Raw genomic sequence first — 57,671 nt, forward strand, 5'->3', positions numbered from 1 at the left:
GATCGGCTTGTTGGGGTATTTCCTGAATGACGTTTTAGGCATCAACTATGACATGACTCAACAGCCAATCTCGGCCTGGATTACAGTCATCGTCATGGATGTCTGGCACTGGACGTCTCTGGTTGTGCTCCTGTGTTATGCAGGTCTGGTTTCGATCCCCGACGCCTACTATCAGGCGGCCAAGATCGACGGTGCCAGCCCGTGGTCGGTATTCCGCTACATCCAGCTGCCAAAGATGAAAACCGTCCTGACCATCGCAATTCTGCTGCGCTTCATGGACAGCTTCAACATCTATACCGAGCCCTTCGTCTTGACAGGAGGCGGTCCCGGAAACTCAACCACCCTGTTGTCGATCGACCTTGTGAAGATCGCGTTGGGACAGTTCGATCTTGGTCCTGCGGCTGCGATGAGCCTAATTTATTTCGCCATCACGCTGCTGGTCTCTTGGGTCTTCTACACTCTGATGACAAAGGATGACGCGCAATGAAGAAGCGTTCCCTTATCCCGATCCTCTATATCGCCTTCCTGATGCTGCCGATCTATTGGCTGGTCGCGATGTCCTTCAAGACCACGAATGAGATCCTTTCAGGCTTTTCCTTGTTCCCTCAGACCTTTACGCTGGAAAACTACATCACGATCCTCACAGATCCCACTTGGTATTGGGGTTACATCAACTCGATCATCTACGTGACGATGAATACGGTGCTTTCCGTGTGCGTCGCCCTGCCCGCGGCGTATGCTTTCTCGCGCTATCGGTTCCTGGGCGACAAGCAACTGTTCTTCTGGCTGCTGACCAACCGGATGGCCCCTGCCGCGGTCTTCGCATTGCCGTTCTTCCAACTGTATTCCTCCATTGGACTGTTCGATACACATCTGGCTGTGGCGCTGGCACATACGCTGTTCAACGTGCCACTGGCAGTGTGGATTCTGGAAGGTTTCATGCGCGGCATACCGAAGGAACTGGACGAAACCGCCTATGTCGACGGCTACTCCTTTCCACGGTTCTTCGTGACGATTTTCTTGCCGAACATCAAAGCTGGTGTTGGCGTCGCAGCTTTCTTCTGTTTCATGTTCTCGTGGGTTGAGATGCTGCTGGCCAAAACCCTGACCGCGGTCGAGGCCAAACCCATCGCCGCCGTAATGACCCGCACCGCCTCCAGCGCCGGGTATGAGCTGGGCCTGTTGGCCGCTGCCGGGACGCTGACCATCATCCCCGGCGCCATCGTCATCTGGTTTGTCCGTAACTACATCGCGCGCGGTTTCGCGATGGGACGCGTGTGAGGTTCGAAATGCGCAAACTACTTCTCACCCTCCCTTTCCTGCCCTCGTCAGCCTTTGCCCAGGCGCAAGCCGGGTGGGGTAATGTCGGCCAGCAAGAGGAAAAAGGCTTCTCCTGGACTGACCCTCTGTGGCCCGATTTCTGGATGGCCTGGACCCCGGCAACGCTGGCTGTGTTCGTAGGCATCTTTTCGGCTATTGCCCTGATCGGTGTGCTCGAAGGGTTCAAGTATCGTGACGGGATCGAACGGCGTGGTGTTCTGGGCCTGACGACCACGCTGGGGGACCGGCTGTTCATCACCCTCTTGGGCTCGGCCTACATCTTCCTTGCCTGGCTGGGATTGGTGGGCCAACCGGTCTGGACACCGCTTTTCCTGTCCATCGGCTGGGGCATCTTCGTCTTCTGGAAAGTTTAAGCTTTGCGAAACAGCGAAAGGATGCTTGTCTGTCAGGCGTACTAAAAAAATGCGACACGAAAGACCGATGCGAAAGAAAAAGACAACAAACCTGCTGACCGAAGTGGAACTTGAGTTCATGAACGAGCTCTGGGCGCTGGGTCAGGGCTCGGTCCGTGATGTCCTAGCTCGCCTGCCATCTGATCGCAATCTGGCCTACACATCCGGCGCGACCATTCTGCGTATCCTTGATGACAAAGGGTTCGTCGAAAGCGAAAAGAACGGCAAGTCGCTGATCTACAGACCCCTGCTGGAAAAGGACAGGTACCAGTCGCGGTCGTTGCAGAATCTTTCCCGGACCCTGTTTGACGACACACCCGCAACGCTGGTTGCAAGGTTGGTCGACGATGAGGGACTGACAGAAGATGATTTGGAGGAAATTCGAGCACTGGTAGAGAGGAGACTGCAAAATGACAGCGGTTAAACCGGTTCTCGATGCGTTTCTTGAATTTAACGTTGTGCTTGGATTGTCAGCGCTGGTCTGGCTGGCAATGCGCGGGGCCGTGGCGCTTACGCCCATGAGGTACGGCTTTGTTGCTCAGCTTCGCTCGCTCAAGATACTCTGCATCTGCGTGATGCTCAGCCCGGTTCTGGCGATGGGTGTTTCAGGTTTTGTCAGTCAGGTGTGGCCAGGACGCGTTGTAGCGCTGGGCGATATCGCCGTAGCAGCCTATCTGCGCGGCGATATCGCCATGCCGGCTGCGCAATTCGAAACCCTTCTTAATACGCGTGAACGGTGGGTCGATCATGTCCTGTCAGGTGACTCTGTCTTCGTGACTTGCGCGTTGATTGCACTGGCTCTTCTGTCGGCTGTTCTGGCACTTCGGGTTGCCCACAACGCACTTGCAATTCGCAAGGCTGTACGGTCCAGTTTTCTTTGGCGACAGTCTGCCAAGGTAGACATTCATCTTTCGGACCGCGTAACCGTGCCATTTGCAGTGCGCGGCCTTCGGCGCCGTCACGTCGTTTTGCCCAGCCATTTGCTGAACTCGCCACGCGATTTGCGCTTTGCTCTGGCACATGAATTCCAGCACATCCGCGCGCTGGACGTGGAATGGGAACTGGGCTTCGAGCTTCTGCGCCCGCTGCTGTTCTGGAACCCCGCCTATCTGGCCATGAAGCATCAGTTTGACCGGCTTCGCGAATTGGCCTGTGATCAGTCTGTCGTCTCGCGCAAAGGGATTGATGCAACCGACTATACTGCCTGTTTGCTGGACTACTGCACACGATCGGTTAAGCTGAAAGGCCCTCGCATTCTTCATGTGGCTCTGGTTAACGAGCCGAAAGCAAAGCACGTTCTGCGTCAGCGTGTGATTGCCTTGACAGATGCACCTGTGACGACAGCCCAATTGTCATCTATTTTCCTTGGGTTAACACTTTCCTTGGTTGTTGTGCTTGCCATCGGCTCGGCCTCATTGCGTCAAACTCAAGATTGGAGCCATGATCGTCTTATGCTTTCGACAGTTGTAAATCTGGAACGACTGGAAGCTCGGAATCAAGGGAATTGATAGGCTGTAAGTTACGACCCGGGCGCGTTGGAGACTTGGAACCGCTGTTACTGCTGGCAAGTTCGTCACGGATTCGGCGCTGCTGGCTGTTGCTGATTTTCAATGAGCTTTGGTTCAAAGCATCGCTGTTCGTGGCTTTCATGCAGGTGTCCGCTTTGGTCGACTTCGATTGAGCGAGAAGGATTCGATCGCAGCCAATGGTCATTCCATCCCGCTGCAATGCAGTATAGCCACCTGTTGATGAAGTCCGCTTTGGGACCCACGCGGCCTTGCGGCAACGCAGCGCCAAATTTTTTAGCTGCTGGGCAAATTTCCCAACATTCTGTTCTCTACGGGTGACGGCGGGCAACCCAAAGCAGACATCGCCAGCCCACACGTCGGGCGGAAAGTGTAATTTGCTGCGCTTCGCACGAACGTCCGTTCCACAACATTCAGCGATGGGTGCGAATGGCTTTGTTCAGAACTTATTGCAAATACGCAAGGCATCGAGAATTGCGGCGTGCATATTGCGGCTTGCGACTGCGTCGCCGATGCGGGCGAGGTGGAATTGAGCGCTCTGCTGGGCATCGATGAATGGAAACGTCCCGTTGATCATCGCCTTGTGGTCGAGCTGTCCAAGGTTTTTCGAACCTGGTTTGAGGTCGTGATAAAGATCGTCCATCGGGATCAAGCCATGCTCGACGACCACGTGGTCGACAAGACGTTCAGCGGTGTCACCCGTCAATACATGGCGCAGGCAGGCGCTAACCTTGTTTCCCTCGCGTATCAGAGTGTGGAGTTCCTGAAGGCCAGTGAAGGTGACCCCTTTTGCGGCCAGATCGCGCAAGGCGACGGCGGATGTTGTTGGACCAAGATCGTGCAGAAGCGCCCGGTCGGGGGTCACAAGTTCGACGCTGTGACTAGCGCCCGCCAGCATGTCGACCGTGACCGCAGCGGGGTGGTCTCCGACCTCGTCGAACACCAACACGTCGCCCGAGACACGCGCCTCCCCGGACAATACCTCCCAACTGCAGATCGCCAGATCACCGCCGGGAATGGCCAAGGGCTCGGGCCAGCCGCCGGTGGCAATGATGACCAGATCCGGGGCTTCAGACCGCACGTCATCGGCTTCTGCATAGGCGTTGAGGCGGATGTCGACCCCAAGAGCGGTCACTTCGGAAATCAACCAGTCAGCAACGCCCCAGACCTGACGTCGCGTCATACCCTTGGCGGCCAGAACAAGCTGTCCCCCCAACCGATCTGACGCCTCAAACAGAACAACATCGTGACCGCGCAGGGCGCTGACCCGCGCGGCCTCAAGCCCGCCGGGTCCGCCACCGACAACAACAACCTTCTTGCGGGTGTCGCTGGGTGCGATGGCATGTGGCACGGTCTGTTCCCGCCCGGTGGCGGCGTTATGACCGCAGACGGCGGGCTTGCCCTGATTGACCCGGTCCACGCAATATCCCAAGCCGACACAAGGGCGGATACGCTTCTCTTCCCCGCGCGCAAGTTTGGTCACCAGATATGGATCGGCCATCTGGGCGCGGGTCATGCCCACCAGATCGACATGACCACCGGTAACCGCGTGGCGGGCCGTTGCAATGTCGGCGATGCCACCTGCATGCAGGATCGGCAGGTTGACGGCCTCACGAATGCGCCCGGCCACGATGATATGAGGGGCGGCGGGCAGACCCATCGGGCGCACCCATTCGGCAAGACCAAGATCATCGTAGGGCGCCCCGGCCAGAATGTTGAGCAGGTCGAACTGGCCGCTGTTTTCCAGCATCCGGGCGGCGGCAACGCAGTCCTCGGTGCTCAGCCCGCCTTCGGTCAACTCGTCGCCGGAGATGCGCATGGACAGGATGAACTCGGGGCCGACCTCGGCGCGCACAGCGTCCAGCACTTGCAGGGTCAGACGCATGCGGTTCTCCAACGTCCTACCATAATCATCGTCGCGCTGGTTGGTCAGCGGCGACAGGAACTGGCCCAGCAGGTGCGAGTGGGACAAAAGCTCGATCCCATCGAACCCGCCCTGCAGACAGCGCCGCGCGGCGGCGGCAAAATCACCGATTACCCGGTCGATGTCTTCCAGCTCCATCACCTTGGGGAAGGCCCTGTGAGCACGTTCACGCACGCCGGATGGTGCCAGAACCGGCAGCCAATGCCCATCGTCCCAAGCCGTGCGCCGCCCCATATGGGTGATCTGGCACATGACCGCGGCGCCATGGGCATGCACGCCATCGGTGAGTTTCCGAAACCACGGAATGATGCTGTCATCGCCCGCATAAAGCTGGCCGAACACCGAGGGGCTGTCGGGGGCGATATTGGTCGACCCGCCGATCATAGTCAGGGCAACACCCCCCTTGGCCTTCTCTTCATGATACAGCCTGTAACGGTCTCGTGGGTGGCCGTCTTCGACATAGTTAGGTGCGTGAGAGGTGCTGATGACGATACGGTTGCGCAACGTCAGGTGCTTGAGTTGAAGCGGATCAAGTAATTTTGCCACGATCAATTCCCTTCGGTCACGATATCTGTTTGAAAGCCGTCCTGGGTCGGGTCCGTTGGTCAGCTTCAATGCCTGATGAAGTTCATACTGAAGTAAGCTATCGAGGAAGCATGGGTGAGAGTTCACTGCTTCCGACACGGATACACAAAATGACGACCTGACCAAGAGCCTTGCATGCAGAAATTCGGTTAGGAAGTGACGGCTCCTGACACGCGCTGCACGATCCACCAAGGTCAGCTCAGGGCCGATCCCGAAACTTTGCAAATTCTGATTTCTGCGCATTGCTGTCGTAGACGCAGTATGCAGCAAGAGTGGCAGCGCATGTAGCACTGTGAATGTCTTCTTCTATCTGCCAGAGCATGTGGCTATGCAAGTGCAGCGAACTAAAAACTTTATGCCCGAGGTACTGGAACGTCATGTCCGCTTCGGGCTGCCTCCAGTCACTAATGTGAAAGGCCGCGAAAGACGCCTCCGAGCTCACTTTGATAGATGCTGCGCGATGAGCCAATGTCAGCGATGCGCAAAAAGCAGACTTTGCAAAATCTCACAATATCTAGTCTCCAATCACTGAGCCACATATGAAATTCATCGGGCTAAAAGCAAAGCCACAAGCACAACTACACCCGATGTAGTTGCGCTTGGCAGGTTGCATGGATAGTCATAGCGCATGGATGTCGAACGGATCGGAGAAACCCTTGATCATTGTTCTACCAAATGTCTCCAACACATTTGCCCCTTCCAACAGATCGAAGGTTTCTTGATCAATCAATATACGGCTTCCGGTTTTCTGCGTTTCTGCCTCGAGCCGAGCAGCAAGGTTTACGGTCGATCCTATGCAAGTATACGTCGCTCGATTGTCCGTACCGGCATAGCCGGCGACGACTTCGCCAGTCGCTATTCCGATGCCGATTTTTAGGTCACTTTTCCCTTCTGAGCGCCTTTCGAGATTTAATATCTCAATCATGTTGTGCATTTCATGCCCTGCCGCCACTGCACTTTGCGCGGAGTTAGGCAGCGGCTGCGGAACTCCGAACAGAGCCATCAAACCGTCTCCCAGCATCAGGCTGACAATTCCGCCATTGCTGGTAACAGCCTCGAACATCAGCGTGTAGAAGGTGTTGAGCAGATCGATTGTTTCCTCGGGAGCGAGATTCTCCGATAAGGTCGTGAAGCCGCGAATATCACAAAAGAGGACCGAAGCGTTGGCACGCTTGCCACCAATGGCAAAGCCAGACTCTTGCAGGTCTTGAGCAACCTCCGTTGTCGCAAAGCGCTCCAGCAGACGCTTCTGCTCGTCCCTGAGCTTTTTCTTTTCAAGACCGCTGGAGACGCGCGCACTAAGTAGTGTCTTATTGACTGGTTTTGGCAGGTAGTCTTCAGCGCCCAATTCAATGCAGCGCACGACATTGTCCAGACCCTCAACGGATGACGTCACGATCACTGGCAGATCGCGCAGGTCGGTGTCGGATTTGACGGCCTCCAGAACCTGAAAGCCGTCCATTTCCGGCATTTCGATATCCAGTAAGAGCAAGTCAAACGGCTGATTAGACAACATCTCCATCGCAACGCGGCCGTTTTCCGCGACCGATGCTTGGTGACCCAAGAGCTCTACGCTGCGCGACAAAAGCAATCGGTTCACCTTGTTGTCGTCGACGATGAGCAAATGGCCGGGGGCGTCAGACATCAATCAGGCTCCGCAACGCGACGGCGGCAGTATTGAGGGCTGTTTCCAGCGCTGTCGCATCTGTTAGGTCTCCGGCCTCGGGCAATTCTCCCAGCTCAACTTTCCTGGCCAGTTTGGCAAGAGCCGTCGCACCAAATGTGTTGGCATTCGACTTGATAGAATGTGCAGCACGGCGGTATCGGTCGGCATCGGCCTCGCCTGCGGCCGCTTTCAATTCGTCAATCATACTGGGCGCTTCGTCGAGAAAGGTGTTTACGAGCTCAGCTGCAAAGTCTTCGCCTGTGGCGTCTTTTAGTTCCATGAAGATTTCATGATCAATTGGGCTGTCTGTCATGGATCACCTTCTTATTCTTGGGGAATTTAACAGGGCTTCGATTAGGACAGGTACGCGGATCGGTTTGGTGATATAGTCATCCATCCCTGCATCCAGGCACATCTCACGGTCCCCCTGCATTGCGTTCGCGGTCATCGCGATTATGCGAGGACGAGTTCTATCCGGATGCGCTTTGTTGATAATGCGAGATGCTTCAAGCCCATCCATCTCGGGCATTTGCACATCCATAAAAACGACATCGTATGTTTGCCGGTTTACGCTTTCGACCGCCTCAGCACCATTGCTGGCCAAATCCGCGCGATAACCCATCTGCTCAAGCAGTCGGAGTGCAAGTTTTTGGTTCACCACATTATCCTCAGCCAACAAAACTCGCAGTGGATGTCGCGATGCCATATCCGGATCTGTTTGGGGTTTGTCCTCTGGTTTGGACGGCTTTACTCGCACCTTTTCAGTCGCGAACAATGTAACCAAGGTATCGAACAGGTGGGATTGGCGCAAAGGTTTGGCAAGGTTGGCAGCAAAGAGCGCTTGCTCCGGATCTACTTCACGCGGGCCAAGTGAACTGAAAAGGATTAGTGGCAAACCCGGCTTCTTGGCGCGAACCTTTTTGGCGAGCTCTGCTCCATCCATTTCGGGCATATGCATGTCGAGAATGGCCAAATCGAACTCCACGCCTTGTTCAAGTATGCTCAGCGCCTCTGACGGAAATTCACGCGTCGTGGTCTGCGTGCCCCATTTCTCAGTTTGAAGAGCAAGGATTTTACGATTGGTGGCATTGTCGTCCACCATCAAAATTCGCTTGCCTTCGAGTTCAGGCTGAACGCCGACAAGATTACGGGAAGAAGACTTAACTGGCTTTGCAGGTCTTGCCTGGATTTTGAAAACAAAGGTGGAACCGCTCCCCTCGCCATCGCTTTCAGCCCACATGGTCCCACCCATAAGTTCGGCGAGGCGTTTCGAGATCGCAAGACCCAGACCAGTGCCGCCATATTTTCTGGTCGTGGAACTATCTGCCTGACTGAAAGATTGAAATAATCGGCTCATGCCCTTTTGGGACAGGCCGATTCCAGTATCTCGGACTTTGAACGTCAGTTCGAGCGATCCCTGCACCTCGGCGGATTGTTCAACAGACAGGACCACTTCGCCGCTTTCGGTAAACTTCACTGCGTTAGAAAGGAGATTCAGCAGAATTTGCCGCAATCTGGTCAGATCTGCGCTAATCGCCAGGGGCAGTGTGTCATCGAACTCATAAGCCAAATCGAGCTGTTTCTCGGCAGCTTTACCGCTGACTAAATCGAGCGCGCTTTCTATGCATTCGCGCAGGTCGAACGGGTGGTTTTCGATATCCATCTGCCCGGCTTCAATTTTCGAGAAGTCGAGGATCTCGTTGATGATGCCCAACAGCGCATCGCCGCTATCACGGATGGTATTGGCATAGTCACTTTGTTCTGCGTCCAACTCTGTGTCCATCAACAGCCCGCTCATTCCGATTACGGCGTTCATTGGCGTTCGAATTTCGTGGGACATCGTCGCCAGGAAGGCGCTTTTTGCTTCGTTTGCTTCTTCAGCAACCTTTCGCGCCTCTTCGGCCTCACGGAACAGACGCACGTTTTCGATGGCAATCACCGCCTGATCTGCAAATGAGTAGGCGAGGTCTATCTCATCTTTGGTGAAAGCGCCGGCTGTTTTCCGAGCGAACACCAACACACCCAGACACGCCTTGCCTTTCATAAGTGGCAGCAACAGAGCTGCGCGCACACCATGCCGGTCATACGTAATCTGTTCGAACGGTGAGAGTTCGAGTGTATCCCAATCCGGTAGATGGAGCATCTTCTTCTCATGCAGAACCTGCGCGGGAAAGCTGGACATCGGATCCGGGTCGATAGGAAAACTTTGGTTGCCTTCAAGGGTAGCAACACCTTCTGCACTAACCCGCGCAAGCACCTCGAACGTGTTATCTTGCGCGGTCATAGCTGCAACCATATCAGAGGAGACCAACCGCACACCTGCTTCTGCGATTGCCTCAAAGACTGGCTTGATGTCGTCAGGAGATTGGCTGATCACCCGTAGAATGTCCGCACTCGCAGTCTGACGTGCCAGGGAAGCCTGAGTTTCATTAAACAGGCGAACATTTTCCAGCGCGATGATGGCCTGATCGGCGAAAGACTCGGCAATGGCGACTTCATCTTCGCTGAAAACTTTGGCCGTTTTTCGGATGAATACCAAGGCACCGAAACATTCCGTCCCGCGCATCAGAGGCACTGTCAGAGAAGACTTGAACCCTTTCCTGCGGATGATCTCTTGATCGCGCGGAGGTAGCTCATCGTATCGCCATTCAGGCAAATGCAAGGTCTTGCCGTTCTTGATTGCCTTGGACGGTAAATTGTCTTCGGGATCAATCGGCAGGCGCTCGGTCCATGTGATTTCTTCGACGCCATCGGGTGTCGCGGCGGCGATTTGCCAAAGTTCAGTCTTGTTCGCCTGAATAGCAATCGACAGGTCGCAATCTATGAGGGTCGTCGCCAGCGCGACAATCTTCTCGAAAACCGGTTTGGTATCGGTTGGAGATTCAGAGATTACTCTTAACACATCCGCGCTTGCGGTTTGGCGCGCGAGGGCGGTCTGCGTTTCGTTGAAGAGTTGCGAGTTCTGAATTGCGATTATCGCCTGGGACGCGAAGGTCTCCATTTGCTTGATTTGTTTTTCGTCAAAAGCGGCCGCCGTTCGGCTCCCCATGCTGATAACACCAATTGTGTCACCGTCACGGATTAGTGGCACGGAAAGAACGGATCGGTAGCCTTCGAGATTGGACTTGAGCAGCGGATCATAGTTGGTGTCAGCTTGAGTGTCCTCAACGTAGTCGGCCCTTCCATGCAGAAGCGCACGCGCTGTGGCCGATGTTTCTCCGGGTTCAAAAGGATGCGCCTTTAAAAAATCCGCGAATTTGGCCGACACATTGTGTCCGGCAAAATAATGGTACTTTCCATCTTCGGGTGTCTTAAGCGCCACAAAGGCATCCTGTAGGCGACAAATGCGGGACGAAACGGCCAGCAATGCTTCCAATACAGGCTCCAACGCATCAGGAGATCGGGAAATAACTTCGAGTACTTCGCTTGTGGCTTTTTGGTACTCTAACGATTCCTCAATTTCCGCGGTTCTCGCTGTCACCTCGTCGAAAAGGTGCGCATTTCCAAGTGCAATTACCGCTTGCGAGGCAAACGTTTCGACCAAGGCTATCTGCTTGTTTGAGAACGCCCCAACTTTTGAATGAGCAAGTGAAATCACGCCGAGCGTGACCCCATCCTTTACGAGCGGAACCCCCAAAGCTGAACGAAACCCGGCACCCAGTGCTTCTTCTTTCCAAGCATAATCTGGGTCGTGCTCAAAATCTTCAATGTACACCGTTTTGCCTGTTAGCGCGGCACGTCCTGTGGTTGTTCCCTTGTCTGGAACATGCACCTGACGGGTTATGATGTCGTAGTGAGCTGCGGCGGAATTGTGGGTCGCAGCAATGTCATAAATTCCAGTGTCTTCATTCAGAAGTGCGACGTAAGACGCTTCGGGTTTGCAGATGCGAACCGCCACCTGCAAAATAGCTTTGAGAACTGGTTCGAGCTCATTTGGCGAGCGGGAGATCACTCCCAGCACTTCAGACGTGGCTGTTTGATAGTCGAGCGCTTCTTCAACTTCTGCGGTGCGCGCCTGCACTTCTTTGAACAAACGGGTGTTGTTGATGGCGATCACAGCCTGGGATGCGAATGTCTCTAACAGGTTGACCTGTTTTTCGCTAAACGCCCCGGGCTTCCGGTGCGCCATGACGATAACACCAACGGTCACGCCTTCGCTGACTAAGGGGACGCCGAGGGTGGTGAGGTAATCACCGATCTCCGCCGCCACTTTCCATGTGTAGGTCGGATCCTTACGCGTGTCTTTTATGTAAACAGTCCTGCCATGAAGGGCCGTGCGGCCAATGCAAGAGCCTTCCTCTGGGGCAATTGGGTTGTCTGATAAATAGTTAAGAAACGCATCACTCACGTTGTGGGACATGGCCACACGGTACAACCCATCGTCAGCATCCCGCATTGCGAAGAATGCATATTCTGGGTCGCAGATACGCGATGAAACTTCCAGGATTGCATCCAGCACCCGTGGCAGATCGTTGGGCGAGCGTGAGATGACATCCAAAACTTCTGACGTGGCGGTCTGGTATTCTAGTGATTGCACAACTTCGGCAGTGCGTTCCTCTACCTCCCGGAACAGGTTGGCATTTGTAATGGCGATAATCGCTTGGTCCGCGAAGGTTTCTAACAACTGAATTTGTTTGGTGGAAAATCCCGAAACCTCGGTTGACCCGACCGAAATTACACCCACAACCTCGCCATTCTTGACCAACGGAACCCCGAGCACGGACCTATATTCCCCGACGCCGCTCTCTTCCATCCAAGTATAAGACGCCTCGCTTTCAACATCTTCGATATAAATGGTGCGTTTCGACAGAATGGCACGCCCGCTTACACCGCTTTCATCAGGCGAAATAGGATTAGCTTTGACATATTCCGCAAAGGTCGTGTCCTGCGTAAGTATCGCAAGAACATGAAAAAGCTGATCTTCGGGATTCAGCATCGCAACATAGGCATCCTGCAATTCGCAGATACGCGACGCTTCTTTGAGAATGGCATCGAGAACGGGCGCCAACTCATTTGGTGACGCCGAAATCACCCGCAGCACTTCGGATGTAGAGGTCTGATATTCCAAAGCCTGCGTAACTTCCGCTGTGCGATCCTGAACTTCGCGAAACTGTCGGACGTTTTCCATTGCGATAACGGCTTGAGCCGCGAAGGTTTGGACCAGTGCCACGTCGTCGTCTGAAAATGGCGCAACTTCACGGCGGTAGAGTACAATTACACCGAGACCCAGGTCATCCTTCATCAACGGAACTGCCAGAACCGAGCGGGCTCCTTCAATCTCAACCATCTGAACCCGTTTTGGGTCGCGATCCCTGAAGTAAAGGGGATCGTCCGCGATATCGTCCTGGCGAATGACCTCGCCATCGATCATTGGTTTGATCGCAATTAATTCAGTGCGGGTAAGAGGCTCTACAAAGTTTTTGAGCGCTTCGTCAAAATCGATTCTTGCGCCAATATTTGCCGGGATCGTTGCGAGCCCGCGTTCGTGATCAGCGATACACAAGAAGGCGAGTGGCGCTTTGCATAGACGGCTGGAGTTTTCGAGAATATTCTGGAATACAGGTCTTTCGTCGTCGCGGCTACGGCTTATGACTTCGAGGATTTCTCGCGATGCTTTTTCGCGCTCAAGTCGTTCCTGAACCTCTCGAAATTGGCGCGTGTTTTCTATCGCTATGACTGCGTGTTTGGCGAACTCTTCGATGAATTGCACGTCGGGATCAGAAAACGGGCGGACTTCGCGGCGGCTAACCGCAATAGCACCTATCGCCTTTTCCTCCTGCATCAAGGGCACAACAACCCGTGACCTGATCCCTTCGACCTCGACCATTGTAACGGCAGTAGGATCACCCGAGCGGTAGAACTCAGTGTCGGCGATGTCCTCGACGCGTACAACCTTGCAATTTCGTATCGCCGCCGCCGCCGTGACCGAACCATCAAGAGGCCACTCTTCTCCCAATTCGACATCGGTTTTATCGTGCCCCCATGCACCGGCCAATTGAATATGGGTTCCCGCAGCATTTACCAAAACCAGCGCCGCCTGATCCGCGTCACAGATTTCCGTGGCTTGCTGAAGTACGGCTTCAAAGACTCGTGCGTCATTGTCCCGGCTTTTGCTGATAACACTTAGGACCTCTTGCGTCGCCACTTGGCGTTCCAGCTGAGTGTGCAGCTCTTTCATTTGACGTGTGTTGTCGATTGCAATCACAGCCTGGGCCGCAAAGCCCTCGACCAAAGAGATCTCATCTTCAGTAAATGGCCGCACTTCACGCCGGTAAATCCCAATGACGCCTACGGGGTCACCATTTGTCGACATCAAAGGAACCGTAAGAAACGAACGGACACCTTCCTCATCAACCAGTTGCCGGCGCCAAGGATCCCCGTTGATGTAGTGGTCCGTCTGGCGCAAATCGACATTGTGAATGACGCGCGCTTCCCGCACGGACTCGGCAATTTGTAAATTTGAGTCCAGAGACCAGCGATCCACGCCGACCTTGTATGCAGCCAATTGATCGCCAAAATGTGCCGCATATTCCAAATGAGTTCCTGCCTCATTTAGCAGGCTCAACGTGGCTACATCTGTTTCGCAAAGCCGTGCGGTGTTCTCCAAGATCGTCTGAAATACCGGCGCTTCATCTTCCCGAGACCGACTGATCGTCTCCAGAACATCACGCGTGGCACTTTCACGAGCCAGACGCACCTGCAACTCGCTAAACTGTCGAACATTTTCAATTGCAATGACCGCCTGAGCGGCGAAAGTTTCAACCAGCTGCACCTGATCGTCGGAATAAGGTCGTACCTCATCCCGTGCCAACATCAGGCATCCGATTGCGCTACCACCCACTTTCAATGGAACAAAAAGATTACTCCTGCACCCATGTGTGTCGACAATGAGTTTAAAGCGCTCATCCCCCGATTTGTGAAAATCGGTGTCCCCCATATCGACAACGCGTTTTGTCTCGCCACTTAGAATAGTGTCAGTCACAATGGAGTTGCCTGGCTCCATCGTGTATTTGCCGTCGAGCCAGAGTTGTTGAATATCCGGGTGTAGATTAACGCTGGCAACCAGTTGCTGACGAGCATCCCCTTCTTGCCCGAGTACCAGACCGGCAAAAAAGGCATCACAGAGATCTTTTGCCAGCGTTACAATCAGGTCGCATACTGGCTGGATGTCATCCTTGGTCTCGGAGATCGCCTGCATAACCCGCGCGGTAGCTTCAAACCGAGCCTGCTGATCATCCGCGCTGAGCCCCCTGCTTTGCGAGGATGACGACGCTGAATCAGCCGTCTCTCTTGATGCCTTTTTTCCACCCACCTGCGTTCGTGCCCCCCACGCAAACTAATGAAACACACAAGACCGGAGTTTAGAGGGCATACGATAGAAGTCACAGAGTTTCTTTGTGGGTTGTGTTCCATGCGGTTCGGGCGATGCCGGTATGGTGTGACCTTGGGAAGATCCGCAGAGTCACAAAAAAACCCGCCCTATTTGCCAAAAAGGTGTCCTAAATAGGAGCTGTGTTAAACTTCCCAGAATACTCAAACATTGCTGTTGTATGTCTTCTCTGGGCTGAACTGCGCTCCTTTGGAGCAATACTGCGGATGTCTGCAAAGGCCGCAAAGTAGACTACAAGCAAGTTGCAGCGACGCCCGAGTTGCGAACATTGCCGCCGTTGCCGCTCCCAGAACCAACGGCTGCATTGTACGCTTTGCGTTGGTAGCGAAAAACAGCACCGGCGGGAAAGTGGACGTTCGCCGCAATGGCAAACACTTTAGGAGCCGAACCAAAAGCAGCCATTCAGACTAAAACCAATCCTTTAGAGTTTATGTATCGTCTTGTCTCTTCATCGACTCCAAAGTTCGGAAAATTGCGACAAGGGCCAATGGCATCATAAACTTCTCTTCGGGTCGGGTTTTGAAGCCTCGGCTTCAAATCAAAGAGTTGGCGACCAACGCGGGTGTTCGTCGTCAACGACGAACGCGTGCGCGTGCGCGTGCGTCCGTTGCCCTTGCAAGTGCGGGTGAACCAGTGGAAGATTTTCGTGAGTGTGCGTACGGTCAAACAGCTGCAATCAGACTTAGACGCGTTCCAGAGCGAACTGCAAACAAGAGACTTGACCCGTCCGATGCAGTAGGCACAGACAGCCTCAGATCGGAGACTCCATTTTGGAAAACAAGTGCGTCACGCTTTCGTAAGCCATTGCAATTGAAGAAGATAATGTCATTCAACACACATCGACCATCAACGCGCGGCTTGTCGGGCGACTAGGGGAAGAAAGGCTCAAGACACGCCCTCTGGACGTCGGTCAGCCAAAATAGATCAGACATATTCATCGCTCATTTTGAGAACCGTGAATCACGCCCCCCCGGAAATCAAAGGGTCCTGACCCTAGAGTGACGGCGCCGTCAGTTTAGGGTTTGCAAGATTGGTTGTGCGACTTCTGCCACATTCAGATACCCACTTATGCCGTGTCTGTTTTTTGTACGATTGTTAATATTGCCAAAATTGTTCACGCCGGGCGTCACCTGGAAATTCGAGGCATCGAGTGGATGGAGGGCAACGATGTCGCGATCGTCGAAAAAATTGCTCCAGACGCCAACGTTGCGCGGAAACTCAATTGGCGCCAGCCGTGTCCGAACGGCCTTGATGCCAAGCGGGCTGCCAACCGTAACGAAGAGCGGCATTTTCGGAGTTGGCGCACTCTTGCGCAGTACATTGTAGGCTACGACCGAACCCAACGAGTGACCAACGACAACAGTAGGAACATCCGACATTTCAGCGGCAACTATGGCATCGATTTCGTCGCGGATCGCATCGCGTTCAAGGTATAGAAAGGCGTCGCGAGTGAAACGCTCCAGAGCGCTGGCCGTGATCGCATCAGATTTTGCGTCTACGGCTTTTGCGATTGCGTGAACCCATGCCCAATTGAGTGGTCCTTTTTCGCGCGGGTTGTCGCCATACTGGGCATCAACGTCGGCCTCTGTTACCCCGAGTTCTTGTCCGATTTCTTGCGTGAGCTCGGCTTGGAACTCTAGATACTCGTCCTGTGTGGACGACCCTTTTTCTGTGATCAACCCAGCTGGCTCAACGCGGGTTTGTTCCACCAGTTCGTCTAGCCGGGCGCCATAGAAAGGAAAGGAAACCTCGACTTCGCTGGGAAGCGGTATTCCTGTTCGCGCTGAGCCTTCTTCCAGCGCCGCCAACCACTCTGCCGATACTTCTGCAGGGTCGCGTTCGCCCTGCGCTCTTCCATGCACCAAAACCATTCGCCGGGGAACCTCAGATCTGGCTGCAATTGGTGCCAGGCTGGTGAGTACGCCTGCCGCAATTGAACCCAGTAGTTGTCGACGATCCAGATAAGCGTTCACCATATTTCTCCTTCTGCAAGAGCCGTTTCCAGTAATTCAGTACCGCTTGGCCCGAAGCTGGTCCAAAGGGCATCCGTCAAGCTTTCACGTGCGCGAATGACTGACGCGGGAAGTGCTATTCCCTTCACTTCCAACAGTTCCCAACCTGATCGAACCATTGGGCAGAAAGGCACCGCACCTGTCTCCTCTAAAGGCGCTGCGGTATAGTCGCCGCGCGATTGCCGCGCCAAAAGTTCCGTATCGAAAATCGGCACGCCCAGATCATCGCGCATGATCATTCGCACCGAGTTTACTTCGTCGGGTAAATACGCATGCGAATATGCGTAGGCGGCAAGAATGCCGAGTGTTGGATCGTAGCCTTTGTATGAGCGGATTCGTTCGGCGAAGTTGGATGCATTTCCAGTGCGTTCTTCCTGTGTACCGTCGAAGACGAACGCACCATCGGCAGTTGCCTGCGTCACCAGAGCCCTAAGTTCGCGCAGTTGAATCTGCATATCCGGATCCAAGTTCTGCATTTCCGGTACAGGCTCAAAGCTTACGCCCTCGACCAGGGTGTCTCCCCTAAAGATGTGTGTTACGTAGTGGCGAAAAACGGGAACGACGACAGACTGACCATCCTCGAAGACAACAAGTGCGCTTGCAGCATCTCCTTGCAAGTCAATCCCCGCCGCTGCAGCGATCCGTTGATGGCGCAAGTCGTTGATCGGTGTGCTGGCCACGTTGGAATTCGTAGCGATCCGAGCAAACGGAAGGCCATAAGTAACGATACCAGCGGGAGCGTCGCCCACGCTGAACGAACCCTCAGGCTGCAACCAACCCGGTTCGGGAACGCGCTCATCAATCTCGCGATTCCGATCGTGAAGCGAACTTGCTGTAACCGGTACTTTTTCGGGTTGTATAGGTATGTCTTCGTCCAGCAATCTCATGGCATAAGCATCGACAGTTGTCGCAGAGCGGATCTTTAGCGATGGCTTGCCGATGCTGGTATCGGGGGGGTCGATGCCACCGGCTTGGTTGGACCCTCCTGTCGAGTGCCCTCCGCCGCCGGCAACCGGCGTACTCTTCTTTTCTGTGCCAATATAAATGTGGTCAGCAGACGGGACTTCGGCATCCGGAACAACATTCCGCAGAACCCCATATAATCGAGCCAGCCGCTTGGTCTCATCAAAAAGAAATGGCGCGAGCTTGCGATTGGGTACCACTCGTAGCCCACCTTTGAGCGTCGCTACAATCTCCGCCGGGGGATCATGGAATGCATTGAGGAATGCCTCTGTGTACAGGCTTCGAAAATCCTTTGTACTTACATCCATTGTAAGTTCCAGCGCCGGGTTACCGGGAAGAGCAGCAAAAAATTTGTCCACCGCCACGCGGCCGTCGCCATTTCGAGTAGGGAAGATAATGCCACCATCCACATGTTCCAAATTAAACGACGCAGCGGTCGAGCGGCATGCGTCTGAGATGAATACAATATTCGGGATACGGGAGTAGCGGCAAACTTCAGCGCTCTTGACCATATTTACAGCTTCGTTTGGGTCATCAAGGGCGTTTGAAAGGAGCCACATTTCACCTCGGAATGCCAAGCGAATGCCGTGACCTGAGAAATAGATCAAAAGTTGGTGGAGATTGTCACGGTCCACGAGTTCCTTGACGACCTTCTTGAGCGCCTGAAGAGTGACGGGCCGTGGCGCGCCGTCGGATGCGGGCTCGTCTGTCTCAAGGTAAACCTCATAACCTTCTTTTCTCAGGAAATCCGCCATACTCTTGGCGCCCGGGATGGTGGACCTCAATGTCGTAAGACCTTCCGTGTGGCCAACGCCCACCACCAATGCGGCTCGCCGTAAGCCCTGCGCCCGCGCAACGCTTGCTGGAAGAATAGCGCTGCTTAGCGCTGCCGCGCCGGTGCCGATGAAGTTACGCCTATCCATTGTCATTGACCGATGCTGATAATGACAGCCCCATTGGATTCCTGCTCAGATCTGAAGCGCCCTACCCGGGGTCGATCGCTGGTCAGTTCTGCCAGCAACTCACCTACCTCGTTTCGTACGGTAACCGCATACTCCCACCGGATTGGAGTGTCCGGTGCCAGCTGGGCGGTGAATTGAGCCGGCGGCACAATAGTTGCTGTCGCAGGCCCCTGTGCAGGAGGATCCAACGTCGTATTGGTCTGGTAAGGAAGTATCGCGACCTCACCATCGCGAACGCCTTCAAGCGTCCAGCTTGCGGTGATCCACCCATTGCCTCTGCAGTTTCCGACAACATCAAGGCCTCGATCTGAGTAACCATATACCAGATTGACGCAATCTGCACGGTTAGGATCCCTATTGTACCAAGTTTGACCGTCATGCGCAGCGGAAATCACCGTCGGTCCGAGAATGTTCGAGATTGGTGTGCCGTTGGGCAAACAAACGTGATCGGTTACAATTTGCCAGGGTTCCGTGCAGGATTGATCATTGCTGAAATCGCGTTCTACGGTCTTATGCACAGTTTCGGTTCTACGCCCGGAAGCATTTATGAGAGCAACGATCTGAAGCTTTTCTTCGTGAGGGAGATCCTCTCGGAGCGAAGCCACCGCCGGTTTCCCACAGTCCTGGACATCGCGTACACCCACCGTCGCCAATTCGTCGCCAGCCCAAAGCAATGGGGTAACAAACCGGACTGCTGGCGTATTTGGGACTCCGCTTTTTGTAATCCCGATCACCCTGCCCTCGTAGTCGATCACGGGGCCACCGCTCATCCCAAAAGTCGCATCCGAGGAAACACGCCACCGACCGTCGTTCGCAAGTCCCTGAAAATCAGTCTTAATATACGTAAAATCTTCTTCGACCGGGAAACCCAACGCTAGCAGAGGAGTCCCTATTTCGGGCAGCTCGACAAAGCAGACCTCAAGAAAATCGTAGTCTTCGCGTCGTTCACCCAACCGCGCCGCAACGATATCGTCGTCTTTGGAAATTTTAACCGGCCAAGCCGGTCCTGGCTGTTCGGTATCTTTGTAGCCGATCCTTGCCTCTACAAGTATATCGTTAAATCCAGGACAATTCTCGTTGTTAAAAATGTGTTGGGCAGTGATCAACCCGCCCTTTGGCGACACAACAAAACCTGTGCCGTAGTTTGGGGGGCTGAGACACCGGTTTTGTCGGTTGTTTTCGTCCACAAAGTAAACCGTCAGAAAGACCGTGGCATTGCGGACTTTCGTGAGAAGGCTGGAAAGATCCTCGGCAAAGGTCGGGCTAACAATTGCAAATTGGGCAAAGAACATCAAAGCTATAAATCTGAACATAACCTACCCCCCGTACATCATCCGTACAGACACCACATCATAGTAACTCAGGTTTCCATAGTTTCCGTATTTTGGATTGCAGTAATTCATTACCGAATCCGGGTCATACGGGGTCAACACGGTGTCACCGTCACTACCTTGACTGGGTTTGGCACAGGATTCATCGCGATCCGACCTGTTGTGTTCATGGGCAAAGCCGATTGCGTGACCGAACTCATGAACGGCGATTGCGCGGTTACAAAGGTCGAACCACTCGGGCGAAGAATTACAGGTCCGAAACCCATCGATATCGTAGGTAAAGTTGAGAACCATTCCGTTTTGAACACCGCTCAAAGATGCGCCAAGGGTTTTCACGTGAGGGTGTTCGTTTGCTATGCGAATGTGAATTCCCGGCTGGTTCACGTTCGAGCATTTTTGCCAATTAGTGAATGTAAGAGCCGAGTATCGTGCCCAGGTTTCGTCAATGGCTTGCTGCACGAATTCCAAGAGCGAGACGCTGGCTGCTTCCGGGTTTTCCCAGCAGACAGGGATGTCTTTGGTTCGCCACAGGTCTGCGACAACGTAACCGTAATTTTCCTCTGAGATTACAACACGGTTCAGGCCTGGAATGTCACTATTTTGTATACGAGGATCCTCAAATTGAGCCCAGGTTACACATGGCCAAGAAATCAGCAGAAAAGTCAAAATCGCGCTGCGCATGAATACTCACTTTCAAATTTCGCGGCATCTCTCCGCTACCGATCTCCTAATAGATAGTCGAACCATGAATTCATGGTGTTTTTTGCTGACGAGCTCATCTCTTCGGCTTGATGGTAAACGAAATTCGTACGAGGCCTGAGTTGCACCGAGCGTTTCAATTCATGTGATGCTGCTTCAACATCACCTGCCTGCATCAGAGCCTGAGCGAATACATCGGCGTAGTAGCCGTCAGTATCGTTAGCTTCGACAGCCTTTCGACAAAGAGGAATTGCTTCCTCGGAGCGTTTCGCGCGTACAAGAACCACACAGGCATCAATGTAATATTCGGCTTGCACATCCTGATCGTCTGTCGCATTGGCGGCCCGCTTCCAGTCCTCCACCGCCAAGGTGACGTCCAGACGTCTAAAAATCCCGGCTCGGGAAGCAAAAGCTGTATGCTTGTAACCCTCGGGCATCGTTGCGAGGACGGTGGTAATCGCTGAGATGGCTTCATCGCTTTTGCCAATGCTTCCCAGGATTTGGGCGCGACGAAGGTAGAGACCCCAATAATCCGACGGTTCGAAGGCGTTATCGCCCTCAACAGTCTTTATCGCCTCTCCAAGAGTTTCAAGAGCTGAGTTGACTTGTCCCGATCTGAGCGAAAGCTCAGCATCCACCATTGCGAAAGAGATTTTTTGGTTGTCAAAGGAAAGCTGCGACAAGTCCTCCTTCCTGAAGCGTGCTCTCAGAAGGGCTGACCGTGCGGCGGAACAATCATTTACGGCATCGAGAAGCAGGTTAAGCTGCATGTAGGCAAAACAACGATCAATCAGCGCCGTGGTTCGATCTGCCCGGGGAAAGTCGATTACGTTTGTTAATGCAGCAATCGCAGCATCGTAGTTTTCAAGGCGAATATAAACCTTTCCAAGTCGCTTCTGCTGTTCAGTCCTCGATGTCGCGGAAGGCAGCGGCCTTTCATTCAGGCTCTCGAGAAAATCACGTGCCTTCTCATAACGCCCCGCTTGGAACTCTTCGTCATATGTCTCCAGCCACTGATCATCCGATGAGCTGAGAGGAGCGTTTAAAACTACGGCCTCTTCCGCATGACTCTTGGTCGCAAAACCGAACAGTACGGCGCAAACGCTGAGATACCCCAAGCACCTCAGCATTTGAGCCGGCCAGCAGGACAACCTGGCGGTGGAGGTGTTGCAGAAGCGTCACTCGCAACCAGTACGAACGTTACAAACAGTGTCATGATTATTGTTGCAAATTTCATGCTTCGCTCTCCTTTCTATCACTTCAGCAATTAGCCCCATCCGATTTTATCGCCTTTACCCAGAGGTACTCCTTAGGGCGATCGCGCATTTGGCGCTTTAGGCTCCGGGAACGCGGGCCACCGTGCTGGTCTAAAATACAGTTTACAAGCGCCCAGTCGCCTGAGAGGAGTTCGTCTGAAAGAATTCTCTCAATGAAAGCCTCATCACTTTCCAATCTATCATTCTTGGACACTTTGTAGAGGCCGTCTAAATACCCACTTAACATCAGCCACATATGCTCAGCTTTGAAGGGGTGTTGAAGATCAATACCTTGTATTTCATACATTTTTTCAACGCATGGGTATTTATCGCGCTTGCAAATAATGTCCATTTCCAGTGCCATTGCTTTCTGGTAACTTTCTGGCAATGGCTCCCCATGGGGCGTTTCATCCAACGCTTTTGAAGGCAGCATATTTAGCAGGGCAAGTGCAGCCTGTCGGTTATTTGCTGAATTGGTACCCGCTATTGTCGTTTGGTTGTCAGCGCCACTTAGGAATAATGCAAGCTGATGCAGCTGATTGGCTTGCTCCACATGCGAAAGCTTCGAAAAGCGCCAATGTCTAGGGAGTTCTTCCTGCAGAACCCACAGTTTATCGACATCAAGTGACCATCCCTTTTGGAGGTAACGCTTTAAGGCAGTAGCATGAAGATTGAGGTACTTTTTCTTGCCCGCAATCTTGAAATTGCGCACCGATATTTCCATGACTTCAGACAAGTCTTCAAGTTTGGACATATTGCCAACAACGACGGAATATTTAGAGTGAAGAACCTCGGGGGTGTCAGTCTGTTCCAAGATCAAATGAAACCGCTCCGTTTCTGGAAGAATAGAGACGGATTCTGGTGCAGCCACCCTCACTAATTCTTCACCCCAGAACTGAGTAACGCTCGATCTGACATAGGCATCAAGAAGAATACCGTCGGAGTATTCGACTAAGTCCTGTGTCGCAGGAAATCTGATTTCCAATTCTACGCGAGTCCAATCCTCAGACAGACGCTCTACCGAAAGAGGCCCCCCATTCTCCGAAAACGGCACCCGACGATTGGAGCCATTCCAAGTATCCCACTGCAAGTTTATTCCAGTGCGGAATTCCTCTAGTGGGTTGCCATCCAATAGGTTTGCAGCTTTCGCACCCTCGCTGTCTTTAAATTCTACTGTTCCTCTGGACCACAACTCAATACCTTCACCGAAGGCTGGAACCACCGTTTGGATAAACGAGACAATAAAGACAATAAAAATTTTCTGTGACATAATTCGACCATTATATTTGATTCGGTGTGCATTTGAGAAGAGATTTTGTAAAATTCACCCAAAAACTGACACGATGGCCATTCGTGTGCATAGCAGCGCTTTGTCTAATTGGATCGGGTAATGCGCGTGCAGAAGACTCTTTCTTCATGGTTGGTTCCGGCGGAGTAAAGGGAATTTATTTTCCGGTGGCCGAACGCCTTTGTTACCTTATCAATCAACGCATTCGGATACACGGGATCAGATGTGGTATTGCAACGAGCGCCGGATCAGCGGAAAATATTAAGGGCGTTGCAGACGGGCGGTTTCAGTTTGGAATTGTACAATCAAACTCGTTGTTAGCGTATGTGCCGCCCTCCAAAGAAGTTGCGATCCAGACTATTGCGACACTCCATCCAGAACCAATCCACATAGCGGTCCGCAAGGAGTCCTCGTTTCAAAAGATAGGAGATCTTAGTCACGCAATCGTCAATGTTGGCGATGATGAATCGGGGACACGAACAGTTGCAATTGCCCTCCTCGCGGCCGCAAACGTCACCTTGCCTGAAGAATTGCAACGTCAGTTTGGCCCCAGCAATCAGGCCCGGGAGCTGTGCCGGAAAAACGTAGACGCAATTATCTTTGTTTCAGGAATCAGGAATTCCTCAATGACCGAGGCGCATCGCCGGTGCGAGGTGCGCCTCCTGCCAATTGAACCTGCTATTGCCTCGATACTTCTCAAGTCCCTCCCAGGTCTCGAACCTATGACGATACCGCCCAATACATATCCTGGGCAGGACGCCGCTGTCGAAAGCCTCGGGCCAGTCGCCCGCATTGTGGCGCGTGCCGACGCATTAGACGGTTTGGTAAAATTGATGGATGATGCCATCACGGGTGAACTCGGTCCCGTTTATGATGTTCACCCAGCCCTTGGTAATATTGATGCGATCTCGCTTTCCCAGATTTTCGAAGGAGAAAGCCTTCATTCTGCTCTTGCTGTTCGCCCTGTCGCTCGCCCTTAATCTCCAGAAATTGGTATCGAAAGTAATCTGATCAAGTATTTTACGGTGTGTTGAAATCGCAGATTTCACCAGGGTGGGGACCAATCGGATAAAGTGCAGCAAAGAGGGTTTTGTCGCAAAATATTGACCCCTCTGTCGCAGATTACGCCGCAGCGATAAAGGCGGAATTGATTTAGGCATAGGCCAACCATCGCAACCTCATTCAAGGACACGCATTTTCCAATAGACGTCTACTGCATGCAGTGTTCTTCTACCTCCGGTACTCGGTTTAGTATCGGGATCCGAAATATATCCTGGGGAAATAAGTGTTGTTGTGGATCCTGCGACCCTGAACCGTTGGATCATCAATTATTGACCTTTGATGACAGACTGAGCGGGTGGGTGTATTTGTACCGAGCCGTCAATAAATAAGGCAATACGCTGAGTTTCATGCTTTCGACGCGTAGGAACAAGGCCCCACGACACAGCTTTTGCCCGCGCTCTCGAAGTGAACGGGCAACTGCGCAGGACTGTCATCGACAAGAGCGGTGCAGTCAGTGCTGGAATCAAAACCATCGACAAAATGCTCAAACGTTTTGGCTACACTTTTGCTTCTGCCAAGGTCGTAGTCGCCTACCAGCGTCAATAGGACACTGGTATCTGTCGCGGCCCACCATTCTTGATACCATCAAAGAAGACAATTGTGCGGGTGCCACCAGCCGCCTGTGGGACAATCAACAGGCCTTCGGGCTTTTCCCCAGGTTGAAGGTCAAACTGCGTTAGCTTTATCGGCGCATCCAAACCACCGCCCCAGGAAAAAAGCTGCCCGACGGCGTTTTCGTCACCTACCGCTGTACCCACGAGCAGGATGAAACGGTCCTCATGCAGCGCGATGTCCCGGATGCCAAGGTTGGCAACCTCCATCGGCAAGTCAACAAACACCGGTTGGCACACGCCGTTCTCGAAAAGACAATCCAGGTCGACGGAGAGCACGCCCACCCCCCGCCACAGGCTCGGCTGTCTGAACCCAAACACTGCCGTTTCGCCCCTGACCGCCATGCCTTCGATGTTCAGACCGTTTTCTCGCGGGCTTTTCCCAAGAAAGGGTGCTAAAACCCCGTGCTGGGACAGCAGATCATTTAATTGATCGCTTCGATTTATTTCAGGGACTACCGCGTCTTCGGTCGGATCAAATAGCGGCTGCCCTGTTTCGGGATTAACCGGGAACCGAAACAGCAGGTTGCGCGACTGCTGCACCTCGCCGGTTTTCCTTTTGGTGCTGTGAGAACCGGCGACATAGACGAAACCATCCGAATAAGTGACCGCTTCTGTGTCCAGTTCATCTCCCTCGCGGAACTCCGATTTCTCTGCCAACCGAATACTCATTTCCGCCCTAAGAACCATTCCCTCGATCTTGAAGATTTGAAGATATTTCTTCTCGTCATTCACTGCATAGCACCAACGGGTATCGCTGGCCGGGCAAACTGCGCCACTGATATCCTTCCTGGTTTTTTTCTTGAAACCTTCGCCGGCTATTTCAAGTGGTTGCGCCCGAACACCGCCTTGCCCAGCCCACAAGGAGGTGAAAATTAACGCACACACTCCGACAAGAATAGCAGTGAAATTCCAGCGATCCTTCAATTTGGCCAAACCCATTGCGTCCTCCTAATTTGAAACTGGTTATTCAAAAATCATCTTTTTTATATTGAGGTTTTTTCCTTCAAAGACCGATTTCATCTTTCCGATTTCCGAAACGCTCCGCTTACTGCGGTCTTCCCGCCATCCGGTGTCGATGTACCGAAAGCTCTTGAGCGGATCCTTGGTAGCAAGGGAATGCAGAATGGACTCGTTTGTGGTCATGCCCTTGTCGCGATTGCGGCGCCCGTGGTGTTTCACGTCCATCGCCGCTTGCACGATCGACATGGGTGCGCCGTCCAAGCCCTTAGGCATGTTGGGCAGCTTGGCCTTCAAAACAGTGTCATGGATCTGAGACACGGCCCGCTTGGACAAAGCCACGGCATTGTCCACGATCACGTTGCGCGCAGCCGGCGAGGTCTGAAGCCAGGCAATCCAGCGGGCCGCAGCGACGGTCTCATCCATTTCCAACCTTGCCCGATGGCCGTTGAAAAACGCCATGAAACGCCCTCGATCATAGGGTCGCTTTGCAATGCCGTCGGGGTGCTGAACCGCTTCATCCAAATCAAGTTCATCTGTCCCGTTAACGGCAAAAAGCCGCTCGCGTTCGCTGCCCGTCTTCCCGATTTGGTGGCCCAACTTTAATTCGGGAAAATAGGTATCCGCCTCTTCTGGTAGCTGATCAATCAAGTTGCGGAACAGGTCGGCCAGATGCTCGCCCGTGTGGGCGGCCATCTGAAAAAAACCAAGAGTGAAGGCGGCGCTGTCCCAGGCGTTCACCACAAAGAAGTTGCCTTCAGATTCGCACATACCGGTAGGCTTCAGAAAGGCGGCCCACAGTCCGTGTTGTGCCTCGTAGTCTGTGTAGTCATAAAACAGGCTGTCAGACATGCGCCCTGTCCGGGCAAGCCCGCGATACTTCCCAAACGCGAAATCGTAGCCGAGGTAGATATCTGGTTTGCCTGTGCGCTTCAGATACATCTTTCGGGGCGTTCCGGCCTCTTCCAACACCTTCCACCCAGGCTCCGGTTGATAGGTGATATCGATGGTGCCCGTATCAGCACGGATTGCCAGGACCGCCGGGCTTTCGCTGCTTACCTGATCATCGAGGTCTTCCGCGGCGGGGGAGCCAATAAAGTCCTCCTCCTCGTCATCTGCTGCGGGCTCTGTGCCGTCCTGCATGTGCAGAAACTCCAGCGCTTCACCTTCTACCGCTTTCAGAAACGTCTTCCATTCATCCGCGTTCGGCGGAAAATTCAGACCTAGTGCTTGGTGTACTTCGACAAGGGCATCCTCTGTATTCGTGCCATAGTCGCCATCGATAACTAGGTTCGCGCCGTAGAACAGGTTTAGCGCCTCTTGCATGAAATATGTGGCGGCCTTTGTTTCGCGGAATTGCACAGGTCGACTGTTGTCGAGGTGAAAGTGATCCTTGTGGGCGGCGTCGTAGTTGTAGGCAAGAACCATGCCGAAGTGCTGATATGCGATGGACTGAACCAGCAAGTAGAGCGGTTTCTGGCTTGGCTGCTGGTTCGCGACCAGCCGCCCCTGTTCCCAATGAATCGCATCAAGATCAAAGGCGCGGCCAGCGCCGTGAAGCTTACTTTTCTTGACATATGCCCCCGCTGACAAAATGAGTTCCATGGAACCCAATAGGGGCTCTGTCGCGGTTTTTACAGCTTCGACGAAATCGTCGAGCTCATCCTCGAAATCCTCCTGGCAATAGAATTTGTAGTTTTTTCCCGTTTCCCCGTAGACGCCCAAGGGCGGGCGACCGTACTGGACGCGAACCGAAGCCAAATGTGTGAAGTAGTTGGTTGGTTGGGGCATAAGGCACCTCAATTTCTTGGATTAAAGTCGATTAAAAAAATTTGCGAACACGGAGAATGGTACCAAAAAGAACGCGCAAATGGGCAAAAATTATTCTTGGTATTTCAAGCCGAATTTTCTCAGGTGACGCTATTTTGTAGGGAGGTGGCACATTTTTCACGTTTGTTTTCAAACCTGCTCATCCTGACAGGGGATGTATCGCGAACGACGGCAAATACGAAGTGCCAGTGTCTAGCCCCCTGTTTCTGGGTTATTGACCTGAGCAGTTCTCGCCGAAAGTGACGCAGGCAATCTTTTGACGACCATCGCTGAGATGGACGACGATGGCGCGATATTCGCAACTCAAAGGGTAATTGTTGCTTAAACCCTAAGTCCAAATTTTCATATCCATTAACCCGGTAAAATGTTTCCGGTAGGAACAGAAGCTGGTCTGATGCCTTCCGGATTACCCAATCTACTGAGAAATGAGGGTGAAAACGGTACCGCTGTAGACTCGCACGCGTAAGTTTAGCGGTCTCAGCGAAAAAACATGCATGTTACTAGTATTCTGTTAACGCAATGGCATGGTTGGGTAGTTCAGCGCCCCCTCAAAAACCATCTGTTCATTGTATTTGGATTTCAAAAGCTGACATTGGCTGGGCTGGCTTCATTACTCCAATCGGCTTCGTTCCCCGGCGCGAAGGTGCACAATTTCAACGCCATCACGCGAACTGAGCGCCTTGACCCGAGCCCAGGTCTTGTCCAACCAGAATAATCGCCATGGCTTCAGGTCTGCCATCGGGTCGTTCGGGTCTAACATTCCACGCATATCGTCCCAATGCGTCAAGACAACTTTGGTTGCTCTGACGTCTGGAACCGATCGTGTCCAGAAGTCTTCGAATTCATCCGCCGTCAAACGCCCCGCATAGCCTATACCAAGAAAAACAGTATCTGCTTCGATCCCGCGTGAGGCAAGTTCATCACGGATGTGGCCTGCACTTGGGATCACCAGTAAACGTGTGCTTCCAGTCTCAATCCATACGGCGTAGTTAGTTCCCTCTTTCATGGACCACTTGCGCGCTGGAAAGCTGAAATCTGCGTCCGTTTCTCCACTGACAATCGGTGCAGCCGGGGTATGTGCGTGGGGTGTTTCGATCAGACCGACGGTTAAATTGCCAACCTTCAAACCCGCAGCAGATAATAGTTTTTCCGTATCCGACGCTGTGAGCCGATGAATCGGGTCAACCGCGTCGCCAAACCATGCCGTTGTTGCCTGCGCAACTCGTTCGACGGACGGGCCGCCAAACAGCGGCGCACCGGTCAACCCAGCAATCAGGGGTGCATCCAGAACGTGATCGTAATGGGCATGAGCCGGCACAACCAGGCCCATCCCTGTACGATCGGCAAAAGCACACTTCTCAGCGTTAGTTTTCGGGACTGCACAGCCTGCATCACGGATTCCATAGTGTTCAAGAAAACCGGGATCTAACAGTTTCGGATCAGGGGCGATGCGCTTGAACAAAGACCCTTTCGGGCGACTGAAAAACCCGTCTATCAACACCTGCGTTGTGCCATCGTCCACCAGAATGGATGTTACGCCGAACCAGGTCACACTGGGATATCCGCTTGCCTCTGTTTCCGCCTGAAGCGCCAGGTGCCGTGCTGCCATGAAGTCCTTGCTAGATCCACAGCCGCTCAGGAGCATGCAGAAAAACAAACTCAGCACAGCACGGGAATGCCAATATTGCGCGCCGGTAATGTTCAACCCATTGACCTCCCAAATGCACCTAGGAAATAAGACCTGACGCCTTGTCGACTTTTTGCACCCAAGGCACTTGCTCCTGACTGATGCCCGCCTTGGCGAAAAACCTGTCCAGACGATCCCGTGTCTGGCGACCTTTTTTCAACCCAAGAAATTCAGCAGCGTTCAACCCCATAACGCGCTGGCGCGTGCCGCCGTCGGCAGGAACAGCATTCTGGATCAGCTGAACATAAGCATCCCCTCCAGACACTCTGCTGGCGTTTGGCATGTGGAGATCAGACCCAAACATCATGCGCTTTTTCAGCGCTGGATACTCGGTAAAGAGGCCAGAGAACCAATCTACAAGCTGTCCCTTATCTGCCTGTGCTTCCTGAAACAGGGAACGCCCCCTTCTGTGTGCCGTCCAAACATCCTGTCCGGCCTGCAAGTTCTCGCGGATCGCTTGCGAATAGGCGATTTCGTTTTGGATGCTCGCGTCGATCCAAAGATCACCGCGGTCGGTCTTCAGATTGTTCAGAACCGATTGCAACCAAGGTGAGGGTTCGTAGCCGCCCGCTGTTCTGGATTCGAAATAGGACCCGTGCCTGTGCCCCTCATTTTTCTGCGCTTCGACCAACTGCTCGGCCGTTTCGGGCCCGCCCGCAAGATGAGCAAAGGCAACACGTGGATGTTGCCCTGGATTTCGGCGAATGGCTTCGATCCAATGCTGCGTTGAATTTGTCCAGTCGTCATAGGAATCTCCGCGCATCATGCATTGGGGATTAGCGGCCAGCGTTGGCGAGCCATGCGTCAGAATGGGAACGTCAAGCTCGTCGCAAAGCGCGTAAAGCTTTTGCATCCCCTCATCCATGGCGGCATGCAGCCCGCGATACTTATCTCTATACGCTTCGCAGGGCTGTCCCTTTTTCAGCTTGCCGGACAGGGCCGCGTATTTGACGTTGCTCAAGGGGTCGAACCCTGCGGACGGGTGAACCTTGACCCCAACGGCAGCCCCTTGCTCTATAGCGCCGCGCACCAAATCAAGGTTGTTCAGCGAGTGAAAATCCGCCTTCTCGATTGCGTAGCGCTCGGGATGGAAGGATACCATCGGCAAAAAACGACCCCGGGACGCATAGGCCAACGCCGAATAATACTGCATCTGGTACGCTGGTCCCGGGTAGTCCAGCGTGTCACCTTCATAAAAGTCGACAATTGCAGGAACGAACAAATCCACCTGTCTGAATTGTGCCAGAAGAATTGCGGCATTTCGTGTTCGCGACGAAAAGAAACCGGTATAGCGGCCGTCGCCGAGCCGCTGATCTGGTGTTTTTTCAAGCCCGTCATTCGACACAAAAATATCTGTGCCCCCGGGGAGGCCATAGTCACATAGGGTAGTCTCGGGCGACCCGGAAAAACGCATCCTCTGCAACAGTTGGTTCGCTTCTTTCCGAACCGCTTTGGTATCCGGGTCGATCTGGCCACGCACCTGGCGCAATGTCTGCGGCAATACAGGTGAACCGGAATTTAGGAAGCGCCGCTCGATAAACGCCGCGTAATCCGCGTCTATCGCATTGAGCAAGTGACAATGCATGTCGATGACAAGATCACCTTCGCGATTGGTAGGGACGGTACACCTTTCCAAAAATGCTTGCTTTTGTTTTGGGGTATATCCACAGCTTGCCGTTGCCAGCAAAGGTGAAGCCAGAGCCCCTTTGACAAATGTTCTTCTGTTGACCAATGACTTATTCCTATCTCGCAAAGTATTCTAAGTGATGAACAACACATCGCCGTGAAATTCTAGAAAAAAATTGGTCAGGTAAGTTGACCCGAAAAAAAAGCACTACTCGCAATAGCGTACGTGCTGCACCAACAACACTGAAGCCTAGGGCTGGACAACCTTAGATCAGATCTTCTGAGCTGGCCCGGAGCACCTATGATTGCCAATGAGGCTGCAAAACTTGCCGCAGAGCAGCCTTATCTGACCGGTCCAGTTTGATTGTCGGTGCAAGACTTTCCTGTAAAGCAAAAGCCTTGTCTTGTTTTGGTGTATATTTTTTGCTTACTAAGCTCGCTGTACCATAGAGCTTCTAACGCTCTCTAAGCATATATTATCATTAAATAATGCAAGATCTGGGCAGGACGCCCAATGACTCTCTTCCTCTTTAAATAATACTCATAAATTTGCGGAGCATGTAACTTGGGCCTGGAGAACACAGCACTGGGTCACCGCCATCCCGACCCGCACTACCGACTGAAAGTAACGGCGGCGCAGAAACACGAACTTGGAGGAGACCATCTGGCGGTATCCGTTCCACCCGATTGGGAAACCCGAGAAACTACGCACTAACCACCTGCAAAAAATTGCAAACTCCAACGCTTATCTGCCAGGGAACGCGCAACCAGTTTGGCTCGAAGCATGAATTCCTCAATTGTGAGCTTCCCCCGCCAATCCAGAGGAGTTGGCTTGAAGACGGCAGTCATGAGCTAAAGCCGTATAAGTGACAGAAGCATTGGCGATTCCAGGCGGTACAGAGTGCGACAGAACCCCTGCTGACAATCAAAACAAATCTGTTAGATCAGTTCACGCTGAGCATTCTTAATCATTTGACCTGCGAGACTATGTCAGAACGAGACCTAACGAATATTGACTTAACAACCGAACTTGAAGCTGCAGTCACGAAAGCCGCAGATGCCCTCTTCGATCAAAAACGAGTTGTGAAAATCGACTATAATGACGATCCGCATATCTGCCTGACAAAGAGGATGAAAGCTTCTAGCCAGTATAACAAGGCTTCCCTCACAACACTCTTAGTTGAGGGCGGCAACGTTTATGCTCTTTGGGCAAAGGATCAAGGCACCGCCCATTGGCAACTGCAATATATCGGTCAAAGAAAATCCAAATACATAAGGGACCGATTACGCCAACACCTGTTTTCAAAAGACAAACGAACAGGAGCACAGCTTGAAAATGTGCGAGAGTGTCTGAAGCAAAATCTAGATATTGGTGTAAGTGTAATTCAGGTTTCTCCTGATGAAGCCAGGAGCGCAATCGAAGAGCTTTTAATCAAAAGCAAAAAACCCAACTGGAACGTTCACAGATAAGGGACCCCTTGAACGGCAACTACGCCGCAAGATTGCCAAGTGGCGTGAAGCTAAAAACCAGTGGCGGAGATCGCGGATCGGATAGGTGGCGATCTATCGCGACTTGAAGCGTAATTTCCGCAGGGATAAAGATCTGCTGTAGCTGAACGGTTATCACGAGATAGCAGCACAGAATATGTATGAGCGGCGCCATACCATCCAGAACGATCCTAATCTTTTCTTCTGCGGACTACTGTTTGCAGGTCGCACCGAGAATGTCCCTCACGACCTTCTGACCGTGGCTCGGCTTGGTTTTGGGCTTCTTTCTCATCTCCATTTCTTGGCGACGACGAGGGGCCCGAAACCTTTTCTTATCAACTTAAACTAGCCTGCCCCATTGGTGCCGACGTCAGACAACTGAATAAACCACCAACTCCTATACCCCGGGATGGGACCAGTACAGAATCCACACTAAAATCGGCCAGTTCCGAGGACTTTGAGGCAATCGGTTATCTTTCATTACCGATGCGCTCCAGTTCATTGGCAACCGCCAATGGCGCGGTCACCATAGCTTCATGACACGTGGCAATTTCGGAAATGGGCCAGCCAAATTGTATTGCGCGGTCGAGCGATCCGTTCGCAGGCACATAGGGCGGGTCAGACAAGTGAATGTAGTGCGGGTTTAATCCTTCGCCTGCGGGTTTTTGCATGGTCATCGACGTCTTTAGCGTTGCCAGAGGATGTGGGGTCAGGCGCGGCTTCAAGAAGGCGATGTCCGCTTCATGGGTTACTCCCAGAACCTGGGGGGCAACCGGAGGAAGGCTAAGACCGTTGCTGAATCGGTTCGCCAAGTTCTGGCGGGCCTGGGTAATTTCGGAATCCAGCAAACTGAACCAGCTTTCGCCCGACTGCAAAATTGCGGCATCAAGATAGACCATCTTGGAAATCCTTTCGGCCACCATGTCGCCAGTTCCGCAGATCGTGGCGCCGCCAAAACTGTGGCCGACCAAAACGACATCTCGAAGGTCCTCGAACAGAATATGCTGTACGATGTCGCGAACAAAAGTCTCCAACGTAATTTCAGCGTTGATCAAATGTGACCGATCCCCAACACCGGTATTGGTTGGCGTGTGAACCTGATGGCCACGTGTCCGCAGGATGTCAGCGACGCGAGACCAACACCAACCGCCATGCCAAAGGCCGTGTACAAGAACGAAAATTGATTGGGGCATCTGTCGTCCCATCCGTAAATTGGCTGCCAGATTAATGCACTTTAACCGAGCTCAACGAGGCGGCACAATGTCTGTAAGGCCGACCAAAAAAAGACTGCGCGACATTGAGTTTTAAGTTTGGAATCAATTAGTGATTCTCGTTGACAGGTCCCAAACGGCACTAACGGTGACAGATAGCATTCTCCACCAGGATGTGGTTTTTCAGGCCGGGTGCCATCGCTCGGTCTTGCCCAGTGACAGCGAGTGGTTTGAGGTGTTGCGAGCATTAGCGATGCGTTGTTCTTCAATCCTTCTTGCCAACTCACCGGAGATACAACTGCTAATCCGCTCTCAGTACTTGGCCAACACCAAATTGCGACGGCGCATCAAAGTGGAAAATGCAAAAATCCCTTTGTCTGTCCGTAAAGAGAAGCCTACCGGATGACGACGTTCACCAGAGTGTCACGTTACGCCACTGCCCTTGGCACTCGCAGTAGCTGAAACGGCGGAGTTTGAACTGCAAAAATATCAGGAAAGTTGGGATAAAAAATCATTCAACCTAAAAGTAAGCAAATTCGCAACAGTTCAACTTTAGATGCGTGCATAAATTGCCTCTCGACGGGTTTTGTCCAATAGGTACAGGGGTATAACAAGTTGATTAAGGAAGACAAATGAAACAAGTTTTCTCACGATTCAAGCACGCACTCGCAGTTTGGCTAATGACCACCGCACTTGGTTCGACAGCATTGGCAAATGAAACCGAAGGCGATCAACTGCCTGCGTTTGGACTGCAAAGTGTCAATGGTGTTGAACTGGGAATGACCTTTGGTGAAGCTGCCGCAGTCCTCGAAGAAGCGGGCTTTACACGCGACAATGGGAAAGACACTTGTCTGGCAGGCACACCCGACGTTACTGGATGCTACACACGATATGTCCGGGCCGGGAAGACGCAGACCGGCGAGCAAGTTACGTATCTCGCGCGGCAGTCCACCAGATTCACTAAAGAAGAAGTGCAAGTGGACCTGATGTACACTTCGGCAGAACTTGGCGCGCTTGTATATGGCGTAAAACGTAAGGAAGAATTTGGTCGCTACGTCGTCGACTTCGCACCGGTCCAAGAACAAATCGCTGGGCGCGTCGGCGCGATATATAATCAACAGCCCTGCTCCAAACGGGGTGGAAGCGATCCTATGAAATCCTTCATCTTTGACGCGAACTGGAACTACGTGAAAGTTGGTCGCAATGATGTTCCAGGGACTTATTGTGGAGGAATTGGATTTGCACCAATCAACGGCTCTGCTCCGTGGAATGCACAGTGGACCCTTGAGCAGCCTGAAGGGAGCATCAAATACCAAGCCACAATTCAGTTCTTGCTAAACGTTGGGCGCAACAAGATCCGGACCTTTGACTTCGAGCTCTTCGACAACGAGCTTGCCGCTCAAAACTTGACGGCTGCGCATCTAGCCGCGCTGGAAGCACTCACACCGGAAAAGAACTTGTCGAAAGACTTTTAAACCGGCGCTAACCGGAGGCGGCTCTCCGCCTCCGATTTGTTTTCCCTCGCTTTAGGCTTCGGAAAACTCTCAACACCCACAAAATATAACAAAAGAGACGGCCTATGCATTCAGCCATGCCCGCCGAGAGCTCGCTCGCGCCCAACAATACCGGAACCGCCAAAAGCCGGTGGACCTCAATCCCAATATTGATCTTCTTGCTGACTGCGCTTTACTTGGCGGTCGAGCTTGCATTCAACGCGCATCTACTTGACGTTGTTGGAAATGCGCCCACGGAAAGCGAAATCGAAGCCGTCGAGTTTTATGGGCGGTTGCTTTCAGGCCTCGCGATGGCTCTGGCAGTATTCCCTCTTGTAATCAAGTTCGTCAAACGCCTCCCATTTGGCGTCAAAGAGATCCTCCCAGGACTTCCAATCGTAGCACTCGCTCTGATGGTACCTGTCACGGCAGCAACAATCGGCTTTGCAAATTACTTACAAGAAGAGATCGTCCATCGGATCGAAACCTCGTCGAGCGCAGACTCTCGCCGGACCGCGAACTTGCTCCTATTGATCAATGATGGGCTGCGCAGTAATGCCATCACTTTCGATGGGTTGGATTTATCCGAAGATAAACGCGAACTACCTGAAACCAAAGCATTTTTTGCACTTCTTCCAGCCTTATATCTTTCACTTGACGACGCCTTCGGGCAGCTTTCCCCAAACACTCGCACGATCCTGTCACAGCGCATCGTTTCCGAAGTAGAAGCAGACGATCTTTACGAAAAATATCTGGAGGCGTCGCGTACAGCCTCGTCTCTTTATGTTGACTATGTCGAGGCCCAAGCCGAGATCCCCGAATTGAAGGCGCAAGTGGACTTTGCCACAGAAAACATAGCGACTGAGGTCAATTGGTTCCTAAATCGCGCAGGCGTCGCGGGTAGATCGTGTAAAGCCAATGCCATGTACAGCAACGCCGTTCGTGGCCTGCTTCTGCGCAAACGCGACATTAAACTGCCAGAAGACTGGACATTGTGCGACATGGGCATGATCCGACAGCAGATCCGCTCGCAACTACTAGCTAATGCTGAAACCGAAATCTCCTCGAAGATCCAATCCACTGTCGGGTTCACTCTACCGCTAGGTCTTTCCAAGGAAGAGTTTCTTTCGCACCCAAAGATTTTAGCCAAATCCTGCAATGAAGGCCCGTCAGAGTTGGATTGCGACAAGTTCGCCTTTGGGTACAGTTCCGCTGAGTTCCATACCACCTTTGTTGAACCTTTGGTTCAAAACCGTATCAGTGAAGGGGTCAATCACTACCTATCCGAACAAACAACGTTCGACACCGGAGCGGAAAACCACGACGCAGGATATTCCGCCATTCGCATAGCTTATGTTCCGCTCGTGGCTTTTGTATTCTCACTCGCAGGAATTTGGCTGCATCTGGTGAAGGCCAGCTACTACGCAGTTCTTTCACTAACCCTACCGCGCTTGCTCGGCGTGATCGCAGCAGCAGGGATGTTGACGCTACTAACGTCAGCCCTGCTGGTACGAAGCGCACCGAACCACATTCTGGCTTCAACCCACTACCAGGAACTCTTAAGCAAGAACCTGATTTCGACCGACCCGAAGCTAGCGCATGCGTCCACCACCATTATTCAATGGCAGCCGACACTTTACCCACCGGGCAATGCACTCAACGAAAAGTTCGGTTGGCGCTTTGGTTCATAACAATGGACCGACCCCAATTGGTTTGTTCGGTCGCAGCTTCACTGCGGCCGATTTCACAATTTAAATGTAGCAAGCTTGAATGCCACTCTACAAAATTGATTGCTTTGGCAACAAACCTAGAATGTTCGACACATAAATCGCTATCGTCGTCCGCGATGGCAATGTCCATTTGCCGATGTCGAGAGGCATGATCGGCACGTTCCACGACAATGCCAACTGGGCCGTCCATGCTGAAACTGGCCGGGAAGAGCCCAACACTGTGGGGATAACCGGTCCGATCAGCGGCCGTCAGTGCCCCCTGGATCGAACGGGCCAAGTCTCCTGAACTAAGCCGCACTGGAACGCGTCTAAGTCTGATTGCCAGGCACTGGCCTGCAGATAGTGCGGCATGCCTCAACTATCATTAGATCACTGATTTTATTTGTTTTTTTGAGTTTTTGGCTTGGGCGCCATGCTAAGCCAATATTTAAAATTGACGGTTTATCACATAAAGATGTGATCAGGGGTGTATTATTGGAAATCCAATTTGTACCTCGGTTGGCTCATGTACCTCTCAAATATTGCTCTTCGCGTTTAGGTTTGAAAAGCACTGAAGCATTTGTTTAACTTGAGCCTCACTGTTGAGCATTGAGTCATTGACCTGAGTCTTTTGCTTTCTTAGCCTTTGTTGGCCCTGCGCAAATGCCTTGTAAGCCAGGCTTTGAAAACTCTTTTGGGATGGGAAATGGAGAGACGCCTTACAACCATCGTTGCGGCTGACCTAGTAGGGTACTCGCGCTTAATGGCGTCGGATGAAGAGCGCACAATCAAACGCCTTCGCGCAGTAAGGACCGAAATAGTGGAACCGTTGGTTCAACAGGATGGCGGCAAGGTAATTAAGACTATGGGCGATGGCTTGTTGGCCGAGTTTCCCTCGCCGGTGGCGGCGGTCCGGTGCGTGATCGAAATTCAGGGGGCAATTGCGTCACGTGAAAATGGCCCGGAAGAGCAAAGGCTACAGTTTAGAGTTGGCGTTAACCTAGGGGACATCGTCGAAGACGGCGATGATATACTGGGCGACGGTGTAAACGTTGCTGCAAGGCTGGAAAAACTTTCTGCTCCAGGCGGAGCAGTAATAAGTCGATCTGTTTACGACCAGCTTCGCGGCAAAGTGACGACTGAGCTTGCGGCCATGGGACCGCAAAGAGTCAAAAATATCCCCGACCCCGTAGACGCATGGAGAGTAGAGATCAACGGCGCATCCGAGGTGCCAATGACCTATAAGTTGCCCGAAAAACCTTCAATTATCGTCTTGCCTTTCGACAATATGTCTCCTGACCAAGACCAAGAGTTCTTTTGCGACGGGCTGGTAGAAGACTTAACTACTGCGCTTAGTCGATTTAGACAACTATTTGTAATTGCTAGAAATACTGCATTTACCTTCAAAGAAAAAAGCGTGGATGTCCGCGAAGTCTCTCGCGCGCTGGGTGTGCGGTATGTTTTGGAAGGCTCTGTTCGGACGGCAGGACAGCGATTGCGTGTCACTGCACAGTTGATTGATGCAGTTAATGACAGACATATTTGGGCTGAAAAATTTGACGGAAGCAACGAAGACGTTTTTGATTTTCAGGACAAACTTACGGCCAGCATCGCTGGCGCCATTTTGCCCGAAGTCTCTGCCTCAGAGCTGGAAAACGCCAATCGACGGAACACAAAAAATCTATCAACTTGGATGCTGAATGCGCGTGCCCTGACAGAGTTGGCCGCGTTCTCTCCAGATAGCATGTTGCGTGCGCTAAGCTATTCCAACCAAGCGCTTAAATCGGATCCGGAAAACTCACAGAGCCACGCGATTATTTCCAACATTCATGCGATGGAAACCATCTACGCATGGAATCGTGCTCCGATAGAAGCCGTTGAGCTATCAAGTGCGGCGGCCCAAACGGCAATTTCATTGGACCGAAAGAACGAAGATGCGCTTGGCGCGCTTGGAATGTGCGCTTTGGTGGCTAGAAACCACTCAGAAGCAATTTCACTTTACCGCAGAGCACTTGAACTGAACCCAAACTCTGTAAGTAATATGAATGGGCTAGGCATGACACTAGTATATAGCCACGAGCTGGAAGAAGGAGTTGAGCTCCTTAAACTTGCGACACGCCTCGGGCCTCGTGATCACTGGGCCTGTTTCAGTATTTGCCACATTGGCTTTGCGGACTTTTTCCGTGGCGATTTTGAAGCAGCTATTAAAAGCGCAGATCAAGCACACCAAGAATTTCCTCAGCACCCGACGCCACATAGAATAAAAGCCGCTTGTCTGGGTCTCCTTGGTCGACTTGACGAAGCGCGCGCCGAGATGACCATGCTAAAAAAATTGGCGCCGAAGGTTACGCTTTCTCAAACGCGAGCTGGTGTTCCATTCGCCTTTGAGAAAGACGCCGATGAATACATAGAAGGTCTAAGGCGCGCTGGGATGCCAGAGAATTAGGCACGTACGTTCGACGAGCGGCTTTTTCCAGATTGAAGCTCAAGTGTGGTTCGCAAAAAGGTTTGGCGGCAAGGGATCTTTAGACCCCAATTTTAGGCCATCTGCTGGTAGTGCGTTGTACAAAAGATTTGCCAATGGATTATCGCGTGCCGAAAACGTCGTAGCCGTTTTTTGTTTCCTCCGCAGAAATCTGCAATTGGGTAAGTCCGACAGTTTCGACACGCAGCCTAAGAACGCCCGGTCAGTAGAGCACTCTTTTGCTGCGATATCATCGAACGTCTAAGCCGCGGTCACAGCTGACATATTGCTCTTACGCGCCCAGGATACTTCTATGGGTATATCCCCAAGACCAGAGGGTGAGCATGTTCGAACAAGGGGCAACCGCGATGTTGTTTGATTGTGCAAAGGAGAAGTGCTTCTTCTTAAACGGTTTTGTAACTCTCAAGTTGCGAAATAGTCGCCTATGTAAAAGGACCTGCATTGCCTTTCGAAATAAACGACAAACGCAGATGCAAGCGGCGGAACTGCTTTGATATTGTGTTCGCACGGCTGAAGAGCTGGCGGCGCGGCGCAGCCTGACGGACGCGCAGCTGGCAGGCTTGACGGCATGCATAAAACAATTGCTGCCGAAAAGGTCCGCAGCCATTGCAGAGGTCAGCCGTTTGGAAGATCAACGGCCAACCTCTGACCACTATGAAACGGAACGCAAGGATATCCTCGGACGCGGGATAACCTGAGAGCCCGAGGTTTATTCGGAGGCTTTGGGGTCTGGGTGGCGCGGTGTAGACTCAGGGATAGGTTGTATTAAGGAGAAGGACATGCCGGTATCCGGAGCGCCGCTGGACGCACCTGCGGATTTGACGGACCTGTTCCGACGGGGATTGTCAGCGGATCCCGGCGCGACGGCGCTTTATGCATTGGACGAGTCTTGGACCTGGCGTGAGTTGGATGCGGCTTGTACACGGCTTGCGCTGAGATATCTTAGCCTGGGGTTGAAACCGCGAGACAGAGTTGCGTCCATCATGCCGAACCGGGCGGCGCTTTTGATCCATTATCTGGCTTGTATGCGGGCAGGTCTCGTGGCGATGCCGCTCAACTATCGCTACACCGCTTCGGACATCGATTACGCACTGGGGTTGGCGACGCCTGCGATTCTGGTGGTTCATGCCGAGCGGGCCGAGGATATCGCCGGAGTTCCTGGCGTAGCAAAGTTGCCTGTTGGTGTGATTTCCTGTGCCGGCGAAGTGCCAGGTGCCCTAGCTTTCGAGGATCTGCTGGATGGAAAAGGCGAAGGGGCCCTGCCCCCAATTGGGTCCGACGCTCCGGCGTTCATCTTTTTCACCTCTGGGACCACAGGCAAACCCAAAGGCGTGACCCACAGTCATGCCAGCATGGGGTATATGGTGGCGAGCAATGCGCAAGGGCTGAAACTGGGTCCGCAGGACGTAGTGCTGCCGGCCTCGTGGATTTCGCATACCGCGGGGTTGCGGCTGACGTTTGCAGGGCTTTGGGCCGGTGCCACGACAAACGTTGCACGGCAGTTCGCACCAGACGAGCTTTTGGGACTGTTGCGGCAGACGCGGCCAACGGTGGCGCAAATATTACCGGCCCCTTTGGCGGCTTTGCTGTCAGGACACGGTGCGATGCGCGAAGACTTTAGCTCTCTGAAAACGATGATGGCCGGTGGAGACAAGCCCTCTCAGAAATTGGTCGATGCGTTTGGCGCATTGGCAGGCGTACCGATTGGAGCGTTTTATGGGATGACAGAAATGGGAACGTCGCATTCCAACACCCACGGCAACGCTGAAAAGCTGGGGGCAGTGGGCCTTAACAATCCAGGATATGTTTCGTCGCTTCGCAACGAGGCTTATGAGGAAGTGCCTATAGGTGTAGATGGACGGCATTGGGTAAAGAGCCCGACCATGATGACGGAGTATTGGGAGAACCCCGAGGCGACAGCGGCGGCGTTTCGGGATGGCTGGCTCGACACCGGCGATTTGATGCGGCAGGACGAGGATGGCTATTTCTGGTTCCGGGGACGGCGGAAACAGATCATTGTGCATGACGGCTCGAACATAAGCCCGGCCGAAGTGGAAGATGCGTTGACAGCCCATCCAGCCGTCGCGGCTGCGGCTGTGGTTGGGGTGCGGGACGAAATGCACGGTGAAGATGTCTGGGGGTTCGTAAGCCTAACCGAAGGCACCAAGCCAATACCCACAGGAGAGATTATCGAGTTCGCGCGAAAGCGAATTGGATACAAGGCACCGGATGTGGTGCGCATTATGAGTGCGCTGCCGTTGACCATCGGAGGCAAGCTGGACCGGATGGCGTTGAAGCAGCTTGCTGCGAACGAGAGCGGTGCTGCACATGTGCTTTGATGTCTTTGGTAGGCGGGTTGCAAATTTGGACTGCAGAATACTCATTCTCAGCCCCGCAATCTTGGGTGTCTGTCAGATCGAGTCAGAAGTTTTACAAATTTGTGCTCTAGCTGTAGATGCGGAGCGGATCTTCTAAAGCCGAACTTCAACTCCTATACGGCGTGTGATGAAACCTCACGTCCGGTAAGCGGCCCACTCCAAGCCCCTGTGGTATAGCTTGGCAAAGCGCTGTGACACCGTCTACACTCTTGAAACGTTGGATATTATTTGGCGGGGCAACGTCATGACCAATGCATTTGTTCCTGCGACTCGGTTTCGCTGGACCATCATCGTACTTTTGTTTTTGATCAACACGATTAACTACGTCGACCGCTCGGCGATCTCCTACGCGGCTCATGCCATTCAAACTGAGTTTGGACTGTCGGCCTCTCACCTAGGATTGGTGCTGGGCGCATTTGGCATCGGATACTTCTTGACCACGTTGCCCGGCGGCTATCTGGCAGATCGTTTCGGCGCCCGCATAACATTTACGCTCGCGGTTCTGCTCTGGTCCGTCGCGATTGGGTTTACTGGCGCGGCAATGGGGTTCGCGATGCTTTATTGCGCGCGTATGGCGCTTGGACTCGCTGAAGGACCGTCCTTTCCAGCGCATTCACGTGTTTTAGAGCGATGGCTACCACCCCATGAGCGGTCCACAGCGATGGGCGCCGCGTTGGTGGCGATCCCGCTCGCGCTGGCGGTTGGTGCGCCTTTGGCAACCTACGTCATTGCCGAATTTGGATGGCGCATCATGTTCTTTGGCCTAGCTCTGCTGGGCATGCTGTGGCTACCCGCGTGGCTGTGGTTTTCCAGCGATTCACCTGAAAAATCGCGCTTTGTGAATGACGCCGAATTGGATTTCGTCAGGGAAGGTCGCGAAGAAACAGATCAGCCCGCAATCAGCGGTCGGCTTTCGCGAGAAGACTTTAGGATCTTGTTACGGACCCCTGCCCTTTTGGCCAGTTACTGGTCTTATTTTGTGTTTGGGTATCTCATCTTTTTTGTGATGACTTGGTTGCCCGAGTTCCTGCGAACGACCTATCATTTGGACCTAAAACAGATCGGTTGGGCCGCCGCTATTCCCTGGGCCGCCGCCGCGATCTCTTTGTACTCGGTAGGACGCTTATCGGACTGGCTATTGGTTAAAACAGGGACGCTTCGGATCGCGCGAACGTATCCTATGGCGCTCTTGCACGGGCTTGTCGCACTGGCTGTTCTGCCGCTCGCCTTTGTGGACAATTTCACGATTGCGCTGATCTGCATCTCGATCGCCGTATCCGCAGGGCTAGGGGCAAATCCAATCTTCTACGCAGTTATCGCCGATATCGTGCCGCAACGCGCGGGAACCTGCATGGGCATCATGAATAGCGGCTTTGCTCTAGCTGGCTTTCTGGCGCCCGTGATCACCGGCTTCGCCCTTGACGCAACCGGTACGTTCACCGTCGCGTTTGGTTTGATCGCCTTCTTCGCAGCCTCGTCGGTGATCGGCCTGTTGGTCTGGCACCACCCGGATGCCAGCGTCAGGGCTGCAATTCTCTCGGAAGGTAGCAACTCTTAAGGTCGAGCGGAGCCTCGGTCAACGTAAGCGAAACAGCGTTTTTCTGATTACACCCTATAGTCCTCAAACGAACCAACAGTGTCCTAAAAGCCGAAAACAAACGTCGGTTTGGGTTGCAATCGTTCTGATCTGATTGGTCCAGGTCGCATTGGCCAATTGCGGGACTTCATCCGAACTTGAAGATGCCGACCACTATCGAACCATGCAATCCGTTAACGGAACCGGTTTGCCATAATTTTCGCCTGATCCGATCAATAAGCCCGTATCGCTAGGTGTTGCACAATTCGACATGCAGCGGGGCGCGAACACGTCAGGACGGGCATCGCAAATGAAACCATCGACATTGGGCATTGTCACCTGCATCAGACTGTCTCGATCCAGGCTTGCTCCTGCGGGTAGGATGTCGTTCAGCACCAGGATATACGCAGTAAGGGCATAGACTTCGTCATCGCTTAGTGAATGGGCCGTTGCAAACGGCATGGCTCGGCGGACGTAATCAAAGAATGTTGTGGCATACGGCCAGTAGCTGCCCACAGTTTGCGCAGGCTGATTTTCTGTATCGGTCAACGGAGGCGTCGAACCGACAAGAGTGGGAAATGCCCCGCGATCCAGCAAAACTTTCACCCCAACGCCTTTATCGCCATGGCAGGCCGAGCATTTGTCCCTGTAAATTTGACGACCCTCTTCTGCGCTGCCCGTTCCATCGGGAAGCCCTGTTCCATCGGGGAAAACGTTAAGGGACCAGACCGCCAGATCTGCTTCGGAGATAGTCTGACCAAGACACAGGGGGCGATCACTACAGTGGGTGGTCTGTGCAACAGCCGGCCCAGAGGCCAACAGTGGCAGAATGGCCCAGAAAGCCAGGTCAACCCGTCGCATTATACACCTCGCCATTGCTTTCAACACGCCACGTTTGAATGCCGTTGTTGTGGTAGGATGAGAACTTGCCGCGCGCTTCGACGATCTGCTGAACGAAGGGCTGCGTATAGCCTGTTTCGTCAGTGGCACGACTCATCAAAAGGGTCTCGCTTCCGTCCCATCTCCAAGGCATGGTGAACTCGGTCAGGCATTTCGACATCACCGGCTCCGTGAGTTGCGCCGGTGTCCAATTGCGCCCGCCATCCAGTGACACATCAACATGTGAGATTTTCCCACGCCCGGACCAAGCGATGCCTCGGATCTGGTAGAACCCTTTTTCGGGCAGGGACTGACCGCCCGACGGGAAAGTAATGACCGATTTGGCCTCCATCACTAGCGAGGAAATCCATGCTTTGCCCGACTTTTGCAGATCGGTGTACTGACCGGTTTCAAATGTCGCAAACAAGGGCTGGTCGGTGACTTCTATCCGCTGCACCCATTTGATGTTCAGATTGCCTTCGCACCCTGGCGCTAGCAGCCGTACCGGATACCCCTGTTCGGGGCGCAGCATTTCGCCATTTTGTGCAAAGGCAAGAATGCAATCGTCCAGCGCCCGAGCCATCGGTAAGCTACGTGCCATTGCTCCGGAATCTGCGCCTTCGACGATCAGCCACTTGGCCCTTTCCGTATTGGCTCCAGCCTCACGCAGCAGGTCGGACAGCCGTACACCGGTCCATTCTGCGCAGCTGAGGAGCCCGTGAATATCTTGAGCGGTCAAAAATGGTGACGTTTCTTGCCCGCCATAAGTTGCCTTTCCCCAGGTCAGATCGCTGTTGCCGGAACATTCAAGAAACCTGAAAGTGGTGACAGTGGGAAAGCGGCGCAGATCCTCCATGCTGAGTTCAAGGTTGCGGTCGACAAGCCCGTGAATGACCACTTTGTGGCTTGCGGGATCCATGTCTGCGTAACCACCATGAGATCGTTCATAGAACAGCCCGTTGGGAGTGATGATCCCGCGCAAATCCTGTAACGGCGTCCCAGTCCAAGAGGACTCGTTCATTGGCGGCACATAGCCCTTTGGCGAATATTTGCTTGGGGTCGGGCGACGGACCACTGTCTTTTCGAATGATGACGGGTGGCCATAGGGATTTGTACCGACCGGATCGCCAAGTTCGGTCGCCCATGGGCGTTGCAAGGGGCCAGCTGCCGCGCCCTCAGCCCCGAGACCCGCAACCAAAGTGGCCGCCGAACCAGTGGCCACACCAAGACCGCTCGTCAGCACGCTGCGCCGTGTGACGTTGGTACCGCCTTTTGCCTGCTTGTCTTGATCATCACTCATGTCAAAATCCAATTTTTCCTGGTCTTGGCCAGCGCCACTTACTTCAATAGTGCCTCTATGTCGGCCTCCGTGAACTTGGGCAGATCGGGTGTTTCGGCCGCGAAGGTGTGACGTAGGTAATTGGCCAATTGTACGATCTGAGTCGGAGTCAAACGGTCCTTGTAGGCAGGCATCGGGCTGGAATTGGGGACGGATCTGGGTTCAGGAAACCCGTTAACAATTGCATAGAGCATATTGCGGCCCCCGACCTGTGCTAGCGTGGAATTGCCTGCCAAAGGTGGCGCTCCATCTTTCACTCCCTTGCCGCGCGGACCGTGACACATCGAACAATTGTTCAAAAACAATGTTCGCCCCTCGGGGTACGGTTCGACAGTCCCGATATCTGCGGAGACTAGCGCAACGTTGTTTTCGACCCTTGGGGCTGATGACAGATCCAGAAGATAAGTGGCAATGGCGAACCGGTCTTCATCTGTCAGCTGCGAAAGTGAATTCTTCACCACCAGATACATTTCCTTGAATGCGGTCCCTTTAGGCCCCCTGCCTGTTTTGAAGTATTCGGTCAGATATTCCGTATTCCATCCGCGTTGTTTCATTGCACCGGGCCGAATATCGGGCGCTTCATAGTCAGCAAGCGGTGCCCCGGCCAGCGCCCGGTCATGCTCGGCAGCCCCAAAAACGTTGTGTGGTGTGTGACAGGCGCCGCAATGACCCAGCCCTTCGACCAGATAGGCTCCGCGGTTCCACGCTGCATCGTGGGACTTATCGGGTTCGTATTCCCCCCTCTGCGCAAAGAGCACATTCCAGAAAAGCACAAGCTGTCTGATATTGAAGGGAAAGCTTAATTCGTTTTTTGGAACACCTTGGTCAACCGGCGCCTGTGTCATCAGATACGCAAACATCGCATCGGAATCCGCGCGCGTAACCAAGTGGTATGAAGGATAGGGCATCGCAGGATAGAGTGGCCGAAAGGTTTCATAGGAACCATAAGCGAGGACTTGGTAGAACTCAGCCGAGCTCATGCCTTTGATGCCCTTTTCAGAAGGGGTGATATTCGCGGAATATATCCCACCAAACGGAGTATCGAGCTTGAGTCCCCCTGCAAACGCAGCTCCACCTGGGGTGGTGTGGCAAGATGTGCAATCGCCGGCTGCGGTCAGATATTTCCCTCTCGCGATGGTTTCAGCATCGGTTGCGATCGGGTGAGACTCAACACTAGGGACGGCCCATAGCCAAAAGAAAAGAATGATGAGTGCCACTGCGCAAATGAATATGCGAACTAAAATTTTTAACAAACGCGCCATTGTTGCTTCCCGACCAGCCGGTTCGACCTCGAGGGTTTTAGGACGATGCTAAAGCATTACCACATCTACACATATCTGTCTTGGTATGAGGGTTAGTTAAGCATTCTTCGGTTGCCCAATTTTGAGTTTGGACGTTTTCCCAACCCTCTTTTTCAGGTAATTCCTGACCAAATCTTCGGGCGGCAGTGGGTGTCATTTGCAAGCTAGGTGGTTAGGTCGCAAACACTGTTCCCACCTGTCAGATCAAGCGTAGTTTTGGTAGCGCATGCGCTAAATGACAGGGGCAGACCGAAACAATCTTATTCACGGCTCCACACATTCCGAAAGAAGTGAATTTCTACGCTATTCTCATTTATCTCGATACGATGTGTCTTATCGAAATCTCGAAGAAGTTATGGCGGAACTTGGCATTGAATTGGTCAACATGATCCGAAAAGGTCAATTCAATCTAGGTCTCTCTTCATTTTAGCAGTTTGCTCAACTGGCAGGATAATCAACCCGCCTGCGTCATCTCTTCAGCCGCTCTTTTCGACCAGAAAGTCGATCATGGCACGGGTCTTTGCAGGCAGGTTGTGACGGCTGGCATAGATCACGTTGACCGCGATCGAGGGCGGGCGGAAATCGGGCAACAGCGCCACCAAGGTCCCGGCATCGAGTTCCGCCTGACAGGAAAGTTCTGGCAGGCGGGTAATTCCACGCCCGGCAACGGCAAGCACTTTTTCGGTATGGGCGTCGTTGCAACGTATACGCGGGGCGATTGGCACTGTGATCACTTCTCCGTCTGGTCCCGGATAGGTCCAATTTTGTGAGACCCCGTGAAACGAGAAGTCAATCAGTTCATGGTCTTTGAGTTCATTGGGATGACGCGGTGTACTATTGTGCTTCAGATAAACGGGCGAAGCTACTGTAAGACCCTGCGTGCGAAAGATCTCGCGGGTGATCAGGTCGGACGGGGGCAAATCGCCGATACGCACCAGCAGGTCGATGCCTTCACCAATCATGTCGGCGCGGCGTTCGGATACGTCGATGTTCAGATCAACCTCCGGGTATCGCTGGAGAAACTCGGGCAGCCAGTCATTCAGCCACCCATGCGCGAAAACCACGGGTACGCTCATCCGAAGCTCCCCAAAGGGCCGGTCGCCAACCGAATGCAACCGGCTTTGCACCGCGCGGGTGTCATCCACCATCCGGCGGGCATTTTCATAGTAGATGCGCCCGGATTCCGTCAGGCTGATCCGGCGTGTTGTCCGGTTCAAGAGTCGTGTACCAAGCCGCGCTTCCAGCCGCGCGATCTCTTTGCTGACATGGCTCGGCGTATGGCCCAGCAGTTTTGCCGCTGCACTCATACCTTCCTTCTCCACCACTGTGCAGAACAGAACCATGCCGTCAAAAAGATCTTTATTGTGATCCATATGGAATAAATGCCATTCTGATTGAGCTATTAAAGTTCAATACAGGCATAGCTACCTTTGTTGCAAGCAAAGGAAAGGCCAAATCATGTTGGACATCAAAAACTTCGATCACATCGGCATCCGTATTAGCAACCGCGATGAATCCGTCACCTTCTATGAGCTGTTGGGGTTCGAGATGATCGCAGATGGCGGTTTTGACAACGGGCATCCGTTGGTGATGCTCCATCCCTCGGGGATCAACATCAACTTGTTGGGTCCGGCAACGGCAAAAGCGGGTGCAAACGTCCTGATGGACGAAGTCGAAAAATACCCGGGCATCACCCATCTGGCCCTCAAGGTAAAGGACGCCGAGGCGACCGAAAACTTTGTCACCGAAAACGGCATCGCCATCACCGGGCGCCGCGAATTCCGCGGCACTAAAACTATTTTCATCCGCGACCCGGATCGCAATGTTCTGGAGCTCGTCGGCCCCGGCCCCTCTGTCGCGCAACTGATCGCCGAGCATGTGCACGGTTGAACCTCAACGACCAATGGAGACACTCTCATGACCAACTTAATCAAACCGTTCGCGACGGCCTTGAGCCTGGCATTTAGCGCCGTGGCACTCCCTGCAATGGCAGAGACCCCGATGATTAAAACGGTGGATGGCGTCGCGACCTACCCAGAAGGCTATCAGGGCACGCCGGTCCGGGCGAACAACGAGGACCCGTTTCTTTCACCAACCAACTCGGCGTTGATCCTGATCGACTACCAGCCGCCGATTCTGGCTGGGGTTCAGAATATCGATCACGAAGAGCTGATCAACAACACCACTGGCCTGATCAAGACCGCCGTGATCTATGACATCCCGATCATTTTCAGTCATGTCGCCGTGGGCCTGAGCGGTTATGATCCGATGATCGAAGAACTGAGCAAACTAGCCCCAAACGCTGTCTTTATCGACCGAACAAATGTCAACGCCTGGGAAGAACCCGAGTTTGTCGCCGCAGTCGAAGCAACAGGCCGGACAAAGCTGATTATGGGTGGTCTCTGGACAGATGTTTGTCTGGCCTACCCTGCGATTGAGGCCGAACTTGCCGGGTATGATGTCTATGTTCCGGAAGACGCTGTTGGCTCAATCACTCAGCTCAGCCACGAAAACGGTATGCGCCGCATGATCGAGGCCGGGGTCGAACCGATCACCTAGAACGTCGTTCCAGCCGAGTTGCAACGCGACCACGCGCGTGCGGACAAATTGCAGGCCGTCACCCGTGTGTTCATGGAACATCTGTTCAAAGTCGACCCGAATTCAACTTGGTAAACCCAACATTTGGCTGGGGCGTCATCCCCAGTCAGTGAATTCGAATTTAAATCAGGCTTTGCCTGCATACCCTGGGACAACTCTGCCAAAGCAAGCGTCGATGGAATTGAAAAATTTGATCGAGAATGCTGAGTATTGCATCGGGAAAACTTACTCTTTCAAGCAGTAAGCCAATATTGAAACGGCCATTCCTGCCGTTCGACACCAATCGCCACCGCTGCGATGGCAGAGCTGGAATGTAGGCTAAGGTTTGAAGTACAGCTCTGAGCAGAGATGTAACGGCAACAGTCGATGTTGCAACTCAGCCCAACAAACCTGCCGTTTATGGGTTGAGGTTTCGTCGGACCCAAAAGTGGGTGGTGAGTTGGCGGGCCTCTCTGTACTTCGAAATTCTCACGTTCAAACCAACATCATCGCCCGAATATCTAATCAGTTGGACTTGGTGATCTCCTGCGCTTGTTTTCTCAACCAATTAACCGCTGGATTGAAACGGCTACGCTCGTGGCGGACCAAGTAGTAAGGGAAACCGCAATACGGCTGAAACGGCACAGAACAAAGAGATGTCAATTTCTGGACTTGCCTTGCCAGCCGCTTGGGGACAGCTGCAACCGCATCCGTCTGCCCTATCAGAAATGGCAGCGTGGTGAAGTAGGGCTGCTGGAACACGGCATTCGAACCATCTCCTTCCTTGCGCATGATCGTATCCGGTTGCAAACCCGTCGTGTCTGGAAAACTGAACTCGATTAACCGGTATGGGGACACGTCTTGCGGACCAAGAGCTTGCTTCGATGTCGCCTCCCCCTCAAGGGGATGGCCCCGTCGGAATAGAACTTCGTAAGTTTCATCAAATAGCTTTTGAACAAGCAGGTCGTCCCTGACATCCAATTCCGCATATAGCAGCAGATCAATTGCTCCTTTTTCAAGATCGTCAAAGCTTTGCGGCACCAGCGGTGAGACATCGAACCTTAATTCTGGTGCGGTAACGGCAAAGGCGTCCATCATTGGTCCCAGGACAGCCGCGACACCATAATCTGTCGAGGCGATGCGATAGCAATGGCTTGACTGTGCCGGATCGAAGACGGATGGCCTGAATACGTCAGCTATTGCTGACAGTGCAGCATCGACAGGTTCATTCAAGCCCAGAGCATGATCCGTCAACTGGTATCCGGACTGCGTTCGGATCAGCACTGGATCTTCTATCAAGTCGCGCACCCGGGCGAGAATGCGACTGGCGGCGGGCTGACTGATCCCCAGATGGATTGCAGTGCGAGTCACGCTGCCTGTGCGAAGCAGGAACTGAAGGAACCGTAAAGTCCGCACATCCAGAGAAGTCAGACCATCATTCATTTTCCGCATGCCCCTCATGCCATTTTCGTCATCCAACTTATGTCCATCGCAGGCTACCTGACAAGTGAAGCCAATCCGGTCGCGCCCGATCAGGCGTTCCGCCCATGATCTTTAGGGTGCGAAGGCCATCAAACTGAATACGAAAGGACAACCGCAATGATTACACGACGCGCGTTCAACTCAATTGCCATTGCAACCCCCGTGACCGGAACAATTGCGGCCCTGTCCAGTGCCGCGGCGGCATCCGGTGAAGTAGATCAATCGGCACTTGGCTCCTACGATATCCAGACGGTGTCCTTTGACAGTTCTGGCGAAACCATTCTTGGAAAGTTGCTGATGCCCGACGCGGAGGGGCCACACCCAGCGGTCGTGATTATTGGGCCGGTTGCTTTCGTGAAGGAACAGTCGCCCGTACAATATGCAACCCGCCTGGCATCGCGCGGGATGGCCGTTCTGATTTTCGATCCACGCTATCACGGAGAAAGTACTGGCACCCCTCGACGCCATGAGTCTGGTGAAGCCAAGGTTGAAGACTGCCAAGCTGCCCTCGGGTTCCTTGCGAACCAGGAAGGTATTGACGCAAATCGACTTCATCTTCTTGGCATCTGCCAAGGCGTCAACTGGGCGATAGAAACAGCCGTGATAGACGAACGAGTGGCGTCTCTCGGTGTTGTAGCGGGCCACTATCTGACTGCGGAAACCGCCAAAATGTACCTTGGCAGCGATGCCGCAGTTCAAGCACGCATGGAACGCGCGACAAAAGCAGCCGCCGACTTCGCAAATACAGGGGAAGCAAGCTACATTCCAATCGTCGGCTCTCAGGATGCCCTTCTGACCGCAACGCCCATTGCAGACTGGTACCTGCCTTGGGACAACAGAGCCCCATGGCTGACGTTCAAAGGTGGGTGGGAAAACCGCATCACCGCGATGAGCGAAGCCGGAATTTGGGGCTGGCGGATCGACGAAACGGCCCCTCAACTGAGCCTGCCTGTATTGATGATCCATGGTGACAGAGCAGCAAGCGGCCAAGACATTCCGCGCCGCATTTTTGAAGATATCGCGTCTGAGCAGAAGACACTGCATTGGATCGACGGTGCCAACCAGCTTCAGTTTTACGAAGATCCGCTGATCATTGACACAGCCGTCAACGCACTGGCCCCGCACTTTCTTGCTTTCGACCGGATCCTTTGATGCAGACCGGCTCATCACGGACGCCCCAAAGCGATCATTGCCGGGAAACGAGCGGAAGCATGGAGTATTACTTCACAGGAGAAATATTTGCGATGAAAGTTCTTTGGCTAATGGCTGCATGCGCTGCAGCCAGCCCTATTTTTGCCGAGCAGACGCTGCCGCCTTACACCGAAGCCGTTTTGCCACTGGGAAGCGATCTTTACGCGGCATCCATTGGACCGGGTGGGCCAGACGAAGAGTTCGGCTCGGATGCCACCAATGGCGGGCTCTACAAGCTCACTCCTGACGGCGCGACCGCAGAAATCGAACTTTCGGATGGGCACGGCCTGCGCAACCCGACCGGAATGGTGCGTTCTGGCAACCAGATTGTCATTGTGGATGGCAATGAGATCATCTCTACCGCGCTGGATGGAACGGTAAACTGGCGGCAGGCTCTCGATGACGATGGTGTTTTTCTCTACGACATCGAAGCTCTCGACGACGACACCCTTCTCGTGAGTGATTTTGGGCGCGGCGCATTCCTGTCGGTCGCAGCCCAAACCGGACAAACTCAACCTTACCTCGAAGATTTGCGCATTGGTGGGCTTGCCCGCTTTGCGATCACAGAGACAGGAATTTACGCGGTATCCTGGGGCAGCGACGATGCCTGGGACAGCGCTTTGTACTGGGTTCCAAATTCCGGCAATGGGGATGCCGCCGTAAGTCTTGCAAACGGCTTTGGCAACTTGGAATCCGTTGAAATCGTCAGCGGCTCAGTTGTTGTTGGAGGTTATCGGGGTCACGAGAAGTATCCGAACGCTAGGCTGTTGCGTGTTGAAACTGATGGGGACATTTTTCCGCTGAGCGTGGGGTCTCAGTCGCGGGGGATTTCCGACATACTCTTCGATGGACCGTCAATTTGGCTGACTTTTTTCTATGATGCATCCTATGGGGAATTCCCGTCTCAGGCGATACAAAACCTCGACTAAAGGACGCATATACGCAGGTTTCCATCGCGACAGACTTCCGCCTTTTGCACATGCACTGGGAGTTAGCTGGCGGCCTTAAGCCGACATCCAACTGGCGATCGAAATGCCACATAGTGCCCCGTCATTTCGGATTATCACAGTGAATGCCCCAACGACCTGCATCGAACACAGAGAAATCAGCCAAGAGCACAATCTTTGTTTGAACCAGCGGCGGTATCGCGGCGAACAAGTCTACGGATGTGAGACAAGGATCGAACACGCAACTTGCAGCCAGAAAAATACCACCGCCTGAATTATTCCAGCACGCACTGTTCCGATTTGTGGTGCAGAGGTTTCGAATGCTCAATGACCAAATCGGCTATCTCTGGTCGGCATGAACCACAGTTCGTTCCAGCCTGAAGGGCCTCTCCGATATCGTCCACGCTGATCAAAAGCTTGTCGTGAATGGCGCGGACAATCGTTCTTAGTCCGACTCCGAAGCACGAACAGACGATAGGTCCGCTGTCTTCAAATGATTCAGTTGAGCGGCCGGACAACACCTGGTGGAGCGCGTCGTCGGGCAAGGTTGCCAAGTAGTCTCGCATCAGTGTGATAGGTTGGCGGGAGACGAAGAGCATCGCCAGAATGCGCCGCCCCTCTGAGAGCGCGATTCTAAATGATCCACCCTTCGCATCTTCTACAGAGGTGGCCACTGCATCGTGTAATCCAAACCATTCTCGGGCAGTACTTTCCCAATTCTCGATGGCCTTTTTCCCGGCCAACTCCATCCTGTAGCCATTGGGCGTTCTGGCCGTCGCCCAATAGTCTGCTTTAGGCGAGGCGGCAGAAACTGAAACGGCGAAACCGTACCATGCGGCATTCATACGCCTTACAGACACCGCTGTTGACTTGCTTTCCGGTTGCCCGGAAATCGGATCAATTACACTTGGAATAAGCGCATCAACACGGGCTGATGGCGCAGTTTCACCCGTCCAGTGAATAGGCGCAAACACTTGGCCTGGCGCGACAGCTTCCGAGGTGCGAAGTCGAAAGATACCGCTTCCAATTGAACTGCTAAGTTCTACCAAATCTGCAGAGTTGAGACCAAGTTCATCAACGTCCTTGGGGTTAACGTCAACATAAGGTTCGGCAAGGTGGGCTGATAGACGAGGAGACAAACCGGACCGGGTCATAGTGTGCCACTGATCCCGATTTCGCCCCGTGTTCAACAGATACGGGTATTGTATGGACGTCACGGCCTCGGGTGGCCGGTGGCTGACAGGCACAAACCGCGCTTTGCCATCAGAGTGAAAAAATTGTCTATCTTCGAAGAAGCGCCCGTCTGAATTGCTCGATGTCGTCGGCCACCGAGTTGGACCAAGCGCTTCATAATCTTCGTCATCAATGTTCGAAAACCCTGAAATGTCCAAGTCTTTGCCAAATGACCCAGAAAGCGAAGTCATGTTAGCATATTCCCGGAAAATCTGCGCTGGCGTCTCATAGCTGAATGCTTCTGTCCAGCCCATGCGGCGCCCTACCTCGGCCAAGATTTCCCAGTCCGCGCGTGCTTGCCCCGGTGGTGCCAGAACGGCGCGTTGTCTGCTGATCGTGCGGTCTGAATTGGTTACTGTTCCGCTTTTTTCGCCCCAACCCGCAGCTGGCAGCAAAACGTCTGCGATGCGCGCTGTATCTGTCTGTGCAGTCAGGTCGCTTACCACTGTGAATGGGCAGTTTTTGATAGCTCCCCTCACTCTGTCCGCGTCTGGCATGCTGACCGCCGGATTGGTATGGATGACCCAAAGTGCTTTGATCTTGCCATCTTCGACAGCGCGGAACAGGTCAACTGCTTTGAGCCCCTGTTTCTGAGGTATCGTTGGTGCATTCCAAAAACTCTGGACGGCGGTTCGATGGTCTTCGTTTTCGATGTCCAGATGGCAAGCCAGCATATTGGCCAAGCCGCCCACCTCTCGACCGCCCATGGCGTTCGGCTGGCCGGTAACTGAGAACGGGCCCATCCCTACGCGCCCGATCCGACCTGTGGCCAGATGGCAATTGAGGATCGCATTGACTTTGTCGGTTCCGCTCGAGGATTGGTTCACGCCCTGACTGAAGATCGTAACAACCCGCTCGGTACCAATCCACAGATCGCAAAACGCCTCAATCTCATCAGGGCTAAGCCCAATCTCATCGGGATCGTCAAGCTGTGCCAATTCGAGAGCCTCAGCGAACCCAATGCTGTGATCCAGAAAATCCGCTGACACATGCCCAGTTTGGTGAATTTTGCTCAGCAAGCGGTTGAATAGCGCCACGTCGCTGCCCGGTCGCAGCGCCAGATGAAGGTCGGCCTGTTCGCAGGTGGCTGTTCGACGGGGATCAACAACCACAATTTTCGTACCACGAGCTTGGCGCGCTGCCATGATCCGCTGATAAAGAACCGGATGACACCAAGCGAGGTTCGATCCAACCAATACAACCAGATCGGCCTGATCCAGATCCTCGTAGGTTCCAGGCACCGTGTCCGTCCCGAATGCGCGTTTGTGCCCGGCAACGGTTGATGCCATGCAAAGCCGAGAATTTGTATCGATATTCGCCGAACCCATGAAGCCTTTCATAAGCTTGTTGGCGACGTAGTAATCCTCGGTCAGCAATTGGCCCGAGACGTAAAAGGCCACGCTGTCTGGCCCGTGTTCCTTAATCGCTGCAGAGAACTGATCGGCGACCAGTTGCAGCGCGTTGTCCCAGTAGGTGTCCTTGCCGAAGGCTCGCGGAGCCAGTAACCGGTGTTCAAGACCCACGGTTTCGCCCAAGGCTAAACCTTTTGAACACAGCCGACCGTGGTTCGCCGGATGCTCCGGGTCACCCCGAACGGCCAGCCCCCCGGCCCCATCAGGGCGCAGCAGTACTCCGCAACCAACCCCGCAATAAGCGCAGGTCGAGCGAACTTCGGGCAGGCCGGCACCGTCCATCAGGCAGCACTCCGGCGGGTCAGAACGCTACCGTCCAGCAGGATGCGCCCGTTTTCAAGGCGCACCGAATAAGTGGTTATGCGCCCATCATCTGCGCCTTGGGCTTCGCCGGTATTCAGATCAAAGACCCAGTTGTGCAGCGGACATGTCACGGATTGGCCGTGCACAATACCTTCGGATAGCGGGCCGCCACTGTGAGGGCAGCTGTTGGTGGCGGCAAAGACCTCAGCCTCGGCAGTGCGGAAGACGGCAATGCAACCGATGTGTGTTTTCACCAGGCGCGCGCCGCGTAAGGGAATTTCGTCGATATGTCCGATGTCAATCCAGCTCATTCCGCGGCCTCCAGTGTGAAATCTGCAATTGGCAAATAGGTCTGCGCTTTTTCCTGCGCGTGTTCTGCCCAAGGATCTTTGCGGTAGATACTTTGGGACAGTTCAAACCGTCGGACCAACGCGCTACGGTTTTCAAGATCGTCCACCACCTGTGCCTTGACCCAGTCCATGCCCACCTTGCCCAACCATTTGTACAGGCGGTCCAAGTATTTACCGCCTTCGCGATATGCCTGCGCAACGGCTATTACGACCTCGATGGCGTCCTGCTCGGTTGGAACCTGACACAACATTTCGGTTTCTTTCACATCCATACCTGCGGCCCCGCCGATGCTGATCTGATACCCCGAGTCCACACACACGACCCCAATATCCTTGCAGGTCGCCTCGGCACAGTTGCGGGGGCAACCGGACACGGCCAGCTTAAGTTTGTGCGGTGTCCACGATCCCCAAAGTATCTTTTCAATCTTGACGCCAAGCCCTGTGCTGTCTTGGGTCCCAAACCTGCAATGATCCGTGCCAACACAGGTTTTTACGGTGCGCAGACCTTTTGAATAGGCGTGCCCCGAAACCAGCCCAGCCTTGTTCAGATCCGACCAGATCGAGGGCAGATCCTCGCCCTTCACGCCCAGCAGGTCGATCCGTTGCCCGCCTGTGACCTTAACGGTTGGCACGTCATACTTGTCTGCGGCATCCGCAATTGCACGCAGTTCCTCAGGCGTGGTGATCCCGCCCCACATGCGCGGCACAACGCTAAACGTGCCGTCTTTTTGGATGTTGGCATGTTTGCGTTCGTTGACGAACCGGCTTTGCGGGTCATCCTGATACTCTAGTGGCCAGTCGGCCAGCAGGTAATAGTTGATCGCTGGGCGGCAGACATGGCAGCCGTTGGGCGTATTCCAGCCGAGCTCCTGCCAGACGGCAGCCTGACTTTTCAGTTCCTGCCCTTTGATCAGACGCCGCACATCTTCGTGCGTCAGGTCCGTGCAGCCACAGATCGGTTGAGCGGTCGGCATTTCGAAACCATCGCCCAAAGTGACCTGAAGCAATTGTTCGACCAATCGCGTGCATGTCCCGCACGAGGCACTGGCCTTGGTGCTTGTGCGCACCGTACCCAGATCGTTAGCCCCTGAACCGATCGCCTCAACAATCTCGCCCTTGCATACGCCGTTGCAGCCGCAAATCTCCGCCTCAGGCGGCAATGCTGCAACGGCTGAGAGAGGGTCCGCGGTATCGCCCCCCTGATAG

General features: G+C 53.4%; 41 protein-coding genes and 2 pseudogenes (2 of these 43 running past the window's edge). 19 read left to right on the forward strand and 24 right to left on the reverse strand.

Annotation, left to right across the window (positions count from 1 at the left end):
• The 5 genes from ACR0IY_RS07955 to ACR0IY_RS07975 all read left to right on the forward strand — a co-directional run.
• A protein-coding gene (locus ACR0IY_RS07955) for a carbohydrate ABC transporter permease (protein WP_480671985.1) crosses the window boundary here: on the forward strand, window positions 1–487 show its 3' portion. 377 nt of this gene lie to the left of the window's left edge; 487 of the gene's 864 nt are visible here — the last part of the coding sequence; its start codon lies beyond the left edge, outside the window; its stop codon occupies window positions 485–487.
• Entirely contained in the window at window positions 484–1,281 is a 798-nt protein-coding gene (locus ACR0IY_RS07960) for a carbohydrate ABC transporter permease (RefSeq protein ID WP_480671987.1), read from the forward strand. Before ACR0IY_RS07955 ends, ACR0IY_RS07960 begins: the two co-directional genes overlap by 4 nt.
• Before the next feature lie 8 nt (window positions 1,282–1,289).
• Window positions 1,290–1,694: a DUF2160 domain-containing protein gene (locus ACR0IY_RS07965; RefSeq protein WP_480671989.1), complete on the forward strand. Its 405-nt coding sequence runs from the start codon at window positions 1,290–1,292 to the stop codon at window positions 1,692–1,694.
• Between the two features lie 67 nt (window positions 1,695–1,761).
• Entirely contained in the window at window positions 1,762–2,157 is a 396-nt protein-coding gene (locus ACR0IY_RS07970) for a BlaI/MecI/CopY family transcriptional regulator (protein WP_480671991.1), read from the forward strand.
• Window positions 2,144–3,241, forward strand: coding sequence for a M56 family metallopeptidase (locus ACR0IY_RS07975; protein WP_480671993.1), 1,098 nt, complete (start codon window positions 2,144–2,146; stop codon window positions 3,239–3,241). Before ACR0IY_RS07970 ends, ACR0IY_RS07975 begins: the two co-directional genes overlap by 14 nt.
• Window positions 3,242–3,698: 457 nt before the next feature.
• Here the strand turns inward: ACR0IY_RS07975 and ACR0IY_RS07980 are convergent, their stop codons facing one another.
• From ACR0IY_RS07980 to ACR0IY_RS08030, 11 genes and pseudogenes are all read right to left on the reverse strand, one after another.
• The gene (locus ACR0IY_RS07980; protein ID WP_480671995.1) at window positions 3,699–5,729 is read right to left on the reverse strand and encodes an oxidoreductase; all 2,031 of its coding nucleotides are present in this window, start codon (window positions 5,727–5,729) and stop codon (window positions 3,699–3,701) included.
• A gap of 658 nt (window positions 5,730–6,387) precedes the next feature.
• The gene (locus ACR0IY_RS07985) at window positions 6,388–7,413 is read right to left on the reverse strand and encodes an adenylate/guanylate cyclase domain-containing protein (RefSeq protein ID WP_480671997.1); all 1,026 of its coding nucleotides are present in this window, start codon (window positions 7,411–7,413) and stop codon (window positions 6,388–6,390) included.
• The gene (locus tag ACR0IY_RS07990) at window positions 7,406–7,747 is read right to left on the reverse strand and encodes an Hpt domain-containing protein (RefSeq protein WP_480671999.1); all 342 of its coding nucleotides are present in this window, start codon (window positions 7,745–7,747) and stop codon (window positions 7,406–7,408) included. The genes ACR0IY_RS07985 and ACR0IY_RS07990 overlap by 8 nt, the downstream gene beginning before the upstream one ends.
• A gap of 3 nt (window positions 7,748–7,750) precedes the next feature.
• Complete coding sequence (locus tag ACR0IY_RS07995; RefSeq protein WP_480672001.1) at window positions 7,751–14,746, reverse strand: GAF domain-containing protein; 6,996 nt, start codon at window positions 14,744–14,746, stop codon at window positions 7,751–7,753.
• Between the two features lie 860 nt (window positions 14,747–15,606).
• Window positions 15,607–15,756 (reverse strand): annotated as a pseudogene (locus tag ACR0IY_RS08000) (IS5/IS1182 family transposase); the annotation flags it as partial.
• A gap of 78 nt (window positions 15,757–15,834) precedes the next feature.
• Window positions 15,835–16,632, reverse strand: coding sequence for a lipase family protein (locus tag ACR0IY_RS08005; RefSeq protein WP_480672003.1), 798 nt, complete (start codon window positions 16,630–16,632; stop codon window positions 15,835–15,837).
• Window positions 16,633–16,793: 161 nt separating this feature from the next.
• Window positions 16,794–18,728, reverse strand: a complete 1,935-nt coding sequence (locus tag ACR0IY_RS08010; protein WP_480672005.1) for a caspase family protein — start codon at window positions 18,726–18,728, stop codon at window positions 16,794–16,796.
• On the reverse strand, window positions 18,725–20,053 hold the full coding sequence (locus tag ACR0IY_RS08015) for a S1 family peptidase (protein WP_480672100.1): 1,329 nt from the start codon (window positions 20,051–20,053) through the stop codon (window positions 18,725–18,727). Before ACR0IY_RS08015 ends, ACR0IY_RS08010 begins: the two co-directional genes overlap by 4 nt.
• Window positions 20,054–20,077: 24 nt before the next feature.
• Window positions 20,078–20,773: a M12 family metallopeptidase gene (locus tag ACR0IY_RS08020; RefSeq protein ID WP_480672007.1), complete on the reverse strand. Its 696-nt coding sequence runs from the start codon at window positions 20,771–20,773 to the stop codon at window positions 20,078–20,080.
• Between the two features lie 35 nt (window positions 20,774–20,808).
• Complete coding sequence (locus ACR0IY_RS08025; protein ID WP_480672009.1) at window positions 20,809–21,909, reverse strand: tetratricopeptide repeat protein; 1,101 nt, start codon at window positions 21,907–21,909, stop codon at window positions 20,809–20,811.
• Window positions 21,910–22,051: 142 nt separating this feature from the next.
• On the reverse strand, window positions 22,052–23,317 hold the full coding sequence (locus ACR0IY_RS08030) for a hypothetical protein (protein WP_480672011.1): 1,266 nt from the start codon (window positions 23,315–23,317) through the stop codon (window positions 22,052–22,054).
• 83 nt (window positions 23,318–23,400) lie between these two features.
• Between ACR0IY_RS08030 and ACR0IY_RS08035 the strand changes: the two genes are divergently transcribed.
• Together ACR0IY_RS08035 and ACR0IY_RS08040 are read left to right on the forward strand one after the other, a co-directional pair.
• A complete protein-coding gene (locus ACR0IY_RS08035) occupies window positions 23,401–24,315 on the forward strand; it encodes a TAXI family TRAP transporter solute-binding subunit (protein WP_480672102.1) in 915 nt (304 codons plus the stop codon).
• Window positions 24,316–24,504: 189 nt separating this feature from the next.
• A pseudogene (locus ACR0IY_RS08040) lies at window positions 24,505–24,895 on the forward strand (DDE-type integrase/transposase/recombinase); the annotation flags it as partial.
• A 41-nt stretch (window positions 24,896–24,936) separates the two neighbouring features.
• Here ACR0IY_RS08040 and ACR0IY_RS08045 read toward each other — a convergent pair.
• From ACR0IY_RS08045 to ACR0IY_RS08060, 4 genes are all read right to left on the reverse strand, one after another.
• Entirely contained in the window at window positions 24,937–25,950 is a 1,014-nt protein-coding gene (locus ACR0IY_RS08045) for a DUF3616 domain-containing protein (RefSeq protein WP_480672013.1), read from the reverse strand.
• A 24-nt stretch (window positions 25,951–25,974) separates the two neighbouring features.
• Window positions 25,975–27,759: an extensin family protein gene (locus ACR0IY_RS08050; protein WP_480672015.1), complete on the reverse strand. Its 1,785-nt coding sequence runs from the start codon at window positions 27,757–27,759 to the stop codon at window positions 25,975–25,977.
• A 649-nt stretch (window positions 27,760–28,408) separates the two neighbouring features.
• On the reverse strand, window positions 28,409–29,407 hold the full coding sequence (locus ACR0IY_RS08055) for an MBL fold metallo-hydrolase (RefSeq protein WP_480672017.1): 999 nt from the start codon (window positions 29,405–29,407) through the stop codon (window positions 28,409–28,411).
• 118 nt (window positions 29,408–29,525) lie between these two features.
• Window positions 29,526–31,070 (reverse strand): amidohydrolase family protein, encoded by a 1,545-nt coding sequence (locus ACR0IY_RS08060; protein WP_480672019.1) that lies wholly within the window; start codon window positions 31,068–31,070, stop codon window positions 29,526–29,528.
• Window positions 31,071–31,761: 691 nt separating this feature from the next.
• On the opposite strand from ACR0IY_RS08060, the gene ACR0IY_RS08065 reads away from it, so the two are divergent.
• From ACR0IY_RS08065 to ACR0IY_RS08075, 3 genes are all read left to right on the forward strand, one after another.
• A complete protein-coding gene (locus tag ACR0IY_RS08065; RefSeq protein WP_480672021.1) occupies window positions 31,762–31,899 on the forward strand; it encodes an alpha/beta family hydrolase in 138 nt (45 codons plus the stop codon).
• The gene (locus ACR0IY_RS08070) at window positions 31,841–31,981 is read left to right on the forward strand and encodes an alpha/beta family hydrolase (protein WP_480672023.1); all 141 of its coding nucleotides are present in this window, start codon (window positions 31,841–31,843) and stop codon (window positions 31,979–31,981) included. Before ACR0IY_RS08065 ends, ACR0IY_RS08070 begins: the two co-directional genes overlap by 59 nt.
• Before the next feature lie 117 nt (window positions 31,982–32,098).
• Complete coding sequence (locus ACR0IY_RS08075) at window positions 32,099–32,581, forward strand: GIY-YIG nuclease family protein (protein WP_480672025.1); 483 nt, start codon at window positions 32,099–32,101, stop codon at window positions 32,579–32,581.
• Between the two features lie 488 nt (window positions 32,582–33,069).
• Here ACR0IY_RS08075 and ACR0IY_RS08080 read toward each other — a convergent pair whose 3' ends face one another.
• On the reverse strand, window positions 33,070–33,792 hold the full coding sequence (locus ACR0IY_RS08080; protein ID WP_480672027.1) for an alpha/beta fold hydrolase: 723 nt from the start codon (window positions 33,790–33,792) through the stop codon (window positions 33,070–33,072).
• 650 nt (window positions 33,793–34,442) lie between these two features.
• On the opposite strand from ACR0IY_RS08080, the gene ACR0IY_RS08085 reads away from it, so the two are divergent.
• The 5 genes from ACR0IY_RS08085 to ACR0IY_RS08105 all read left to right on the forward strand — a co-directional run bounded on the left by ACR0IY_RS08085 (window position 34,443) and on the right by ACR0IY_RS08105 (window position 43,433).
• Complete coding sequence (locus ACR0IY_RS08085) at window positions 34,443–35,285, forward strand: hypothetical protein (RefSeq protein ID WP_480672029.1); 843 nt, start codon at window positions 34,443–34,445, stop codon at window positions 35,283–35,285.
• 104 nt (window positions 35,286–35,389) lie between these two features.
• Window positions 35,390–36,994: a hypothetical protein gene (locus tag ACR0IY_RS08090; RefSeq protein ID WP_480672031.1), complete on the forward strand. Its 1,605-nt coding sequence runs from the start codon at window positions 35,390–35,392 to the stop codon at window positions 36,992–36,994.
• Window positions 36,995–37,718: 724 nt separating this feature from the next.
• On the forward strand, window positions 37,719–39,458 hold the full coding sequence (locus ACR0IY_RS08095; protein ID WP_480672104.1) for an adenylate/guanylate cyclase domain-containing protein: 1,740 nt from the start codon (window positions 37,719–37,721) through the stop codon (window positions 39,456–39,458).
• Window positions 39,459–40,276: 818 nt separating this feature from the next.
• Entirely contained in the window at window positions 40,277–41,836 is a 1,560-nt protein-coding gene (locus ACR0IY_RS08100) for a class I adenylate-forming enzyme family protein (RefSeq protein ID WP_480672033.1), read from the forward strand.
• A 283-nt stretch (window positions 41,837–42,119) separates the two neighbouring features.
• Complete coding sequence (locus tag ACR0IY_RS08105) at window positions 42,120–43,433, forward strand: MFS transporter (RefSeq protein ID WP_480672035.1); 1,314 nt, start codon at window positions 42,120–42,122, stop codon at window positions 43,431–43,433.
• Between the two features lie 192 nt (window positions 43,434–43,625).
• Here the strand turns inward: ACR0IY_RS08105 and ACR0IY_RS08110 are convergent, their stop codons facing one another.
• From ACR0IY_RS08110 to ACR0IY_RS08125, 4 genes are all read right to left on the reverse strand, one after another.
• Window positions 43,626–44,312: a c-type cytochrome gene (locus ACR0IY_RS08110; protein WP_480672037.1), complete on the reverse strand. Its 687-nt coding sequence runs from the start codon at window positions 44,310–44,312 to the stop codon at window positions 43,626–43,628.
• Entirely contained in the window at window positions 44,299–45,630 is a 1,332-nt protein-coding gene (soxC, locus tag ACR0IY_RS08115; protein WP_480672039.1) for a sulfite dehydrogenase, read from the reverse strand. The genes ACR0IY_RS08110 and soxC overlap by 14 nt, the downstream gene beginning before the upstream one ends.
• A gap of 38 nt (window positions 45,631–45,668) precedes the next feature.
• Window positions 45,669–46,649, reverse strand: a complete 981-nt coding sequence (locus ACR0IY_RS08120; RefSeq protein WP_480672041.1) for a c-type cytochrome — start codon at window positions 46,647–46,649, stop codon at window positions 45,669–45,671.
• A 797-nt stretch (window positions 46,650–47,446) separates the two neighbouring features.
• Entirely contained in the window at window positions 47,447–48,343 is an 897-nt protein-coding gene (locus ACR0IY_RS08125) for a LysR family transcriptional regulator (RefSeq protein WP_480672043.1), read from the reverse strand.
• Between the two features lie 85 nt (window positions 48,344–48,428).
• Here ACR0IY_RS08125 and ACR0IY_RS08130 point away from each other — a divergent pair, with 85 nt between their 5' ends.
• Window positions 48,429–48,860: a VOC family protein gene (locus ACR0IY_RS08130; protein ID WP_480672045.1), complete on the forward strand. Its 432-nt coding sequence runs from the start codon at window positions 48,429–48,431 to the stop codon at window positions 48,858–48,860.
• Window positions 48,861–48,887: 27 nt separating this feature from the next.
• Window positions 48,888–49,529 carry an isochorismatase family protein gene (locus ACR0IY_RS08135; RefSeq protein WP_480672047.1) on the forward strand — a complete coding sequence of 214 codons (642 nt, stop codon included), beginning with the start codon at window positions 48,888–48,890 and terminating at the stop codon, window positions 49,527–49,529.
• Between the two features lie 543 nt (window positions 49,530–50,072).
• Here the strand turns inward: ACR0IY_RS08135 and ACR0IY_RS08140 are convergent.
• A complete protein-coding gene (locus tag ACR0IY_RS08140) occupies window positions 50,073–50,990 on the reverse strand; it encodes a LysR family transcriptional regulator (protein ID WP_480672049.1) in 918 nt (305 codons plus the stop codon).
• Between the two features lie 156 nt (window positions 50,991–51,146).
• On the opposite strand from ACR0IY_RS08140, the gene ACR0IY_RS08145 reads away from it, so the two are divergent.
• Complete coding sequence (locus ACR0IY_RS08145) at window positions 51,147–52,181, forward strand: alpha/beta hydrolase (RefSeq protein ID WP_480672051.1); 1,035 nt, start codon at window positions 51,147–51,149, stop codon at window positions 52,179–52,181.
• A 92-nt stretch (window positions 52,182–52,273) separates the two neighbouring features.
• Window positions 52,274–53,149, forward strand: a complete 876-nt coding sequence (locus ACR0IY_RS08150; protein ID WP_480672053.1) for a hypothetical protein — start codon at window positions 52,274–52,276, stop codon at window positions 53,147–53,149.
• Between the two features lie 293 nt (window positions 53,150–53,442).
• Here the strand turns inward: ACR0IY_RS08150 and ACR0IY_RS08155 are convergent, their stop codons facing one another.
• The 3 genes in view from ACR0IY_RS08155 to nirB are tightly spaced (each overlapping or abutting the next) and all read right to left on the reverse strand, a layout consistent with a single transcriptional unit that may run on beyond the window.
• Window positions 53,443–56,094: a molybdopterin-dependent oxidoreductase gene (locus ACR0IY_RS08155; protein WP_480672055.1), complete on the reverse strand. Its 2,652-nt coding sequence runs from the start codon at window positions 56,092–56,094 to the stop codon at window positions 53,443–53,445.
• Complete coding sequence (gene nirD / locus ACR0IY_RS08160; RefSeq protein WP_480672057.1) at window positions 56,094–56,426, reverse strand: nitrite reductase small subunit NirD; 333 nt, start codon at window positions 56,424–56,426, stop codon at window positions 56,094–56,096. The genes ACR0IY_RS08155 and nirD overlap by 1 nt, the downstream gene beginning before the upstream one ends.
• Window positions 56,423–57,671 carry the 3' portion of a nitrite reductase large subunit NirB gene (gene nirB, locus ACR0IY_RS08165; RefSeq protein ID WP_480672058.1) on the reverse strand. Its footprint extends 1,187 nt past the window's final position, so the window shows 1,249 of its 2,436 coding nt (coding positions 1,188–2,436); its start codon lies beyond the right edge, outside the window; it ends in the stop codon at window positions 56,423–56,425. Before nirB ends, nirD begins: the two co-directional genes overlap by 4 nt.

It is taken from the genome of Ruegeria sp. BC1, from assembly GCF_056539305.1.

Coding starts and splice junctions, on each gene's coding strand:
- ACR0IY_RS08020 (WP_480672007.1), bottom strand. CDS start 20,773: ATGCGCAGCGCGATTTTGACTTTTCTGCTGATTTCTTGGCCATGTGTA.
- ACR0IY_RS08135 (WP_480672047.1), top strand. CDS start 48,888: ATGACCAACTTAATCAAACCGTTCGCGACGGCCTTGAGCCTGGCATTT.
- ACR0IY_RS07990 (WP_480671999.1), bottom strand. CDS start 7,747: ATGACAGACAGCCCAATTGATCATGAAATCTTCATGGAACTAAAAGAC.
- ACR0IY_RS08085 (WP_480672029.1), top strand. CDS start 34,443: ATGAAACAAGTTTTCTCACGATTCAAGCACGCACTCGCAGTTTGGCTA.
- soxC (WP_480672039.1), bottom strand. CDS start 45,630: ATGAGTGATGATCAAGACAAGCAGGCAAAAGGCGGTACCAACGTCACA.
- ACR0IY_RS08120 (WP_480672041.1), bottom strand. CDS start 46,649: ATGAGCTCGGCTGAGTTCTACCAAGTCCTCGCTTATGGTTCCTATGAA.
- ACR0IY_RS08080 (WP_480672027.1), bottom strand. CDS start 33,792: ATGCCCCAATCAATTTTCGTTCTTGTACACGGCCTTTGGCATGGCGGT.
- ACR0IY_RS08015 (WP_480672100.1), bottom strand. CDS start 20,053: ATGTTCTTTGCCCAATTTGCAATTGTTAGCCCGACCTTTGCCGAGGAT.
- ACR0IY_RS08125 (WP_480672043.1), bottom strand. CDS start 48,343: ATGGATCACAATAAAGATCTTTTTGACGGCATGGTTCTGTTCTGCACA.
- ACR0IY_RS08030 (WP_480672011.1), bottom strand. CDS start 23,317: ATGTCACAGAAAATTTTTATTGTCTTTATTGTCTCGTTTATCCAAACG.
- ACR0IY_RS08060 (WP_480672019.1), bottom strand. CDS start 31,070: ATGCATTGTCACTTGCTCAATGCGATAGACGCGGATTACGCGGCGTTT.
- ACR0IY_RS08110 (WP_480672037.1), bottom strand. CDS start 44,312: ATGCGACGGGTTGACCTGGCTTTCTGGGCCATTCTGCCACTGTTGGCC.
- ACR0IY_RS08055 (WP_480672017.1), bottom strand. CDS start 29,407: ATGGCAGCACGGCACCTGGCGCTTCAGGCGGAAACAGAGGCAAGCGGA.
- ACR0IY_RS08095 (WP_480672104.1), top strand. CDS start 37,719: ATGGAGAGACGCCTTACAACCATCGTTGCGGCTGACCTAGTAGGGTAC.
- ACR0IY_RS08140 (WP_480672049.1), bottom strand. CDS start 50,990: ATGAATGATGGTCTGACTTCTCTGGATGTGCGGACTTTACGGTTCCTT.
- ACR0IY_RS08090 (WP_480672031.1), top strand. CDS start 35,390: ATGCATTCAGCCATGCCCGCCGAGAGCTCGCTCGCGCCCAACAATACC.
- ACR0IY_RS08155 (WP_480672055.1), bottom strand. CDS start 56,094: ATGGACGGTGCCGGCCTGCCCGAAGTTCGCTCGACCTGCGCTTATTGC.
- ACR0IY_RS08050 (WP_480672015.1), bottom strand. CDS start 27,759: ATGCCCCAACCAACCAACTACTTCACACATTTGGCTTCGGTTCGCGTC.
- ACR0IY_RS07985 (WP_480671997.1), bottom strand. CDS start 7,413: ATGTCTGACGCCCCCGGCCATTTGCTCATCGTCGACGACAACAAGGTG.
- ACR0IY_RS08010 (WP_480672005.1), bottom strand. CDS start 18,728: ATGACAATGGATAGGCGTAACTTCATCGGCACCGGCGCGGCAGCGCTA.
- nirD (WP_480672057.1), bottom strand. CDS start 56,426: ATGAGCTGGATTGACATCGGACATATCGACGAAATTCCCTTACGCGGC.
- ACR0IY_RS07975 (WP_480671993.1), top strand. CDS start 2,144: ATGACAGCGGTTAAACCGGTTCTCGATGCGTTTCTTGAATTTAACGTT.
- ACR0IY_RS08100 (WP_480672033.1), top strand. CDS start 40,277: ATGCCGGTATCCGGAGCGCCGCTGGACGCACCTGCGGATTTGACGGAC.
- ACR0IY_RS07970 (WP_480671991.1), top strand. CDS start 1,762: ATGCGAAAGAAAAAGACAACAAACCTGCTGACCGAAGTGGAACTTGAG.
- ACR0IY_RS08145 (WP_480672051.1), top strand. CDS start 51,147: ATGATTACACGACGCGCGTTCAACTCAATTGCCATTGCAACCCCCGTG.
- ACR0IY_RS08105 (WP_480672035.1), top strand. CDS start 42,120: ATGACCAATGCATTTGTTCCTGCGACTCGGTTTCGCTGGACCATCATC.
- ACR0IY_RS07960 (WP_480671987.1), top strand. CDS start 484: ATGAAGAAGCGTTCCCTTATCCCGATCCTCTATATCGCCTTCCTGATG.
- ACR0IY_RS08150 (WP_480672053.1), top strand. CDS start 52,274: ATGAAAGTTCTTTGGCTAATGGCTGCATGCGCTGCAGCCAGCCCTATT.
- ACR0IY_RS07965 (WP_480671989.1), top strand. CDS start 1,290: ATGCGCAAACTACTTCTCACCCTCCCTTTCCTGCCCTCGTCAGCCTTT.
- ACR0IY_RS08075 (WP_480672025.1), top strand. CDS start 32,099: ATGTCAGAACGAGACCTAACGAATATTGACTTAACAACCGAACTTGAA.
- ACR0IY_RS08045 (WP_480672013.1), bottom strand. CDS start 25,950: ATGGGTTTGGCCAAATTGAAGGATCGCTGGAATTTCACTGCTATTCTT.
- ACR0IY_RS08130 (WP_480672045.1), top strand. CDS start 48,429: ATGTTGGACATCAAAAACTTCGATCACATCGGCATCCGTATTAGCAAC.